The sequence below is a fragment of the Myxococcus qinghaiensis genome (genome assembly GCF_024198215.1).
Classification (GTDB): domain Bacteria; phylum Myxococcota; class Myxococcia; order Myxococcales; family Myxococcaceae; genus Myxococcus; species Myxococcus qinghaiensis.
Genome location: NZ_JAKCFA010000017.1, coordinates 113375 through 170367, shown reverse-complemented (window position 1 = coordinate 170367; position 56993 = coordinate 113375). Strand labels below are relative to the sequence as shown.

Below are 56993 nucleotides of genomic sequence, written 5' to 3'. Positions count from 1 at the left end.
CGTGGTGCTTGGAGACCGACGGGTCCGGGACGAGCAGCGTGCAGCCCTCGATTTTCCCCACCGTCAGCTCCTGGCCATCCATGACGGGACGCAGGAAGTGGACCTCCAGCGCATCGAAGCCGCGGAGCATGACGAAGAGGCGGTCCACCAGGCGGCTGCGATGGGCCATGCCCACGGTGCGCGCCTCACCCAGCCGCATCGCCACCTGCTGGAAGACGGGCTCGGGCGGCTGCTGGACGAGGACCACGGGCCCTGAAGCATCGAGGAAGGCTTCCAGGGTTGCCAGGGCGAACGGGCGAAGTTGCTTCACGGACGGCATGGTGGCCGCAACTTAACCCGGAGCCGCCGGTGGACGCTCGCGACGTCGGCGCGCCCCCGGCTGTCGTCCACCAGATGACGCTCCCTTTCGAGCACACGAGGGTGCCCGTGCCCAGGATGGACGGAAGGTTCCACGTCGAGCGTTCCAAGGCTCAATCCATGCGCAGTGATTGCAGTGGACTGTAATCCCAGACTTGAGACGGGCCTGAAAACATTTCAGATAGTGGCAATCAACGATGGAGGCGAAAAGACAATCATTGCATATGGACGGTGGGGCTCAGGTCGGTGAGTCCCATCACCCAGGAGAACCATATGAAGGCGCTGTCATTCATGGTGGTCGCGGGGCTCGCTGTCGGAATGCTCACGGGGTGTGGACCCGAGGCGGCTTCGCCCGAGGCTGTCTCTGGAGAGCTGGGCCCGCGCTACGAGGCGACGCGCAGCGACGGCACGCCCGTGACGGTGCGGGATGCGTCGGGCGAGAGCAACGTGAGCGCGCAGGCCATCGAGGGAGACCGGACCGTCACTCAAGCCGCGTGCTGGGTGACGCTCCAGTGGTGTAGCGAGCCGGGGACCGGCGACATCGTCTGCACCCAGAACGGCGGCTGCACCACCGCGCAGTTCATCGCGGCGTGCATCTCGCTGGCCGAGGATATCTGCGGAATCTGAAACATCCGTGGATAGACAGCGTCAGCCTGGAACCCGGGCTGACGCTGTTGCACTGCTTGCCTGATTCCTCTCACTCTCCGTGGAGCCGAGCCGGCTCTGGGGAGACGTGGGTGTGCGACATTGGACAGCCATGCGCGGGGCCTCGCACGCAGGGCGTGTCGTGGCTGTGCGTGGTGCGCCGCGTCGTGAGACAAGGCTTTGTCCGGGTGACGTCGCAGGTTACATCCTCGTGACACAAACATCTGTGTTCGCACGAGGAGTCCTCGGACCATGTGGGAGCGAATGAAGAAGCGCGGCGCGTGGGTGCTGGCGTTGTCGTTGCTGGCGATGACCGCGTGCTCGGATTCAGAGGATGACGCGTCGCCGGACGCGGGGCAGGAGCAGCCCGACGGCGGAGGCACGCCCGACTCGGGGACTCCGGATGCGGGGCCTGTACTGCCGGCGCTGGAGGTGCCGGAGGGGTGCAACCCGTTGGCGTCGGAGCATGACTGTCTGTTGCCGTATCCGTCGAACTACTTCCTGCAGGAGGACGCGGCGCTGCCCTCGGGCCACCGCGTGAAGCTGAGCACGGCGGCGAAGTTGAAGATGAAGGACGGGACGCCCTTCGACTTCACGGACCTGCATCCGGCGGATGGGTATTCGCATGGGACGCAGATGCTCGCGCTCTTCCCGGGCGGCGTGGACGCGACGAACCTGCCGACGGTGACCCAGCCCACGGCGGCGACGTCGGGGACCACGGTGGTGCTGGACGCGGAGGCTCGCACGGGAGTGCTGCACTTCGCGGAGTTGGACCCTCGCGCGCCGGATGATGCGCACCGGGCGTTGCTGCTGCGGCCGGTGGTGCGGCTGCGCGGTGGGGCTCGCTACATCGTCGCGCTGCGGGGGCTGAAGGCGAAGGACGGGACGGACGTGACGGTGCCGGAGGGCTTCCGCCGCATCCGGGATGGGCAGACGGCGGGAGACCCGCTGCTCGCGCCCCTGGCCGCGCGGTACGAGGCGGACATCTTCCCGGCACTGGAGGCCGCGGGCGTGGCTCGCTCCGAGTTGCAGCTCGCGTGGGACTTCACCACGGAGACGGAGGAGAACGTCACCCGGGACATGCTGGACGTGCGCAGGCTCGCGATGGAGGCGATGGAGGCCACGCCGCCCGTCGTCACGGTGACGGAGGTGAAGGACGAGGTGGACGCGAACATCTTCCGCCGCATCAAGGGGACGCTGCGGGTGCCGCTCTTCATGGAGACGGCGCAGGCGGGGGCGCTGCTGGCGCGTGACGAGCAGGGCCGGGTGAAGCGCAATGGCGAGGCGGAGGTGCCCTTCACGCTCCAGATTCCCCGGAGCGTCTGGGGGCAGGCCGTGGCGCCGGTGCGCTTCCTCCAATACGGGCATGGCTTCTTCGGCAGTCAGGGAGAGTCGGACGGCTCGTTCGTGCGGCCCTTCGTGCAGGCGACGAAGATGGTGGTGATGACGGTGGACTGGTGGGGGATGTCGCAGGCGGATGCGCCGGGGGTGATTGGCGCGATGTCGCAGCAGCCCGCGCAGACGCTGCGCTTCACCGACCGGGTGCACCAGGGCATGGTGAACCAGATGGCCGTCACCTATGCGGCACGGACGACGCTGAGGGATTTGGCGGAGCTGAAGGACAACGGGGTGCTCGTGTATGACCCGGACCAGACGTACTTCTACGGCATCAGCCAGGGGCACATCCTGGGTGGGACGTACGTGGCGCTGTCGCCGCACATCTCCCGGGCGGTGTTCAGCGTGGGTGGAGCGGACTTCTCGTTGATGATGTTCCGCGCGAAGCCGTTCGCGATGTTCCTCCAGGCGATTGCGGCGGCGGTGCCGGATGCGTTGGATCAGCAGAAGTTCGCGGCGCTGACGCAGACGAGCTTCGACCGCATCGACCCGATTACCTACGCGCCGCACGTGCTGACGGCGCCGTACACGGGTGGACCGGCGTCGCGTCGCGTGCTGGTGCAGTACGGGCTGGGTGATGCGCAGGTGCCCAACGTGGCCACGGAGCTTCACGCGCGGGCGATGGGCCTGACGCAGCAGCTCCCGGCGACGTGGCGGGTGCCGGAGCTGCCGGTGTTCGAGGGCGCGATCGACGGCGCGGCGCTGGTGCAGTTCGACTTCGGGCTGCCCTCACCGCTGCCGGGCACGGTGGCGGACCTGCCCGCGCAGGACAACCCGGTGCACGAGGGCGTGCGGCGCAACGTGAAGGGCCGCGAGCAGGTGGACCTCTTCCTGCAACCGGATGGCAAGGTGGAGACCACCTGCGGCGGCGTCTGCCTCGGCGCCAACTGACGTCAGGAGTCGCCTGACCAGGGCGTGTTGCTTGCAGGAATCGCGGTCCGCGCCCACTTGACGGGCGCGGACCATCCAACCAGTGAGACTGCATGCGCCCCTCCATCGAAGTGACTTCCTCGGCCCGTCCTCCTCCGATTCCACGAACTCCGGTAGGCAGTAGACGCCGCGACCTGGAGGGTGAGAAACAGGGCTCGGACCTCGTGCCTGTTCAGGCCCCCGTTCGTCAGGGGGGCGCAAGGCCTCGTCAGGGAGGATGCATGACACGGTACTGGCTCTCGTTCGACCTGGGGCTCCGGGGGAACTACGACGACCTCTACAGGTGGCTGGCGAAGCTGGAGGCACGCGAGTGTGGTGATGGCATGGCGACCTTCACGACGGCGCTGACGCCCACGCAAATCAAGCGCGCCCTCAAGCCCATCATCGGGAAGAAGGGGCGGGCCTATCTGATTGGGCCCGACAAGGATGGAAAGTGGAGCGGGAAGTGGCTGTTCGGCAGCAGGCGTCCAGCCTCCTGGGTCGGCTACACCGAGGTGGCTGGAGAGGAGCAGGACGACGCATGAAGGTCTGCGTCGATGCCTGTTTCCTCATCGCGCTGTACGACTCGCGGGACGGTCTGCACGGTGTCGCGGAGGCCCTCTTCGAGAAGCTCTTCGACTCAGCCACGCATGAGCTCGTCATCCCCTGGCCCATCCTCTATGAAACGGTGTCGACCCGGATGGCCCGACGCAGTGACTCATTGGGGCTGATGGAGCGGGACTTGAAACGCCTGCGGCAGCGCAACCGGCTGTCGATGTTGTTCGACCGGAAGATGCGGGAGCAGGCGCTCGGCGAGTGCTTCGAGGAGCTGAAGAAGCAGGGAGGCAGCTACCGCGCCTTGAGTCTGGTGGACCGGGTGGTGCGGCTGATGCTGCTCAACCCGAAGAACCGGCTGCACGCTCTCATCACCTTCAACCGGGGTGACTTCGAGGATGTGTGCCGGAGCCGGAAGATTCAGCTCATCGACCAGCACGGCTGAGCCCCGGACCCTGCGAAGAGGGGGACTCATCGAGGCGGCAGCTTGTAAGCCGTACTTTCAGGTTCGCGGAGCACCGCCGCGCCGGACCCACCGCCTCACCGCGAGGACGATGGGCCCGGAGGTCCGGTGGACTCACCCAGCGGCGCTGGGCGCGCTCTTGAGCAGGTGGTCGCCGTAGTCCTCGCGCAGCTTCGTCTTGAGGAACTTGCCCGTGGACGTGCGCGGAATCTGGGCGATGAAGAGGTAGTCGTCCGGCAGCCAGAACTTGGCGAACTGCTTCGCCAGGTGCTCGGCCAGCTCCTCCTTCGTCGCCGTCTGCCCCGGCTTCAACACCACCGCCGCCAGCGGGCGCTCATCCCAGCGCGCGTGCCGCCCGGCGAACACCGCCGCCTCCAGCACCGCCGGATGGCTCATCAGCGCGTTCTCCAGCGCCACCGACGAAATCCACTCGCCACCCGACTTGATGACGTCCTTGCTCCGGTCGCAGATGCGGACATACCCATCCGCGTCCAGCGTCACGACGTCACCCGTCTTGAACCAGCCGTCCGCCGTGAAGCGGTCCTGCCCCTCGCCGCCGTAGTACGAGCCCGCCACCCACGGCCCGCGCACCTCCAGCTCGCCCATCGTCGAGCCATCCCACGGCAACGCCTTGCCCTCCTCGCTCATCACCCGCGTCTCCACGAACGGAAGCGCGAAGCCCTGCGAGCCCTGCGCCGCGAGCTGCGTCTTCGCGTCCGCGTGGCGAAGCTCCTGCTTCACCTTCGCCATGGTGCCCACCGGGTTCATCTCCGTCATGCCCCAGGCGTGCGTCACCTCCAGCCCGTGCCGCTGCCGGAAGCCGTCAATCATCGCCGGAGGCGCCGCCGAGCCACCAATCAACATGGTGCGCATCGCGCTCAGGTCCCACTTCTTCGGGTCCTGGTCCAACAGCGCCAGGATTCCCAGCCAGATGGTCGGCACCCCGCCCGCAATCGTCACCTTCTCCGCCGCCATCAGGTCCAACAGCGACGGCGGGTCCAGGTGCGGCCCCGGCATCACCATGCGCGCGCCCGTGAGCAGCGCGTCGAACGGCAGGCCCCACGCCGCCGCGTGGAACATGGGCACCACCGGCAGCACCGAGTCCGCCTCGCCAATGCCCGTCAGGTCCTTCATGCAACACACCAGCGTGTGCAACACGATGGACCGGTGGCTGAACAGCACGCCCTTCGGATTGCCCGTCGTCCCCGACGTGTAGCAGAGCATCGCCGCGCTGTTCTCATCCAGCGTCGGGAAGTCGAAGTCCACCGACTCCTTCGCGAGCAACTGCTCGTAGTCCAGCATCCCCTCCGGCGCCGGCCCCGCGTCCGGAATGACGACGACGTGGCGGATGCTCGGCACCTGCGCCGCGAACTTCTCGAACAGCGGCAACAGCGAGCGGTCCACCAGCACCACCGTGTCCTCCGCGTGCCGCGCGATGTACGCCAAATCATTCGGGTGCAGGCGCAGGTTCAGCGTGTGCACCACCGCGCCCATCGCCGGAATGCCGAAGTACGCCTCCAGGTGCCGGTAGTGGTTCCAGCTCAGCGTCGCCACCCGGTCGCCCGCCTTCACTCCCAGCCGCGTCAGCGCATTCATCAACTGACACGTGCGCCGGTGGAAGTCCGCGTACGTATAGCGGTGCGTCGTCTTGTCCGGATTGCGGCTGACGATTTCCGAGCGCGGGAAGTACGTCCGCGCGCGCTCCAGGAAGTGCGTCAGGGTGAGCGGGAAGTCCATCATGCGTCCAGGAAGCATCGGCACCGTCCCTTCACTGCGAGGGGTAGGCCACCGATGCTACCGGATGCGCACACGAGCCAGCGCCCCGCGTCATGCGGCTCGTTTGTTGTTGCACTGCGTCAGCCGAAGAAGACCTGGGCGACCTCGAAGAACTCCTTGGGCACCTTCTTGAGCTCCTTCGTCGCCGCGGACAGGTCCACGCTGATGATTTCGTTGCCCTTGAGCGCGGCCATCATCCCGAACTCGCCGCGGGCCACCATGTCGCAGGCGTGGACGCCGTAGCGGGTGGCGAGCACGCGGTCATGCGCGGTGGGCGCGCCGCCGCGCTGGATGTGGCCCAGCACGGACACGCGCGTCTCGAAGCCAGTGCGCCGCTCGATTTCGTGCGCGACGATGTTGCCCACGCCGCCCAGGCGCGGCCGGCCTGCTTCGTCCAGCGAGCCGCTGGTGACGAGCTGCTCGTTCTGGTCCGCCGCCAGCTTGATTCGCGTGCCCTCGGCGACGACGACGATGGAGAAGGTGCGCCCGCCCGCATGGCGGCGCTGGATGTGCTCGGCCACGCGCTCCAGGTCGGCCGGAATCTCCGGGACGAGGATGACGTCCGCGCCGCCGGCGATGCCCGCGTAGGTGGCAATCCAGCCGACGTGTCGGCCCATGACCTCGCAGACGATGACGCGCTTGTGGGACTCGGCGGTGGAGTGCAGCCGGTCCACGGCCTCCGTCGCAATCGACACGGCGGTGTCGAAGCCGAAGGTGAAGTCCGTGCCGTTGAGGTCGTTGTCGATGGTCTTCGGCACGCCGACGATGCGCAGCCCCTCTTGCGACATGCGCGTGGCGGCGGACAGCGTGCCCTCGCCGCCGATGGCGATGACGGCGTGGATGCCATTGCGTTCAATGGCGCGCTTGACCTTCTCCAGGCCGTTCTCGACCTTGAAGGGGTTGACGCGGGAGGTGCCGAGGATGGTGCCGCCCCGGTGGAGGATGCCGGAGGTGGTCTCCCGGGTGAGGCGGAAGTGGTTGTCCTCGAGCAGGCCCTTCCACCCGTCTCGAAGGCCCATCATCTCGAAACCGTGGGCGTTGGCGCGGCGGACGATGGCGCGGATGACGGCGTTCAGGCCGGGGCAGTCACCCCCGCCGGTGAGCACGGCGACTTTCATGGGGACGGTTGTATCGCGCCCGGCGCCACACGTGCTCGCGAAGTTTGCCCGAGCGCTCTCCGACGGACGTGGCGACCCCTAGCCGAACACCGCGGGGCGCCGGTGCGTCCAGGGGTGCGCCGACTCCAGCTGCGAGGCCAGTCGGAAGAGGGTGGCCTCGTCGCCATAGCGGGCGATGAACTGGACCCCCACGGGCAGTCCCTCCGGGCTCCAGTGGAGGGGGACGCTCATGGCCGGGTTGCCCGCCATGTTGGCCATGGGGCAGTAGGGCGTGAAGGCCGCCGCGCGGAACAGCGGCCCGAGCGGCTCGTCGGGTGGGGCGGCGAACGAGCCGAGCAGGGGCGCGGGCTCGGTGACGGTGGGCAGGAGCCACACGTCCACGTCGGCGAAGCACCGGGCGAAGGCGCGGCCGAAGCGCAGACCCTCGGCCTGGGCGTGCAGGTAGGCCGACAGGCCCTGGCTCAAGCCGAACTGGTAGAGCGCCCAGGTGAAGGGCTCGAAGTCCTCCGGTGACGGGGTGCGGCGCATGCGCCGGCCCAGGCCCTCGATGCTGTTCACCACGCTGGCGGCCCAGGCCGTCATGAAGTGCTGCCCTAGCTCCTCGTCGCCCGGTATCCGCAGGCTGCCTTCGAGGACGGAGTGGCCCAGGCCCTCCAGCAGGCGCGCGGTGGCGGCGACGGCGGCCAGGCACTCGGGGTGGACGGGGGCGCCCACGGCGTTGCGCAGTGTCAGGCCGACGCGCAGGCGGCCGGGCGGCGCGCCGACCTCCATGAGGTAGGGCCGCGTCTTCGGCGGGGCGACGTAGGGCGCGCCCACGTCAGGGCCCTCGGTGGCGTCCAGCAGGGCGGCGCTGTCCCTCACCGTGCGGGTGAGGGCATGCTCGCCCACCAGCCAGTGGACGCCGTCCGCCAGCTCCGGGCCCGTGGGGTTGCGGCCTCGGCTGGGCTTGAGGCCGAACAGGCCGCAGGCCGACGCGGGGATGCGGATGGAGCCACCGCCGTCCGACGCGTGCGCGAAGGGCACCATGCCGCTGGCCACCGCCGCCGCCGCGCCGCCACTGGAGCCCCCTGGAGAGCGCGTCACGTCCCACGGGTTGCGACAGGGGCCGTGCAGCGCGCCCTCCGTCGTCGGCAACAGGCCCAGCTCCGGCGTATTCGTCGTGCCCAGCATGACGAGCCCCGCGCGCAGGTGGCGCTTGACGAGCTCGCTGTCGTGCTCCGGGGTGAAGTCCTTCGTGAAGCGCGAGCCGAAGCGCAGCGGGGAGCCCTCCTGCGCGGCGAGCAGGTCCTTGAGCAGGAAGGGCACGCCGGTGAAGGGGCCCTGGGGCAGGGGCGTCTTCGCCCGCGCGCGCGCCGTGTCGAACTGCGTGTGCACGACGGCGTTGAGCTTCGGGTTGTGGCGCTCGATGCGAGCGATGGCCGCGTCCACCAGCTCGAGTGGCGTGACCTCCCCGCTGCGGACGAGCTCCGCCTGGGCGGTGGCGTCGAGGCTGACGAAGGGGTCCATCTGTCGACTCTACCGCCGTTCAGCGCCGAGGCTCTCGCGCGCGGAGCCCGCGGCATGACGCGTCGCGTTTGTGCACTATCGGAAAGTGACTGTTGCCGCAGCTGTCACGGGCGTGCCGCGCGGTGAACGCGTTCCTGACTCCGGGCTCGTGTTGGAGGTGTGGCTTCTATGCTCGTGTGCGCGCCTTCTTCGCGAACCGGGAGCCTCCTTGAACCTTCGAGTCTTCGAGTCCGAGCAGGAAGCGGCCGTCGCCTGCGCCGCGCGCATCCGCGAGGCGGTGACGTCTCATCCGTCGCTGGTGTTGGGGCTGCCCACGGGGCGCTCGCCGCTCAACGTGTACCGGGAGCTGGTGGCGCTGCATGAGCGCGGGGCGCTGGACTGGTCGCGCGTGCGGACGTTCAACCTGGACGAGCTGCGCGGGGTGTCGGGCGACGACGGGGGCAGCTTTCGCGCGTACATGGAGCGGCACTTCTTCCGGAAGGTGAACCTGTCGGAGGAGCGCATCCACTTCCTCGACGGCGCGGCGCCGGACGCGGAAGCCGAGTGCGCGCGCTACGAGGCGGAGCTCGTCGCCGAGGGCGGGCTGGGGCTGGTGTTGCTGGGCATCGGCGCCAACGGACACCTGGCCTTCAACGAGCCGGCGGACCACCTGCTGGCGCGCTGTCACCGGACGCGGCTGAGCCGGGGGACGCGCGAGGCCAACGCGATGCTCTTCGGCGATGACCCCAGCCGCGTGCCGCTGGAGGCGCTGACCCTGGGCATGGGGGCGCTCATCCAGTCGCGGCGCGCGATGCTGCTGGCGTTTGGCGAGGGCAAGGCGGAGGCGGTGAAGGCCATGGTGGAAGGCCCCGTGACTCCGCGCTGCCCCGCGTCCTTCCTGCAACTGCACCGCGACGTGGAGGTGTGGTTGGACCGGGGCGCGGCGAGCGCGCTGTCGTCGCGGACTCAGTAGGTGTTCGAGTTGGCGACGCGGGGCGACATCAGCTCGCGCAGCTTGCCGAGCAGGGTGAGGAACTCCTCGCGGTCCGGCTGGCCGTCCACCGCGTCCTCCGCCAGCGAGTGGATGCGCGAGAAGCCCCGGTCGTCGGTGGGTGCGGTGCCGCGCAGGAGGTCCGCGGTGCCGGCGACGGCGAGGGCGAAGCGCAGGTCGGAGGACGCCTTCGTCAGGGACTCGCGCACGTTGTCGCGAGGCAGGGAGAAGCGCTGCTCGGAGACCTCGGAGCCGCCGGGCTTCTTGGCGCGCACGCGGACGGTGGCGACGGTGGAGCCCTCGCCCGTGAGGTCCAGTTCGTACAGCGCGGTGACGGTGTGGCCCGCGCCGATTTCGCCCGCATCGACGGCGTCCTCGCGGAAATCCTTGTCGGCGATGGCGCGGTTCTCGTAGCCGAGCAGCCGGTAGCCGCGCACTGCGGCGGGGTCGAACTCCACCTGGATTTTGACGTCCTGGGCGATGACCTCCATGGTGCCGCCGAGCTGCTCCTGGAAGACGCGGCGGGCCTCGCGCTCGGAGTCGATGTAGAAGCAGTTGCCGTTGCCCTTGTTGGCCAGGCGCTCCATCAGGTCATCGCGGTAGTTGCCCATGCCGAAGCCGATGGTGGAGAGGGTGACGCCTTCCTTTACGTAGCGACTGATGCTCTCCAGCATGGAGTCGGCCGTCTGGTTGCGGCCGAGGTTGGTGTCGCCGTCGGTGAGGACGACGACGCGCGAGACGCGGTTGGCGCCGGCCATGCGCACGGCGTGCTGATAGGCCAGCTCCAGGCCGCTGCCCATGGCGGTGCCGCCGCCCGAGGAGAGGTCGTCGATGACGGCCTCGATGTGCTTGCGTTGGCTCGCGGGGGTGGTGTCCAGCACGGTGCGCACGTCGCCCGCGTAGGTGGAGATGGTGACGGTGTCGGTGGGGTTGAGGCCGGCGACGGCGAGCTTCATCGACGTCTTGGCGAGCTCCAGCCGGTCCGCGCCGGACATGGAGCCGCTGGTGTCCACGAGGAACACGAGGTGCGTGGACTTGCGCTGGGCCTGGGCGACGTGGCGCCCCTGGAGGCTCACCTTGAGGATGTGCTGGCTCGGGGTGAAGGGAGAGGGCGCGGCCTCCAGGGCGACGTGGAAGGCGCCTTCGCCGGGGGCGGGCTCGGGGACGCGGTAGCGGAAGTAGTTGACCCATTCCTCGACGCGGACGGTGTCGGCGGAGGGCAGCCGGTTGCCTTGCACTGCGCGGCGGAAGAGGGCGTAGGAGGCGGTGTCCACGTCCACGGCGAAGGTGGAGAGCGCGTCATCCGCGGTGCGGGTGTAGGCGTTGGAGGCGAGGCGCTCCACCGGGTGGGCCGGGGTGGAGGAGGGTGTTTCGGCGTACGCGCCTTGGTTGAAGTGCTGCATCGACTTGCGGGGAAGGGAGGGCGAGGAGCCCGCGCCGTCATACTCGGAGTTCTCTCCGAAGCTGCGCAGGGTCTTCTTGTAAGCCACGTCCGGGACGCCGAGCGACGCGGAGCTCGCGCCAAAGAGCTTGCGGACGTTGTCGCCGAACAGCGTGACTCCGGCCACGAAGGCGAGCGCCGCGGACAGCAGGGTGAAGGTGACCTTCAAGGACTTGCTCATGGAGCCTCGGGGCGTGGAAGGAGTCGTCATGCGTGAGCTACTCGTCGCACGAGTGCTTCACGCCGCGCGTCCGTCATTCGCCCGAGGTCGGTCAACGGGAGGAGGTCGGTCATCCGCCCGATGCGGCCTCCCGCTCACGTCGGGATTCACCTTCGCTTCGGCTCCTCGGGTGGAAGGCGACGCAGGCGCCACACGTTCCATGCCTCCAGGGCCGTCGTGGCCGTGAAGAAGAGGGCCAGGGCCCCCGTGATTTTCGCGGCCCACGTCACGTTGAAGAACATCGCGCACAGCCACAGGGCCATCATGAACAGGACCAGTCGGATGCCGCTGCGGACGCGGACCGCGGACTGACGGATGCGGGTGGCTCGCTTCATGGTCGACCTGGGACTCGTTTCATCGGAAGGGTTCGAACTCAACATGCCGCGCGCGGAGCGTCGAGCGCTTCGTGGCCGCGCGGCATGTCACGACGAAGAAGGCCCCGAGCAGCGGTGACGCCTGCTCGGGGCGGTGGAGCGGGATGCTCAGGGGTCGTTCAGGGCAGCGGTCGCGGGCGCTCCGTAGATGCCCGCGACGACACCCTTGAAGCCCCACTCCACGCCGACCCGGAGGGCCGACGAGCCGTTCATCCAGCTGTTGAAGCTGGCGGTCAGCGGCATGTAGTTGAAACCGGCGTTGACGTTGCCCCAGCGCTGGGGAATCAGCCAGTGGTGCAGGCTCTGTCCCTTGTTCATGAGACCGCCGGCCTCACGGCTCCAGACCCTGCGGACCGAACCCCACGTGCGAGGGTCATGGAACAGCCGCTTGAAGCCGTTGTAGGCGGCGTTGCGTCCCAGGTGGGCGCCACCGAAGGCCAGGCTCAGGCCGAGCCCGGCCCACTCGCCCGCGTTGTACATGCCGCTGCACTTGTTGACGAAGGCGCTCGCGCCCGTGGCGTTGTTGATGAGGTCCGTGAGGCCGAAGCTCAAGGTGGAGCCGAAGGCCGCCGCGAAGTCGCCGGCAGCCGCCAGGTCCCAGTCCTGCCAGTCGCTCCAGTCCAGGCCGGACGGGTCGATGAGGTTGATCGGGTCATTGGCCGCGTACGCATAGAGGTTGGTGTCGCCACCCTCGAAGCGGATGGGGTCCTTGTTCGTCCAGCGCCCCGTCTCCGCGTCGTAGTCACGCGCGCCGAAGCGGGTGAGGCCCGTCAGTCCGTCACGCAGTCCGCCCGCGAAGCCGAAGGGCTGGAAGCCGGGCGCCGTATCGGTGGTGACCCGGCCCCAGGCGTCGTAGTCCATCCGCTGCGCGACGACGCCCGTGGCCGTGTTGACGACGAGCCGTGTGCTGCCGAGGTGGTCGCTGATGATGCGGTAGGTGACGCCCCCCTTCACCATGAAGTCGGGGACATGGCCCCGCGTCGCATAGACGAAGCGGCTGACCAGCGCCCCGCTCCCATTCAACTCCGCCGCGACGCGCAGGCCGCCGTCATAGAGGAAGCCTTGCGTGAGGGTGCCGTTCACCTTCCGACCCACGCGCCGTCCGAGCGCATCCACGACGTAGTCCACCTGCGTGCCGTCGTTCAGCGTCGCCGCCCGGAGGGCACCGAGTGCGTCGTAGGTGTACTCCGTGGGATTGCTGTCCCCCGTGCGCAGGGATTCCTGGAGGTCTCCATTGGGGCCGAAGACATAGGACGTGCCTCCGGACGTGAGCAGCCGGTCCTGCGCATCGTAGGTGGCGTTGCGCGTGACACCCGCTTCCGTCGCCAGGGTGCGGTTGCCGTTGCTGTCGTAGCCGTACGTCGCGGACAGCACGCCATTGATGGAGACGGTCTCCAGGCGCCCGGCGACGTCGTAGGTGTAGTGGAAGGACTTCGTCACACCCTGGACGGTCTCCGTCTTGTCGGTGATGCGTCCCAGGCCGTCGCGCCCGGTGATGGTGTGGCTGTAGAGCGCGGTGCCGCCCGCCGTCGCGGACAGGGACTGCGACTCGCCCAGGGTGTTGTAGCCCTGGGTCGTGGTGAGCGTCCCCAGCGTCGTGCCGGTGAGCAGCCCGTTCGTGCTGTTCCGGGTCAGGTCCAGCGCGCCGGCGCCGCTGAGCAGCCCGTCACCGTCGTAGCGATAGTCCACGGTGCCGCCGCTCGTATTGATGGCCATGGCGGTCACCTGGAAGTCCGCGTTGTATGTGTAGCTGACGCGGCCCGCGACGACGCCGTCCCACGTGACGTCCTTGAGGAGGGCTCCGTCGTGGACGAAGGAGAGGTTGGAGCCTCCCCCGCTCGTCATCCGGTCCACCTGCCCGCTGCCGCTCAAGTAGCTCAGGGTGCGGGTGATGCCGGGCGCGGTGGTCGTCGTGAGCCGTCCTCCGCTGTCATAGCCGTACGTGACCGAGGTTCCGTCCGGCAGGCTGACACTGGTGGTCGCCTCGTCCGCGTCATGGCCGTACACCGTGGGCAGGCCACCTCCCGTGACGCTCGGCGGGGCGTAGCTGCCCATCGCGTCCGCCAGCGTGTAGGTGAAGACGTGGGCCGTGCGGCCCGGCGGGGTGATGGACGTGAGGTTGCCGTGCGCATCCGAGCCGAAGCCCACCAGCCGGCTGCCCGGAAACTCACTGCTCACCAGGTGCCCCGTCGTGCCGTAGGTGAAGAGGGCGGTGCCTCCGGCCGCGTCGGTGGTGCTGCTCACCTGGCCCACCAAATTGTACGTCGACGTGCCGATGCGGCTGCCCTGCTGGGTGGACGTCAGGCGCCCCAGCGTGTCGTAGCCGTAGATGACGGGGTCCAGGCCGGCGACTTCGCGCCGGACCACCCGGCCCTGCGCATCCATCCGCACGCGGACCGTCTTGCCGAGCGGCGAGGTCATCAGCCACTCGCGGGTGCTGGCGTCGTAGTGGGACGTGAAGGCGCGCCCGTTCACGGTATGGGTGTCCGTGAGGCTCGCCAGGTCCAGGGTGGTGCCGCCCGGCGCGAACGTCACGGAGCGGGTGTGTGACGTCGTGGACGTCAGGCCTCCCGGCGTGGCGACCGTGCGCTGGCTGACCAGGGGGACCTGCATTCCGAAGCGCGGGTCGGGCCCCCGGCTCACGGTGACCACCGTCCCGTTGGCCAGGGTGTGGACCTCCGCGCCGCTGGTCTTCACGACGGTGGTGGAGGCGCTCCCGGAGGGCGTCGTCGTGGTGCGCGTCTGCTGCGTGCCCGTCGCGGGCTTCAAGACCTGGTAGCGCGTCTGGCGACCCAGCGGCGTCGACAGCGTCACCTCGAAGCCGGTGCTCGTCACCGAGCGGGTCAGCGTCTTCCAGCTCCCGGAGGCCCGGTCATCGCGGGTCAGCCGTCCCGCCGTGTCGTAGGTGAACGCGTGCTCGCCCAGCCGCGCGTCCGTCATCGTCGTGAGCAGGCCGTCGGCCGTGTACCCGAGCGCCACCAACTCGCCCGCCGGGTCCTGCACCGAGGACAGGTATCCATTCGCATCCACGTCCAGCAGCGTGGTGTGGCCGTGGGGGGCGACGATGGACGTGGGGGCGCCCGCCGTGTCGCGGTCGATGGTGGTGAGCTGGCCGCTGCGGTCCAGCAACCCGGTCAGCCGCCCGTCGGTGTCATACGTGAAGGTGCGCAGCGTGGTCTGCGTCAGCGTGTCCACGGTGCGCAGGTGGCGACCGTGGGAGTCGAAGACGTAGAACTCCGCGCCGTCCTCGGAAGCCACCAGGATTTCCGACGAGCGCTCCGGGAAGACGGGAATCAGTCGCCGCACGCGATGGGACGCATAGTCCACCACCAGCGTGGTGCCGTCGGGTGAGCGGGCGACGCCGGACAGGCAGAACTGGGCCTGGCTCGCCGGGGTGTAGAGCGGGGTGGCGCAACCGCCTCCCTCCGCGATGATGCTCAGCGTCCCGTCGCGATAGAGGCGGAACAGCTTCGCGTTCTGCGAGGCCATGATGAGCAGGGAGCCATCCGGCAGCGCCTCGATGGTGGTCTCCTGGAAGTTGCAGCACCCCATCACCTCGTTGACGGAGGTCAGCTCTCCGTGGGGAGACAGCCGGTGGAGTCCATTCATGTCCACGATGTAGATGCTGCCATCCGGTGCCAGCGCGATGCTCTCCGGATAGAAGTAGGTGCCCGGCACGGAGGTGATGATGCCGTCGGGTGACACGCGGCGGACGCGGTGGTTGTTCTTGTCGACGATGTACAGCGTCCCGTCGGGGGCCACGTCGACATCCACCGGGTAGGCGAGTCGCGCGTCCACGGCGCGTCCGCCATCTCCCGTGTTCCCGTAGGAGCCCGTGCCCGCGTAGACCACCGCGAATCCATAGGGGTCGATGCTCCAGACCCGGTGCGAGTCATAGTCCGCGACGTACACATTTCCGTTGGGAGCCACCTTGAGGTTGACGGGGGTGAAGCTCGAGCCACGGGAGTGGTGCTCTCGCAGCACTCCGTCCGGGTCGAGCCGGACGATGCGGTGGTTTCCGTAGTCGGCGATATAGATGCGACCGTCCGGGCCCGCCGAGAGGTCGGTGGGATAGTTGAGCTCCGCCTGGAGCGCGAGGGTTCCATCCGCGCCCTCTCCCGCCACGCCCGTACCCGCCAGGGCGACGAGGACCCCGTCGACGTTGCCCGCGGAGCGGCGCGTGCCGTCGCCCATGTAGAGCGTGCGCGAGTCCGGGTCGTACTGGTGATGCAGGTCGAACGACCAACCCGCGACGGGCTGCAGCAAGGCCCGGGACGGGGTGATGGGCGTCGACCAGGACTGCCACAGCGTCATCTCGCGAGTCTCGCGGGCGGCGCTGTAGGGCACGCCGGAGATGGCCGCGAAGGAGCGGGTGAAGTTCGCGGGCTCCTGGTAGATGAGCGGGTACACGAAGCCCGTGCGACCCACGACGACCTGACTGCCGGAGACCGTGCGGCCAAAGGCATCCTTCCCGTCCCACGCCCACTCATGGACCAGGTTGGGGAGGGGGGCGTAGGACGCGCGGAACTTGCGGCCGGCCACCTCCAGCTCCACCACGACGCGGATGACGTCGGGCGGCAGCGTCGGGCCCGTCAGGGGGATTCGCATCGTGTGGCTGGCGCGTCGCCCCGGCATCCGGTCGCTGCGGTAGACGAGCTGATAGGAGGTGCCCGTCACGGGCAGTGACTCTCCCAGCGTCTGGTTCTGGCACTCGATGATGGAGCCGCTCTGGCACTCGGGACGCTCCTCTGACTCGTCGGGCTCGGGCCGCTGGCGGTCCGGGGCCCTGGCGCCCAGGGGCGGGCCATAGGGCCAGTTGCAGTCCCATGGGGTGAAGTGCGTCAGCGCCACGCGCCAGAGCGTCTTGCCCGGGGCGTAGAGCGTGGCGAGTTGCTCGCGCTCATCCAACGTGATTCCCAACGCCAGCAGGGCGGGGTCCGCCTCCGCCGTACCGTCTCCGGTGATGTCCACCTGGGCCACGCCGCCCGTCACGCCGACGATGGCGATGACGCGGCCGTTCTGTTCCGCCTCCCACTTGCCCGTCGTGCGGTCGTAGAAGCCGATGGGCACCGCGTCGCCCGCGGGGAAGTCCAGGAAGTTGTCGACGTAGAATGCGACGGGGCGGTCGAACTGGATGCGCGAGGCACCCACGGCGATGGCCTCGTCCGCGCCGAGCTCTACGGCATACGTGTAGCCTGTCGCGGCGGGCAGGGTGCCCGGCATGGCGGCGGGGCCGGAGGCTCCGACGGTGTACTCGGTGGCGCGCACGGACAGCGAGTCGAGCGTCCGCGTCCCCACGTCCGGAATGACGACGGAGACCTGCGTCCCGGGAGGGAAGAGCACCGTCGCCTGCCGCGTCCCGTCGGAGTCCGTGACGGGGTTGCCCTGGGCCACCTGGGTGTCGGTGCTCGTGCCATCCAGGACGACGGTCGTCACGCGCGAGTCGAGCGCGACGAGAATCACCTCGGGCGCCTCACGGTACTGCCCCCACGGTGTCTCCACCTCGCGCTGCGAGGGCAGGAAGCCTTCCTTCTCGTAGGAGAGCACGAGCGAGCCGCCACCGTTGACCGCGAGGTCGAAGCGGCCATCCTCCCGCGTGAGCGTGAAGCCGACCTCCGGCTGCTGGAGGACGGAGACGCGGACGCCCTGCAGCGCGGCGCCCGTCCGAGAGGTGACCTTTCCCCGGAGTACGGCCAGCCGCCGCTCGACGTGGGCGCCGGACTGGACACCGAACTGGACGGGGTCCGGGCCGGAGTACAGGAAGGACGTGGCCTCCTTGAAGGAGACGACGCCCGTGGTGCTCAGCGGGGGCGCGACATTGGCGGGGTCGGGCGGCAGCGTGGCCGCCACGGCCGAGGGGCCGTCGGTGGATTCGTTGGGGACGGCGTCCTCGGCTTCCACCCGATAGGTGGCGACCTGTCCGCGCGTCAGCCCGGAGCGGGTATAGGTGCGGACCAGGGCTCCCGTCCGCGCGAGGAACACGTCGTTCTCGTAGAGGACGTAGCCGGTGACGGCCTGGTCATCCGTCGCGGCGGGCCATGACAGCACCAGGCTCGTCGCGGCCACGTCGGAGACGCTCAGGCGGCGGCCTTCGGGCCACGTCGGTGGTGTCGTGTCCGGGGGCGGACCGGCATCCGTTGGCTCGGTGCCCGCATCCGGCTCGGTGCCCGCGTCCGGCTCGGTGCCCGCGTCCGGCAGACTGCCTCCGTCCGGAAGCGTCGTCTCGGGCGGATAGAGATACTCCGTGGGGATGGGGAGCCAGTTGTCGTCCGGGTCAATCCACAAGAGACCCATGAAGGCGTCCCCGTCGTTCTCGTAATAATCCAGGCGGATGCTGACGAGCTGACCCTCGACGAGGTTCACGTTGCCCGAGTCCTCCTGGAGCGCGTGGTCCGTCCAGTTGTCGATGACGAGCGTGCCGTTGACCCAGAGGCGGACGCCGTCGTCCGACATCGTGATGAAGGAATACGTGCCGGTGGTGGGTGCCTCCACCCAGCCAGTCCAGCGCACGGAGTACGTATCCGAGTCCGTCAGCGCCGTCCCGCTGGGGATGGAGGAGCCCCAGTCGAAGAAGATGGTGGGGTCCACCTGGGTGGTGACCAGGGACCCGAAAGACATATCGTCATAGTAGCGGCCCTCAAGGCCGGTCCCCGTCCCGGAGAGCCTGGCACGAGAGTGGCGCGGCGTTGCTTCGCGCGCGCTCTCAGCCTCCTGCTGCCGACAACCCGTGGCACCCGTGATGAAGAGCCAAAGCACACCAATTCCAACCAAGACGCGATTCACGCATCCCTCACATGGAACGGTCGGCCCCCAACCCGTGGGTGCACTGCTATCGGCAATCCCTTGTCAGGTCAACAGCACAAGTCCTGGCAACCTGGTTTTCGTCGCGGCGAATTGTTCGAGCCCGAAATCGTCCGGTCATCGAGCCAGGTTTGAACCCTCGCTCCGTATCACTGGCGGCGCGCGGCGCCACTCATCCCGGGCGCGTGTTCACCGTGACAGCGGGCTTCGCCTGCGTCGCGCGCGCGGGCGCTTTCGCGGGAGCAGTCTCGGCCTTCGGCTTCGCCTTGGGCGCCACGGGCTTGGCGACCACCGTGGTGCGTGCTGGCGCCGCCACCGGCTTTGCGACGACCTTGGGCCGCACAGGCGCCACGGGCTTCGCCGCCACCGTCTTCTTGCCCACCTGCGCCACAGCGGGCCGCACAGGCGCCACGGGCTTCGCCACCACGGCCGTCACAGGCCTCGCACGCGCCGCCACCACGGGCACAGGGCGCGGCGGCTCCGGCGGCCTCGTACGCACCCACGCCGTGAGCACCTTGGGCACGTAGTACTCCGTCTCGCCGTTCCTCGGCACGCGCCCATTCACGGAGCCGGGCCCCGCGTTGTACGCGGCCACCGCGAGCCTCACGTCCCGAAACCTTCGCAGCTGCGCGGCCAGATACCTCGCGCTCCCATCCAGCGCCGGCTCCGGGTCGAACGGGTCCGCCACCCCCAGCATCACCGCCGTGGTGGGCATCAACTGCCCGGGCCCCATCGCTCCCGCCGGAGAGATGCGGTGCACCCGCCCCTCCGACTCCACCAGCACCAACGCCTGCAACAACCCCGGAGGCAGCCCGTGCCGCCGCTCCGCCCGCGCGATGAGCGGCTCCAGCGGCTCGTGCCCGTCCAGCAGACACGACGGCCGGTGCGCCACATACGTGCCCAGCGCGTTCACCTTCATCTCCAGGAACGACAGCGACAACGGCGACACATGCGTGTCACCCAGCCACGAGATGGCCCCGTTGATGAGGACCACCGGCACGACGGCCGCCAGCCCCACCCACGCCCACCACGGAATGCTGAAGCCACCCAGGGCCCGCTTGCGCGCCACTCCCCACCCTTAAGTGCGCTTGGCCCCCCCGTCCAACTTCCGGCGCCCCTCCCGTGTCCCAGGCGGCACTCGCAGTCCATCCAACACCAGCGTCGTCAGCGCATCCGGCAACTCCAGCGGATTGCCGATGTCCTCCTCACTCAACACCGCGAGCAACAACCGCTCCACTGCCCCCACCACCGCGAGCCCGCTCACCGCCGGCCGTATCGGCCTCAACAGCCCATGCGTGTGCGCCTTCTGGGTGATGTCCACCGCATGTCGCGACACCTCCCGCGCCAGCTCCGCCACCTTCTGCCGCGCCCCCACCGCCGGCCCCCGGCTCTCCTGGAGGTACAGCCGCACCACCCCCGGGTACTGCAACAACGCGCTCGCGATGACGGCCGCCATCGCCCGGTACGCCTCGAACATCGCCTCCACGCCGCGCGCCTTCCCGAGCGCCTGGCCGCACGCCTCCAACCCCGAGAGCAACTCGCCCCGCACCGGCTCCAACAGCGCCTCCACCAGCCCCGCCTTGTCGACGAAGTACCGGTAGAACGTCCCCTTGGCCACGCCGGCCGCCTGGGTGATGTCGTCGATGGTCACCGCGTCCAGCCCCCGCTCCACGAAGAGCCGCAGCGCCGCGTCCTCCAGCTCCTTCGTCCGCTCCCGCCGCGCCGTCTCCCTCCGGCCACCCGGCCTCCCCGGCCGCTTGTCCGCCTCCACGCCCCTGTCTCTCGTGCCGTCGCGGCTCACCATCGTGCGCTCCGACTCATTGCGTGATAGATAAAGAGTGACCAAATAGTCATGATATTGAGGGTGGGGCGTCGGCCGGGCGCCCCCCTGGAGAGCGAAGATGATCGGCATCCCTCTGGGCTGGGCGTACTCCAATTTCGGTGAATGGGCGCTGCACAAGTACGTGCTGCATGGCCTGGGACGACACCGGGGAAGCTTCTGGGGCTTCCACTGGCACGAGCACCACCAGGCGTCCCGCAAGCACGACATGCTGGATGACCAGTACCTGCGCTCGCTGTGGACCTGGTCCGCGCAGACGAAGGAGCTGCTCGGGCTGGCCGCCGTGGCCCTGGCGCACGCGCCGCTGTTCCCGGTGGCTCCCTTCTTCGTGGGCACCGTGTGGGCCTGCGCGGTGAACTACTACCGCGTCCACCGCCGCGCGCACCTGGACCCCCAGTGGGCTCGCGAGCACCTGCCCTGGCACTACGACCACCACCTGGGCACGGACCAGAACGCGAACTGGTGCGTGACACACCCGTTCTTCGACAACCTGCTGGGCACGCGGCGCGAGTACCTGGGCGTGCAGCCCTCGGCCTCGACGACACCGGTGGTGCCCATGGGCACGGGGGAGCGCCTGACGTCCGCGTCCCCCGCGCACCCGTGAGCCGGGCCTAGAAGACCAGGTCGAAGTAGTTCGCCTTGGCGCGCACGCCCGCGCACGCCTCCAGCCGCGCGTTCCAGTCTCGCGTGGGCAGCGAGCCCCGGGCATCGAAGACCAGCTCCAGCGAGTCCTCGCGGGCCATGTCCAGCAGGTTCACCGCGCCGCTGCCGGTGAGCCGGATGGACTGCGTGGGCGACGTGTTGGTGCGGCGGTACTCGCCAATGAGGATGCTCTCGCTGGTGCCCGGGCGGACCACGGAGACGCTCGCGCGCTCGATTCCGCTCAGGTCCGTGCTGGACGTCACCTCGAAGGCCTTGAGCCGCAGCTCCGTCTCCACGTCGGTGTCCTGCGGGAGCACCTCGTCGAAGTCACCCAGGGGGAACTCGAGCGAGTACTGGAGGCTGAGGGTGCCGGGGAGGGCGGCGGGGAAGTCGACGTCGGGCTCGGCCTTGCAGATCTCCTCGGCCTCCGCCTCGATGAAGAAGAGTGAGTCGCAGCCGGTAGCGGCCAGCGCACAGGTGGAGAGCACCAGGGCGCGGAAGGTATTCGTTCGCATGGTGTGTCTCCGGACTCAGAAGAAATAGAAGAGGAAGCCCACCTTCACGGAGGGGATGGTGGCGCGCAGGGTGAGGTTTCGCGCGGTGATGTCTGACTCGTCCGTGGCCTCTTCGATGAGCGCGCTCGCGTCGTCCACGCCCATGCGCACGTAGCTCAGGCCCAGGTGCAGGAAGAAGTTGAAGCGGTTGGCGGCGCCGATTTCGAGCCCCACGCTGCCAGCGACGTAGTTGTAGCTGATGTCGCGGATGGCCGACGTCGCCGACGTGGGCGTGGCGCCGAGCCAGTCCGCCACGTCGTTGTAGTCGGAGCCGAGGTAGTGCCCGCCCTCCACGTTGAAGGAGGGGGAGATGAAGGTCTGCATCGGGAGGATGCTGAGGCCGCCGCGCAGGCCCAGGCTCAGCGTGTTGGTGGTGGGACCCGCCTGCAGCCGCAGCCAGGGCACGGGCTTGAAGACCGCGGACAGGCCGATGCCGTGGGGCGCGCCCGCATCCACCAGCAGTCCCAGGCGGTAGGGCTCCGCGCCCCCCGTCTCCTGCGCGTGCGCGGCGCCGCCGATGGCGACCGCCACGAGGCCAGCCAGGGCCGTGCCATGTCGTCGCAGGGATGCCGCACGTCGTCTCGTCGAAGGTGTTGCCGTCGTCATGTGCTGTTCCACGAAGGATGTCCGGCCCGTCGACCATCATTCGGCGGCAGGCGCTGAAACGGAAGTCGCGTGCACGAAAATGATGTGCCCTCGGGTCCGAGGCAGGGAAAGCCCCGGCTTTCCAGCGCGGGGTTTTCCGGTGGAGCGGAGCGCTGCCGTGACATGCGGGGCAGGCGGGCGCGAACCCCCCATGTGTCCCGACTTCCCGCGCGGCGACTCGCACGCGCGGTGAAGAAGTGGTTAGAGTTCAGCTTCCAACAGAGGTCGAGGGGGCGAGGATGTCTCACAACAAGGTCACCGCGCGGAAGCTCACGTCGGGCCTCGGGTTGCCGACGGGTGAGGCCCACACCCTGGTCCTCAAGCGTCGCGCGGCCGTGGTGGTGGAGCTGGACGACCTCAACTTCCACTCCGGAAGCGCCGTGCTCCTGCCCGCGCCCCATGCGCGTGAGAACTGGCGCGAGGGCCACACGGGAGGACTGACGTGTGTCATCCGCGCGCTCGAGTACGCGCTGGAGAAGAAGCAGACGCTGCTCGTCGCCGGGCACACCGACAGTGTCGGAGGGGATGGCTCCAACCGCGCCCTGTCGAAGGCCCGCGCCGAGAACGTCCACCACTTCCTCACGGGCGACAAGGCGGGCTGGGCGGCCTCCTGCGCCGAGCACACCGTGCAGGACTATCAGACGGTCCTCACCTGGGTGGCGGACGAGTACGGCTGGAGCTGCGACCCGGGTGGCATCGATGGCCAGCACGGCTCGCGCACCACGGCGGCGCTCACCGCGTTCCGCAAGGGCGTGGAGGCCGCGCACGGCTCGAAGCCGCCGGACTCGCGCGCGCCGGGCGTGGAGGACTGGAAGGCCGTTTTCCAGCTCTATGAGACGTATGTCGCGGGCCGCGTGGACCTGAAGGCCGCGAGGGGCGCGCTGAGTTTCGCCACGCCCGCGGTGCTCGGGTGCGGCGAGGACTGGCCCATCGAAGGGCAGGGCCAGGACAACCTGCGCTCCCAGGTCAACCGCCGCGTGGAGCTGGTCTTCTTCGAGGAGCCGCCGCCGGACTTCTCCCGCCAGAGTCCTCCGGGCGCGCAGCTCTACGGCGCCCAGGCCGGCTACCAGCGCAGCTATCTGCCCATCACCCCGCGCCACACCTTCTTCTTCTCCGTCTGAGGCGCTCGTCGCGTCCTCGGTTCGCGTGGAGCCACCATGCCCGTTCCGGAAGTCCTGAGACTCTACGGACGTACCGACGTGTTGACCGCGGTAGGAGACCCGCAGCCGCCCGCCAGCACCCCGGCGTGGAACGCGGCGACGCGCCACCGCAACGTCACGCGGACCATCACCCTGCACTACACCCACGGCTGGGTGGCGGGGAACTGGCAGGCGCCCTCCACGGACTGGTACGGCGCGACCTTCAACATCGACCTGGATGGGACGCTGTTCCAGTGCGAGGAGATGATTGTCCGCACCAACCACGTGGGCGGCGCGCCTGACTTCTCCGGGCAGTACAGCTTCGTCAACCTCACCTCCATCGGCGTGGAGCTGGCGCGCTTCGGCAAGATTCAGCAGGGCCCCGCGCTCTACAGCGTCAATGGCTATCCCGGCATCGACTTCCAGACGGTGGCGACGTTCCCGGACGAGTGCGACTACAGCATGCACCCGGGCTCGAAGACGGGCGGCACGCGCCGCTTCAAGCTGGGCAAAATCAATGGCGGGACGGTGCTCCAGAACACCAGCGCCAACCGCGCCTACTACTACATCAAGGTCGCGACGTTCGACGACGAGCGCAATGACAACCGCGCCACGTACCCGCTGGACGTGCTCTTCACCGAGGAGCAGTACCAGACGCTGGTGAAGTGGGCGAAGTGCATGTGCGAGATGAATCGCATCCCCAAGGCCTTCCTGCTGCATCCGGCCACCGGCGTCGAGCAGCCCTGGATTGACGTCCAGGACCTCATCGAGCTCAACACGCCCGCGGTGCTCCAGAACAAGGAGCGGGTGCGCTCCTTCCAGGGAATCATCGGGCACAACAACATCCAGGCGGACCGCTCGGACCCGGGCGCGTCCATGGACTTCTACCGCCTCAAGCGCGGCGTCAGCGACGAGTGGTGGTACCCCGTCAACCTGGACGACACGACGCGAGCGCTGAACTACCTGGAGACGGCGCGCTCCGCCGACTACATCGCGATGACGGCGTACAACGCCGCCAGCCGTCGCGAGGACTACTTCACCGCCTGCGAGGGCACGGGCGGCGGCTACTTCCCAGTGGGGCTCAATCGCCTGTGGCACGGCGGCGTCCACCTGCCTTCTGGAGAGGACGCGCGGCCTGTCTACGCCATGGCCAACGGCCGCATCGTCGCCGCGCGCGTCGCCAACGGGCTGGTGCAGGGTGTCGAGCCTCGCTACAGCCGCTGCTTCGTGCTCGTGCGCCACGAGGTGCACGTGCGCGAGGACGCGAACCGCGCGGGGGAAATCGACTACGGGGCGGACTCCACCGAGACAGTCTATTCGCTCTACATGCACCTGCGGCCGAACGTGATTGCGCGGAGCGCCGCGGGGGCGCCGGTGGTGGACTACGCGGCGCATCCGGACTGGCTCAATCACTACCTCATCGACCATCCGACGGACCGGGCGCCCGACAACGGCGACCTCTTCTATCCCGACCAGCCCGTGCTGCTCAGTGACCTGGTGGGCCACTCGGGCACGTACATCACCGGGCTGGATGCCACCGGGCCCGTGTATGGGCCCACGGTGCACGTGGAGGTCTTCACCACCGCGGACGTGTCCCGGTTCGCCGACAGTCCGTGGGTGGATGCGGCCAACCGGATGGAGGACACCACGGAGGACCTGGTCTGTGATTTGCCCGCGCTGGATGACTGGCTCCAGGGACGGGGCTATCCGCCCATCACCCAGGTCGATGTCCGCACGGCGGTGAGCGACTTGCGCCAGGTGGCGGTGCGCTTCCGCAGCGAGTGGAGCCTGGAGACGCGGGAGCAGCTCACGCAGACCATCGTCGTGGGGCAGCCGGCCGTCGAGGTGGCGCTGACGCAGGCGCTCACCCACGAGCAGTGGGAGGCGAACATCCGGCCCCTGTGCTTCCACACGGACATGCAGGGGAGCGCCACCGAGGCCGTCGTCGGGCCCTTCCTGGGCGACTCGCACGTCTGGCACCTGCACCCGCTCGTGTTCATGAAGTGGATGAACGAGCGCGTCGCGGGACACGAGCAGATTCTGCGCTCCCAGGACAAGACGCGCGGACAGGTGGCGAGCACCATCGCCGTGGAGAACGGGTACGTGGTGCGCTTCGTGAACCCCGTGCCCTCCGTGACGCCGACGCAGGGGTACGCGGAGGTCCGGTGGAATGACAACCTCTACGAAGTCACCGTGGACCGGCTCTGTGATTTGACGGCGCTGGCCGCGGCGCCGCAGCAGACGACTCGCTTCCGGATGCGCCTCCTGGATGCGCTGGAGATGATCAACGACCGTCAGCACGGCGTCACGGTGCTGTTGAGCCACGTGGCGGTGGAGGTCAACGCGCTGAGTGCCCGGGCGGGACGGCACCTCGCGGGGAACGCCGTGGATGTGCGCCCCGGCAATGGCACCACGGTGGCGAACTGGTTCGAGTTCTTCCAGACGGTGCAGCGCGTGGTGACGTACCTGAACAACCGCGAGGGCCCAGGCTCCGTGGAGTTGGAGATGTTGCAGGACGCCGACGGTGCGGCCCGGCCCCAGGTGGACGCGACGGTGAACAGCCGGGAGTGGCTGACGCGGCTGCGCGCGGCGACGGCCGCCACGGATGCGCTCCTGACGGCCGTCACCCCCGAGTCCGCCACGCTCCAGGCCGAGCTGGGACAGATGCGTCTCCATCTGCACGCGCCTTGAGGTCGGTGCCAAGATGGGCTCCATGCGCGCGAGCGAGGTACGTCAACGGTCCGAGCGGTGTCCGCCAGGGAGGCTCGTCATGGCGAGAGGCTTCGTGACGGAGGACCGACGCAATCCCGCGTTGCTCGGGAGTCGAGGGAGGTCGTCCATGAGGCGTCGGGTGAGCGCGGTTGCTTCGCGAGGGGCCGGAGTCCGGGGGGCTCGTCTGGTGCTCGGGTGGATGGTGTTGGTGCTTCCGCTGCTGACGGGGGCCTGCCGTCGGGCCGCCGCCGCCGAAGTGCCCGTGCCTGTGCTTCAGCAACGGTCCTCGGTGGCGATGCCTGGCACCGCGCTGTCCTCGACGGCACCTGGTGCTCAGCCGTCAGCGGCGCGAACGTCGCCTCCCGATGCCACCCCCGTGGCGGGCGCTGTTCCCCAACAGCCCGTGTCCACGTCGCCCACCGCGACCGCGCAGCCCCTCGCGGGCGCGGTGCCTTTGCAATCCATGGGGTCGTCATCCGCCACCGCGTCTGCTCACGTCCCGCTGTTGCTCGGCGTGGACCCCACCCAGGCCATCCAGGACACGGAGTCGGCGTTGCAGCCCGTGCGCGCGGCTGTCGGACGCAAGGACTTCACCTCGGCGGCAAAGGACCTCGAAGCGCTCCTCCAGGCCGACCTCCCGCGCTTCGTCTCCCTCTGGACGACAGACGCCGGGCTCGCCCCGCTGCGTGACAGCGAGCCCGGACGGGCGCTGGCGGCGCGATTGCCTCGACTCGAGGCCTCCTGGCGTACGGCGCTGACCCAGGGCCTTCCCCTGGTCTGGTGGAAGCCCGCCGCGCCACGGAGCGAGGAGGGCGACGACTCGGAGGCGTTCACGACGCCGCCTCCCGCGTTGCTCCGCGCGGGTGTCTATCTGCCCAAGCAGCGCCGCTTCGTGCCGACGGGACCTCAGGAACCCGGAGTCATCCTCGCGCGCCTGTCGGTCGACCGCGCGAGTGTGCTGCTCGTCCGGGGCACCCTGGGGCTGGGCCTGACGTCGATGCTCACGGACCTGGAGGTGAGCCTCCGTGACGCCGTGACAGGCAACCCGACGACTCCTGTGCGGAGCCCCGCCCCGGACTATCGCGGCCCGGAGGCGCTCCAGTGGAGCGAGGCTCGAGGCAAGTGGGCCTTCCGCGTCCAGAACGGTGACCAGACGAACCCCACGCTTCCCCAGTTCAGTGGGTGGCGCGACGTGGCCACCGACGGCAACTGGCGCAATCGCTCCGGGCCGGTCCATGGAGAGCTCATCTCCGAGGGCTCGGTGCTGCTCGGGCTCCCCGATGGCTGGGTGAGGGAGGGGAAGATGCTCGTCGAGGAGTCGACGCGTCGGAGCATCCCGCACAACACCGAGCCGGCGAAGCACCGCTTCCTCCAGGCCGTGACGGTGGGCGACACGCTCTGGCTGTCGGCCGTGGAGTCCTGGTGCGACGCCTCGACTCCGGAGCCGACGAGCATCCTCCGCCATGTCGTGGAGCGCATCACCCGCGACAACAAGCGCGTGCGCGTCCATGAAGGGCCCGGCGGCGCTTCGCTCATGTCGCTGGGGGAAGGAGGCCTCATCGTGCAGGTCGACAAGGAGGCCCGGCGGTTTCCCGCGAGCGTGACGACGTGGAAGGAAGCGACGGCCCTGCCGGAGGGCGTGCTGCTGACCACGCCACTCCAGCCCAAGGTCTGTCACTCGCTCTGACGCTGCTCAGCTCGGGAGCGCCTCGGTGCGGCCCTGACGCGCGTTGACGGCCTCGATCACCTGCGCGGGCGGGATGACGCCCTTCTTGCCGAGGATGACGGCGGTGGACTCGCCCTCCGCCACCACCTTGCCGTTCGAGACGAACTGGTGCGTGGCGTAGAAGTACTTGTCGTCCCAGCGCGAAATCGTCATCGACACCGTGTACTTCCGGAACGGCGGCAGCGACTTCTTATAGTCCATGGTGTGCCGCACGATGATGGGCGCCCACTTGTTCTTCATCATCAGCGCCAACAGGCCCGTGCGGATGAACAGGTCCACCCGGTTCAAGTCACACACCGTCAGGAACCGCCCATTGTTCATGTGCAGGTTCACGTCCAGGTCATTGAGCAGCACGCGCTGGTCCAACGTGCTCGTCAACGACTCCACGCGCATCTCCGGCTTCCACAGCGAAGACACCATGACCCACAACAACCTGAGATAGAGATTCATGTGCTTCGCGCTGCTCCTGCAGGAAGAACGAGATGAGGCGGGACGGCGGATAGTAGCAAAGGCCAGAAGGCTGTCGGTACATGAAACCCAGGTGCCCACCGTGCGGCGTGAGCTCCATGCGGACATTCCCGCGCAGCTCCTTCGCGGAGGGGAGGGTGTCGCGCGCCACCAGGGGGTCATCCTCGGCGTTGAGGATGAGGAAGGGCGTCTCGATTCCCGCGAGGAATTGCCGGCTGCTGCAGCGGCGGTAGTAGTCCTCCGCGTCGCCGAAGCCGTGCAGGGGCGCGGTGAAGACCTCGTCGAAGTCGCGGATGCCGCGCATCCCCTTCAGCGCGTCCATGCGCGAAACGTACTCCGGCAGGTCGGCCTTGAGCCGCGCCACGCGCTGATAGGAGCGCAGCACGCGCAACTGGTAGAGCTGATTGATTCCCTCGCATGCGCGCCGGGCCGTGCTGGAGAGGTCGAACGTCAGCGAGACGGCCGCCGCGGCCTTCAGGTGGCTGTGGTGCCCCGTCTCGGCGAGGTAGCGAATCACCATGCTGCCGCCCAGCGAGAAGCCCACCGCGTACAGCGGCGTGTGGGGCTCGCGCTCTCGCAGGGTGGTGATGAGCCACGCGAGATGCTCGGTGAAGCCCGCGTGGTAGAACGGCGCCCGCCGGTTGGCTGTCGCGCCGCCCCGGTGGCACAGCACCGCCGCTCGCAGCCCCCGCTGGGACAGCTCCCACAGCAGGGCGCGGATGTAGATGGATCTCGGTGTCCCCTGCATGCCCGGCAGCAGGATGAACAGGGGCCCCGTCCCCTCGCGATTCAGCCAGTGCACGTCCGCGAAGTCGCCGTCCGGCAGCTCGTGCCGGACGTGCTCGGACGCCACGTCGTAGCGGCGCGGGTCCAGGTGCGGCACCACCGTCTGCACGTGCGAGGAGCGAAGCCACCAGGGCGCCTGGAAGTCGCTCAGGTGCTCAGCCACGGAGGGCCTCGGCCGGTGGCACCGCCGCGTCCTCGGGCAGGGGCATGCCGATGTTCGCCATGACCTCCAGGTCCTTGGGCGTCAGCACGCGCGTTCGTCCCCGCACGTAGTCCGCGCCCAGCACCAGGTTGAAGTTCGACACGCCGCCATAGCGGTGGTGCAGGAAGTGGTTGCGGTAGATGGCCCGGCCATACCGCGTGCCCAGGAACCACGCGAGCCACCGGGGCGCCGTGCGTTGGCCCTCCTCGAAGGGCCGGTGCAGGTACGGATGCACGAAGTGGCTCATGAAGGGCGGCAGCAGCAGCGTCACGCACCCGGCCAGGAAGCCGATGGGCTTGAGCGTGAAGTAGAACAGCGGGAAGAAGATGACGAGCGGCGAGACGAAGACGAACGCCCCCTCGCCGTGGAGCCGCGTGGCGAAGGCGCCCCGGATGATGGTGAGCCCGTGCTTGCCGCGTTGGACGAGCTCCTCGGTGAGCTTCTTCTTCTCCTCCTCGCTGCGGAACTGGGTGATGTGGTCGTTCCGGAACGTCCTCACGTGGTGGATGGTGTGGTGGGAGAAGTGCGTGTTGATGAGCGGCCGGAACAGCCACGGCGCGCGGGACCAGGCACGCACCGCCTTCGGATGCGCGTCGGACACGTACTCGTGCATGAAGGACTCGACGTAGGACGAGATGACGTAGCCCAGCGCGAGGCCGAGGAGGACATGGATGAAGTCAGGCATTTTCAGTGCTCCTCGCTGGAGAGGGTGAGCAGGCGGTCCATCCGGCCCGGAGGCGGTGCGGACGAGCCCGTCAGGAGCGCGTGGGCGCCCCGGGGTGGGGTGGGGGGAAAGCCAGTCATGCGACCCAGCGACTCGTCGTAGACCTTGAGCTGGAACGCCTTGAACGACTCCAGGGTGCCCAGGCGGATGCCGTGGCCACTCAAGTCGTGGCGCTCCATGTAGTCGCGCAGCAGGTAGCTGGGGACCCGCGGCTTCAGGTGATGCACGTGGTGCAGGTTGATGGCGCCGAAGGTCCACTCCAGCGCGCGCGGCAGCATGAGGTAGCTGCTGCCCTTCAGCGCGGAGTCCTTCAACGTCCACCGCGCATGCGGCACCCAGTACGGCTCCTCCACCTGGTGCTGCACGAAGAAGAGCCAGATGCCCAGGCCCGCGGCCACCTGCGTGACGACCAGGTGCACGACGATGAACCTCGGCCAGTCACCGAAGGCGAGGAGCGCCAGGTGCATGACGAGCAGCACCCCGTTCGTCACCGCGATGGAGCGACGCTCCGGCCTGCGCTCCTTCGCGACGATGCCCGGCATGCGGAAGCGCAGCAGGAACTGGAACAGCGGTCCCACGCCCAACAGCACGGCGGGGTGACGGTAGAGGCGGTAGCGCAGGCGCTCGGCGGGCTTCAGCGCGCGGTACTCCTCGGCCGTCATCGTCACGATGTCACCGGTGCCACGTCGCTCCAGGTCTCCGCTCGTGCTGTGGTGGACCAGGTGCATGGCCCGCCAGTACGCGTGCGGCGCCAACGTCAGCAGCCCCAGCGCCATCCCCACCCTGTCATTCACGGAGGGCCGGGCGAACAGCGAGCGGTGCGCGCAGTCGTGTTGGAGGATGAAGACCCGGACCAGGGTGATGCCCGCGAGCACCGCGAGCCCGAGCCCCGCCGCCACCGAGTGCGCGAGGGCCACGTAGCTGGCGGCCGTGAGCAGCAGATACGTGCCCACCGTTCCGAGGACCTGGGCCACGCTCCAGGCAGTCCTGGGTTGCCAGCTTCGCGGCTCGGCAGGAAGGGTACTGTCGGATGAAGAATGAGATGTCATGGCTGTCTCGACGCTGTGTGTCGGCCCCCAGAACCATTGATTCCCGCTATTTCCGACATAGCGTCATCTGACGCGTTGCGACAAGGACCTCCAAGGTTGGCAATTCCGGTGGTATTTTCCGGTGAAGCGGGAATCTTATGGAGTTTCTGGACGGCAACCATTCCACTGCGGGCCAGCCGAGGGCCCGAGGGGTCGGCTCATACCCGTCACGGCGCACGTGACAGGTAGGGACTCGAAACGTCGCCTTTGAGGGTGAGGTCGCGCTCAGTGAGGAGCGCGGTCCGGAGGGCTCGCCCGGCGTGAGCAGGCGTCGCTGGGTGCGGTCCGCCACGTAGCTGGCGCGCGCCAGCATCTACGACAGGTAGATGAACTCACCCTGGGGCGTGCGCTCGAAGAGGACCACGTTGAAGTCGAAGTCCTTCTTGTTGGTGATGAAGTCGAGCTGGCCGGAGAACAGGCCGCTGAGCTCCACGGGCGCATCGAGCGGCTCGCTGACGAAGGTGAAGCCGTTGCGCGCGTCCACCGTGGTGGTCGCGAAGATAACGCTCGGGCGGGGACTTCTTGTGGCTTCGTGTGCGGGAAGTGCTTCACGGACATGCGCTCCCACTGGAGTCGCGCGCGGTGGAGGTGAGCGGGGGGCACACCCGTTCGGTTGACGAGTTCGCGTTGGCTCTGTGCTCCGTCCGACGAAGCACGTGTCGCGCACGTCGGCGTGTTGAGGCCGCGACGGCGGTTCCATCCTTCGGACCAATTACCGCGCCCCGCAGCCGGTGCCACCTTGCCAGCCCGGACGTCACTGGCGATGCAGGCACGTGAGCACCGGCCCAGGACCTCGGGGGACCGGATGATCGACGAAGTCGATCTGCGTTTGAAGTCGTGGGCAGGACGAATCGCTGGCGAGGCACCCGTGCATCTGGGTGCACCGGACCGTGATGCCGTCGAGCGAGGCGTGTGTCTCTACCTGCTGGAGCTGGGGCCCGCGCCTCCCGCGCGAGGCGGGCGCCGCGTGCCGCTGCAGATCTCCGTCTGCTACCTGGTCACCGCGGGCGCGGAGTCACCCGAGCTCGCCCACCGCCTGTTGGGGGAGCTGGTCTTCTCGGCCATGGAGGAGTCGGAGTTCGAGGTGGACCTCACGCCCGTGCCCGCCACCGTCTGGGCGGGGCTGCGCATTCCTCCGCGTCCCGGCTTCCGGGTGCGCCTGCCCGTGCGACGCGAGCGCCCGCAGCCCATCGTCCACCGCGTGCGCTTCCCCGTCATCACCCAGGCGGTGCCCGCGGAGGCGCTGCTCGGCTGCGTCGTCGGGCCCGGTGACGTGCCCATCCCCGGCGCGCTGGTGGAGCTGCCCGGGCTGAGCCTGGTCACTCGCACCGACGACAATGGCTGCTTTCGTTTTCCCCGCGTGCCGCCAGTGGCCACGCTGGGACGGCTGGAGGTGCGAGCGAAGGGGGAGTTGCTCGCGCTGGGGCCGGAGGCGCTCGCCTCCGAGCCTCAACCGCTGCTCATTCGCCTGCCGCTGAAGGAGGACTGACGTGCCGATGAACTACCTGACGCCCGGCGTCTATGTGGAGGAGGTTCCCAGCGGGACACGCTCCATCCAGGGCGTGGGAACCACCACCGCGGCCTTCGTGGGCCGAGCGCCCGCCCGGGATGCCCGGCTGAATCAGGCGGTGCCCGTCAACGGCTGGGCGCAGTTCGTGAAGGAGTTCGCTCCCCCCGGCACGCCGGGCACGGCCCTGGCCCGCGCGGTGTACGGCTTCTTCGAGAACGGCGGCCGGCGCTGCTTCATCGTCAACATCGGCGACAGCGAGAGCCTCGTCGGCGACGCGCGCAAGCGTCAGGGCGTGGCGGTGCTGGAAGAGGTCAGCGAGGTGGCCATGGTGGCCGCCCCCGGCTTCACCAGCCCCGCGGCGTGGGACGCGCTCCTGTCCCACTGCGAGAAGATGAGAGACCGCATCGCCATCCTCGATGCGCCCGAGGACGTCGAAGAGGTGGAGCGCCTCACGAAGGTCTACTCAGGCGACGAGGGCGCGGGCATCCGCTGCCGCTCCTCCGACCAGGGCTACGGCGCCTTCTACTACCCGTGGTTCTCCACGCCGGACCCGCTCGGCGACGGGAAGACCATGGTCAACGTGCCGCCGTCCGGGCACATCGCGGGCATCTACGCGCGCACGGACGTCACCCGGGGCGTGCACAAGGCGCCCGCCAACGAGGTGGTGCGCGGGGCGATGCGGCTGGTGCGCGACGTGACGCCGGAGGAGCAGGGCGAGCTGAACCAGATGGGCGTCAACTGCATCCGCTACTTCCCGCGCGGCGGCATCCGCGTGTGGGGCGCGCGCACGGTGGCGGACGCCGCCAGCGAGTGGCGCTACGTCAACGTGCGCAGGCTCTTCAACTTCGTGGAGGAGTCCATCGCGCTGGGCACCAACTGGACGGTGTTCGAGCCGAACGACCCCACGCTGTGGAAGTCCATCCACCGCGACGTGAGCGCGTTCCTGCTGCGGCTGTGGCGCGACGGCGCGCTGATGGGTCGCACCAAGGAAGAGGCGTTCTTCGTGCAGTGCGACGAGCAGACGAACACGCAGGAGACCATCGACGCGGGCCAGGTCATCGCCGTCATCGGCCTGGCGCCGGTGAAGCCCGCGGAGTTCATCATCTTCCGCATCGGCCAGCACGCGGGCGGGGCGGAAGTGGAGGAGGTGTCCAATGGCTGAAGCCAAGGCTCCCGAGGCGGCCCCGCCGGAGCAGGAGGCGGGCGCGCAACCCGGCGCGCTCGCGGACCCGTTCCGCGCGTACAACTTCAAGCTGCTCATCGACGGGGTGAACGAGGGGCACTTCACCCAGTGCACCGGCCTGGAGGTCGAGGTCACCGCGCTGCACTACCGCGAGGGCGGCGCGGGACCGGTGACGCGCAGGCTGGCGGGGCCCGTCACGCACGGCGACATGACGCTGCGCTACGGCGTCACCGTGTCGCCGGAGCTGTGGAACTGGTTCCTTGCGTCGATGAACGGCGTGCCGCAGCGCAAGAACGTGTCGGTGCTGCTCCTGGACATGGATGGGGTGACGGAGAAGCTGCGCTGGAACCTCAACGAGGCCTGGCCGAAGAAGTGGCGGGCGGCGCCGCTGGATGCGCTCGGCCAGCAGATCGCCATCGACTCACTCACCCTCGTCTTCGAGTCCATCACCCGTGGCTGAGCCCGCGCGCAGACCCGTGCCCGGCGCGTGGCTGCGCGCCGTTGCCCGGAAGATGAAGGCGTGGGCGGAGTCCGTCCTCTCCGAGGAGGAGAGCGACTTCGCCGCCGCGCTCGCCCAGGCGCGCGTGCCGACCCAGCGCTCGAGCCCCCCTTCCACCGACGGTGCCCGCGCCACCTCCACGCCCGTCACGGTGACGGCGCCTCCCGTGGGGCTGGGGCCGCCGGAGCACTGGCTCCGCGACGTCCAGGGCCGGCGCCCCCAGGGGCCTCCCGCGGACTGGGTGGCCCGCGTGCGCAAGGTCGCCCCTCATCTCGTGGAAGGGCTGGCGGAGCAGGACGCGCAGCTCCCGGTGAGCGAGGCCCACCTCTCGTTCCGCACGCGGATGCTGCTCGCGAGCGCGACCGACCAGGACAAGTCCACCGCCCACCGGCCCGCGCCGGTTCGCGACGCCTCGCGGCCCGCCGTGCTCCCCGAGCCCTCCTTCCACCGCGCCTCGCCGCGCGCGCCCTTGGAGCCCGGAGCCCCGGTGTCGATGCGACGCGAGGTCAGCGGCCCTGCTCCCGTGAGCGCTCCCCGGGAGGAGCCATCGCGGGCCTCGAAGGTGAAGCCCCCGGCACCGGCGCATCCCTTCGCGTCGCCTCCCGCGACGCCTGTCCCCCTGGCTCCGGGACGGCTCTCCGGCGAGGGGCCCGTCACGCCCGTCCCCTCGATGATGGGAGGGCAGCCCTTCGCCAACCCGGTGATGGTGGCGCCCACGCCCGCGTCGCCCTCGGAGGTGTGCGTGCCTCCGCTGGGTGAAGGGGACCGCGAGCGGAGCCTGTGCGCCTCCGGCTTTCCCCAGGGCATCTCCGCGTCCCAGGCGCTGGAGCTGCAACGCGAGGGCTCAAGCGCGGTGCCCTCGCCTCCGCCGCGTGCCTCGCCCTCGTCCAAGGGCGAGTCGTGGCGTGTGCGCCGGGGACAGGACGAAGCCCAGGTGCGGGAGGCCGAGGCGGTGCGCCGGGAGGTGTCCCGCGAGCCCACGCCTCCGTATGCGCCTCGCACCTGGACGGAGGCGGAGGAGGAGCCGTCCACCTCGCGCTTCGCCACCCCGGTGGGAGAGGAGCCGCGGGGCGCCTCCGAGGATGTGGCCCCGTCCGAGCACGCCTCCTGGCCGGAGCTCCCCTCCGCCCTGACGCCGGAGTCTCCGGACGTCGCCGAGGAGCTTCGGCTGTGGACGCGGCTGCGCCGGCTCGAGCGCGAGCAGCGGGGTGACTGATGGAGCGCGTGGCCTTCCTCATCGAGCCGAGCGGTGAGCGCATCGGGTGTCTGCTCAACCCGGAGACGCTCGTCCTGCGCCGGGAGGCGGGCCTGCGTCCGAGGCGCGCGCTGGGCGGCTCGCTGCCGTGGGGCGGGCCGGGGGACGACCCGCTGCTCTTCACCGGAGGCGGCACCACCGAGATGACGTTGGACCTGCTCTTCGACGTCTCGCTGTCCGGCTCCACGCTGGAGACGGAGGACGTGCGCGAGCTGACCGAGCCCTTGTGGCGCCTGGCGGAGAACGGCCTGCGCGAGGACGGCGGCATGCGGCCCTCGCTGGCGCGGATGGTGTGGGGCAAGCGGCTCAACTTCCTCGGCGTGGTGGCCGCCGTCGCGGAGCGACTGGAGCACTTCACCGCGACGGGGGCACCGCGACGCTCCTGGCTGCGGCTGCGGCTGGTGCGCGTGGAGGACGAGACGGGCACGCGAGAGCCGGTGACGGGCGGCGAGCCGCCGGACGCGGACGCGGTGGCCGCGGCCCTGACGCCGGAGGACTACGAGGCGCACACGGTGCTCGGGGCCCAGGCGGGTGAGGACGGGACGCCCGCCTCCGGACAGCGCCTGGATGAAATCGCGCACCAGCGCTACGGCGACCCGTCGATGTGGCGCCTCATCGCCGCGCTCAACGGCATCGACGACCCCTCGCACATTCCCCCCGGCCAGGTGCTGCGCCTGCCCACGCCCGAGGCCCTCCGGAGGGTGATGTGAGCCAGGTGCGGGGACTGCCCGAGCTGCGCATCGAGGTGGGCGGCGCTCCGCTGCCGACGGCCGACTTGCGCTCCCTCGCGTCCATCCAGGTGTCGCAGCGACTGGCGATGCCCACGCAGTGCGAGCTGACCTTCACCGACCCGCGCGGCGTGCTCGCCACGTCGGGCCTCCCGCCGGGAACCTCGCTGCGCGTGGCGGCCTCGTCCTCGCTGGAGGACCTCTTCCTGGGAGAGGTGACGGCCGTCGAGTTCTCCCACGCGCGGGGCGGGGCGCGCGAGGTGCGGGTGCGCGGCTACGACGTCCTGCACCGCCTGCGCAAGCGGCAGCCGGTGCGCGCGCACGTGCAGGTGACGCTGGAGGACCTGGCGCGAGAGCTCGTCTCCGGCCTGGGCCTCTCCGTGAAGGCGGCGTCCCCCGGGCCGCTGTGGCGCTACCTCATCCAGCATGGCCAGTCGGATTTGGAGTTGCTGGTGGAGTACGCGGACCGCTGCGGCCTGTTCCCGGTGCTCCATGGCGACACGCTGCGGCTGATGACGCTGGAGGGCGAGGGCTCGCCCGTGTCGCTGCGCCTGGGCGAGTCGCTGCTGGAGGCGTCCATCGAGATGAATGGCGACGCGGCCTGTCGCGAGGTGTCCGCGGAGGGCTGGGACGTGCTGCGCGCGGAGGCGCATGCGGGGCGCGCCGATGTGCCCCGCGTGGGGCGGGACGTGGAGGCGGGAGTCTCGCCGGAGCGCGTGGGTGGAGAGGCGCGTCGCTCGCTGGTGGACGAGGCGGCGGAGGGCATCCCCCACGTCGAGGCCGCGGCGCAGGCGGAGCTGGACCACCGGGGCGCACGCGAGGTGGTGCTGACCGCCGTGGCCGAGGGCGATGCGCGGCTGCGGCCGGGCGCACGGGTGGACGTGGCGGGCGTGGCCGCGCTGGTGGCGGGCCGCTACGTGCTCACCCGCGTCATGCATCGCATCGATGCGCGGCAGGGCTTCGTCTCGGAGCTTTCCTCCGCGCCGCCTCCACGAAGGCCCCGCGCTCGCGCGTCCGCGGTGACGCTGGGCGTGGTGAGCCGCGTGGATGACCCGGATGGACGGGGCCGCGTGCGCGCGACGCTGCCCGCGTACGGGGGCGTGGAGACGGACTGGATGCAGGTGCTGGCGGCGGGCGGCGGCTCCGGCAAGGGGCTGATGCTGCTGCCGGACGTGGGGGACACGGTGCTGCTCGCCTTGGGGGGCGAGGACCCGGCGCGCGGCGTGGTGGTGGGCGGGCTGTATGGCGGAGGCGGGCCGCCGGACGCGGGCGTCGAGGGCGGCTCGGTGCGGCGCTACACGCTGCTGACGACGGGCGGGCACCGGCTGAAGCTGGACGATGAGAGCCGCACACTGCGTCTGGAGGATGGCACCGGCAGCTACCTGGAGCTGTCACCGAAGGGGGTGCGGCTGCACTCGAAGGTGGCGATGGAGTTGGAGGCACCGGGGCAGGACGTGGTCATCCGTGGACGGTCCATTGACTTCCGGAGGGGCTGAATGCGGCTGCTGACCGTGGACGCGCTGGTGGTGTGTGCCCATGAGCTGGGGCGCGTGGGGCTGGTGAACTCGCAGCCCTGGGTGACGGTGGAGCGCCGGCCGCTGCTCGTGCGCGCGGACCCGGAGGGACGCCCTATCGGTGGGTGTCCCAACATCGGCCCCACCATCAAGCCCTGCACCACCACTTTGAAGGTGCAGCAGGGTTACTCCACGCTCGTCACCATCGACGGCAAGCCCGTCTGCCTGGACACGCTGATGGGGCTGACGGACGGCACACCGCCCGGCATCGTGAAGTACAAGGTCAACGCGCCCGGCCAGACGCTGGTGACGGAGGAGCGATGAGCGCGCCCCGCTTCCGCACCTGGCGCTTCGCGCACCCGGACTTCGAGATGGCGGAGAAGTCCGGCCTGCGCGTGGCCCCCACCGGCCGCGTGGAGATGGTGGAGGAGCACGCCGCCATCCGTCAGGCCGTGCTGCTCCTGCTCACCACGGTGCCAGGGGAGCGCGTCATGCGCCCGGACTATGGCTGTGAGCTGCACAAGCTGCTCTTCGCCAACAACGACGACACCACGGCGGGGCTCGCCATCCACTACGTGCGCCGCGCCCTGGACCGGTGGGAGCCGCGCATCCAGGTGCTGCACCTGGACGCCACCCGGAGCCCGGAGGACGGCTTTCGCCTGGACGTGTCCGTCGAGTACCGCGTGCGCTCCACCGGCCGCACGGAGCGGCTGGCCTATCCCTATTCGCTCTCGGGAGGCCCGACATGACGTCGCTGCCGACACCCCGGCTCGACGACCGGAGCTTCGCGCAGCTCGTGGAGCAGGCGCGCTCGCGAATCCTCGCCCTGTGTCCCGAGTGGACGGACCTCACGCCGCATGACCCGGGCATGGTGTTGGTGGAGGTCTTCTCCCACCTCACCGAGACGATGCTGTACCGGCTCAACCGGCTGCCGGAGAAGGCGTACGTGGAGTTTCTCCGGCTGCTCGGCGTGCGCCTCCAGCCGCCCGCCGCCGCGTCGGTGCGCCTGCGCTTCTCGCTGGCCCGCGCCTCCGAGCGTCCCACGGAGATTCCGCGCAACACGCCCGTCACCCTGTCGCGCGCCGGCGCGGGCGTGGAGCCCGTCGTCTTCCACACGGCGGACGCGGTGACGATTCCGCCCGGCGCCACCCAGGTGGAGGTGCTCGCCTACCACTGCGACCCGGTGGACGGAGAGCGGGTGGGCGTGGGCACGGGCCTGCCGGGCCTCACCGTGCAGGTGAAGCGTCCCCCCATCGTCGCGCCCACGGGCGACTCGCTGGACCTCGTCGTGGGCGTGGAGGCGGGGCCCGGCGAGCTGGATGCGCGCGCGCCGGCCCGTCGCCAGGACGGCCGCACCTATCGCATCTGGCGCGAGGTGGAGAACTTCGCGGCGCTGGGCCCGGACGAGCCGGCCTATGTCGCGGACCGGATGACGGGCACCCTCACCTTCGCGTCCTCGGTGCGGCTGGCGAACGAGGCGGGCGAGCTGAACGAGCCGCGCACGCTGGCGGCGGTGCCCGGCGTGGGGCGGGAGATTCGCGTCTGGTACCGACGCGGGGGCGGCGCCTCGGGCAACGTGGCGGCGGGCACGCTGGAGGTGCTCAAGGCGCCCATTCCGGGCCTGAAGGTCACCAACCCTCGCCCCGCCACGGGCGGCCGGGTGGCGGAGACGCTGGAGAACGCGCTGTTGCGCGGGCCCCAGGAGCTGCACTCGCTGCGGCGCGCCGTCACCGCCGGGGACTTCGAGTTGCTGGCGCTGCGCAGCTCCGGCGCGGTGGCGCGCGCCAGGGCCGTCACACTGGCGCAGCTCTGGTCCCACGCCCCCGCGGGCACGGTGGAGGTGTTGCTCGTCCCGCATCTGCCGCCGGAGGTGCGCGGCGCCTCGGGCGAGGGAATCACCGAGGCGGCGCTGCGCGAGCACGAGACAGAGGAGGCCCGCGCGCGCATCCACACGGAGCTCGACTTGCGCCGTCCACTGGGCACCACCTGTCATGTGGAGTGGGCGCGCTACAAGACGGTGCGCGTGCAGGCGCGCGTGGTGGCGCACCGCGAGGAGGACACGGCGGCGCTGCGCTCGCGCCTCACCGAGCGGCTCCACCAGGTGCTCACGCCGCTGCCCTCGGCGCTGCAGCCGGAGGGCTGGCGCTTCGGCCAGGCGCTGCGGGCCTCGCACGTGTACGACGCGCTGCTGGCCGAGCCGGGCGTCAGCTACCTCGACAAGGTGCGCCTCTTGGTGGACGAGGTGCCCCGCGAGGTGCGCACCCTGGCCGCCGACAGCTTCCAGCCGGGCACCTTCTACGCGGGCGGCGGCGAGACGCTGTTCCGCACGGTGAACGACGCGGACGGCTGGGAGCGGGCGGGCCTGTTCCCCGGCGAGGACGTGGACGCGGTGGAGGCGCATCCCCAGCGCGCGGGCCTCGTCGCCGTGTGCGCGCGGCTGACGGCGGACGCGAAGCGCTCCCGCATCCACCTGTCCTTCGACTGCGGCGAGACGTGGGACGACACCACGCACACGCTGGACGCGGTGGAGGACCTGACGTGGGCGGAGCGCGACGGCGTGCCGGTGCTGCTGCTGGCCACGCGCGTGGGCCTGTTCGAGCTGGTGTCGCGTCCGGGCGCCACGCCCATCCAGGTGCTGGTGGACCCCGCCAATCAAGACCTGGGCTTCTACGCGGTGGCCGCGACGACGGACGTGCGCGGCGCGGTGAACGTCGCGGTGGCGGCCATGGGCACGCGGGGCGTCTTCCTGTCGAGCGGCGGTGGACGCGGAGGCACCTTCCGTCCCATCGGCCCCAAGGGCCAGGACGTGCGCGTGCTGGAGGTCCAGAAGGACGGGCCTCGCTCCTTCCTCTGGGCGGGCCTGGCCGCGGCCAGCGGCGCGGACCCGGGCAGGGGCGCGCTCTGCTGGGAGCTGATGGGCAGCGCGGACCCGCCGGACGGCTGGCGCCCCTTCGACAGGAACTGGGACGGCGGAAGCTGTCTGGCGCTCGCGTTCAGCGGCTCCACCGTGTACGCGGGCAGCCACCGCGTGGGCGTGCTGTGGGTGGACTCCAGTCGCCCGGGCGCTTCCTGGCGACGTCCCGACGTGGGCTGTGGCCTGCCGCTGCGCGAGGCGGAACGCCTGTTCCAGCCCGTGTTCGCGCTGGCGTCCTCGCCCACGGGCGCCCCGCTGCTCGCGGGAGGACCGGACGGCGTCTTCCGGCGCCCCAAGGGCAGTGAGCGCTATGAGCCCGTCTCCACGCGCGAGTTCACCGAGAAGGTGACGCTGCCGCCCACGTGGCTCCTCAGCTCCGGCGCGCACGCGCTGGAAGTGGTGACGGACGATGCGGAGCCCTGACATCCAGCGGCTCCTGCCGGGCGTCTTCCAGCGCACCGTGCTTCCGGGCTCGCCGCTCACCGCGCTGCTGGTGGTGATGGAGGCGCTGCACGCGCCCAGCGAGGACGTGCTCGCGCGGCTGGAGTCCCACTTCGACCCGCGCCGGGCTCCGGACCGCTTCGTGCCGTTCCTCGCGCGTTGGGTGGGCATGGACCTGCCCGTGTCCACGGGCCTGGGACGGCTGCGCGAGCTGGTGGCGCAGGCGGTGGAGATATCGCGCTGGCGCGGCACCGCGCGCGGCCTGCGGTTGTTCCTCACCACCGCCACCGGCCGCACCGACTTCCAGGTGGACGACGCGGTGCCCGGCGACGACGGCAGGCCCCGGCCCTTCCATGTGCTGGTGCTCGCGCCCTCGGCCGTGTCCGCCCATCGGCTGCTGCTGGAACGAATCATCGAGCGGGAGAAACCCGCGTACGTCACCTATGAGCTGCGTTTCGCGCAGCCGCCTCAAGGAGCCAGTTGATGCCCCGCGCCTTCGACATCACCGCCGTGACGGACACCGTCCGTCTGAATGCGACGGGACAAGGGGAGGTGGCCTTCACGGTGTCCAACGCGCTGCGCGCCCCCATCCGGGCGCGCGCCTCCGTCGTCCCAGGCCCCGGCGCGAAGGCGGAGTGGGCCACCATCGCGAACGGTGACGAGCGGGACTTCGCGCCGGACGGCACCCAGCAGCTCAACGTGCAGCTGCGCGTCCCTCCCGGGACACCGCCGGGCCGCTTCACCTTCCACCTGCTGGTGGTGGACGTGACGAACCCGGACGAGCGCTATGCGGAAGGGCCCGCCACCGCCTTCGAGGTCGTCGCCGCGCCTCCGCCCAAGAAGCCCTTCCCGTGGATGTGGGTCGCGCTGGCTGCGGGAGTCATCCTGATTATCGGGACGGTGATTGGCCTCCTCTCGGGGGGCGGCGCGAAGCTGAACGAGCCCTGTCCGGATGGGGACTGCGACAAGGGTCTCACGTGCACGAGCCCGGATGGTGGCTCGTGCCTGGTGTCCGCGGGCGAGGCGTGTGACGGCGGCGCGATGTGCTCCACCGGCTTCTGCGACAGGAGGGGCGAGTGCCAGCTCGCGCTGGGCCAGACGTGCTCCAGTCAGCGTGACTGCCCGGGGCCGCTGAAGTGCACGGAGGTGCCCGGCTCCCGGCTGTGTCTGCTCGAATCCCTGCAGGACTGCGAGCGCGACAGCGACTGCTCCAGCTTCTACTGCCGCGCCGACGGCAAGTGCAGCCGGGACGACGGCCGCTGTGAGAGCAACGCGGACTGCCGCCAGCCGGCCATCTGCGGCACCACGAAGCTCTGCCAGCTCTCGGATGGACAGCCCTGCCGGTCCAACGAGGTCTGCCTCTCCGGCTTCTGCGCGGGGACGTGTCAGGTCGCCCCGCTGGGCTTCCAATGCCCTGGCCCGTGCCCCGACTTCACCGTCTGCAGCAATGGCCAGTGCGTCAACGTCCGGGCGACGGTGCTCAACCAGGAGATGCTCCAGGTCTCCCCCCGCAAGTCGGAAATCATGGAGCAGATGCAGCAACAACAGCGTCTGCAACAGGAGCTGCGCCAGCGGCAGGTCCCCTAGGCGCGCGCCATGCCCGAGCTGAAGCCCATCCACGTCGTGCTCATCCTGGTCATCGTCGCCATCGTCGCGCTCTATGTGCTGGGCGTGGGCCTGGGCGCGAAGGACGAGTCCGCGAGCCGCGAGAGTCCCACGAAGAGCGCGCAGGAGCTCCGGGCGCGGTTCATCAAGCCCAAGCCGGTGGAGGCCACGGAGCTGGCCGCGACGTGTCCCTTCCAGGAGGGCGTGTTGACGCTGCCGAGCGGAGGCGGCTGTCGGGTGGACGTGAAGGCGTCCGACACGCGGCTGCGCACCCTGGAGCTGTCGCCCCGGCCTCCCGGCGTGGTCCGGGTGGAGCTGGTGTCCCGGGGCAAGCCGTCCGTGCCCGCGAAGTTCGACCCGCTGAAGGAGTCGAAGAAGCTGGATGTCATGCAGGAGGGCGCGGACCTCCAGGTGACGTGCCTGGGGGCTCCTCCACAGCGCCCCATCTGCGAGCTGGGGCTGCGGTGAGCCTCGGGTGCCTCAGGCCGGCGCCGCGCGCTTGAGGCGCAGCACCTTGACGATGGACACCAGCGCGCCCACCAGCAGCAGCACGGCCCAGATGAGGCCGAGGATGGCGACGATGATGGCGCCCACCGCGTCGGTGATGCTGACGAGGATGATGGGCACCAGCCCGTGGAGGAAGGACACCACGGCGTTGGCCAGGAGCGACGTGAGGTAGAGCAGCACCAGGCCCTTGTTCTGGAGGAAGCGCTGGTGCGCGAGCACCAGGCACACGCCCGCGGCGAGCTTGAGCGTCATCAAGAGCCCCAGCGTGCCGGCCGCGCCTCCCCGGTTGAAGAAGCCCCACACGGCCAGATACGCCAGCGTGCCGAAGGGCACTGAAGCCACGAGGGTAATCATCGTGAGCGTCAGGGCGATGGCGGCCAGCAGCAGGCCGAAGCCGGTGAGCAGCGCGACGATGGCGCCGATGAGCGTGGCCAGGCCCTGCACGCGCCCCTGCACCCGCTCGGGGATGATGAGGCTTGCGCCCATCAGGGCGAGCGTGAGCAGCAGGAGCGCGTCCACCAGGGCCAGGTACGGAATGCCCAGGCCCGGCGTGGGCGGGTTCTCCTTCTGGGTGCGCACCACGTCGGAGGGGTCCACGTCCTCGCCGTCGCAGATGGCGGCGTGCAGGGGGCGGCAGTCCTCCGGGAGCCCGGGAACGGGCGCGCAGGGCTTCGTGCCGCTCAGCGCCGAGCAGTCCGGTGACTTCTGGGGCAGCAGGATGGGCGAGCCCACCTCCACGAGCACGCAGAGCGCCAGCAGCACCAGCGCGGCGATGAGGAAGGGTCTTCGCATGCGGTCCATGCCGCGCCCCCCGGCAAGGCGCGCCCCGAGCGGCGCGTGAGCGCGAGCCTAGGCACGGTGGGTGGGGATTCCCTCGTGCCGCCGTCGGGACTGTCTTGAGGCGCACGGGCCCTGCTCCCGGAGGGAGGGCTCGAAGGGCTATGCTGCGAGCGCAATGTCCGAACGCAACCGAACCGAAGGCGTGGCGACCGGGTCGCGACCGTCGGAGGGGGATTTGCGCCGCCGCCTGGAAGGGCGCGTGGAGTTGATTGAGTCCGCTCTCCGCCGCTATCGCAGGCTCGACGAAACCCTCGACTCGCGCGGCTGGAGACGGACGTTGCGGGAAGAGCCCTCGCTGATTCAGGACGTCCTGGAGGTGGAGCCCAGGCTGCTGGAGGCGCTGGAGCGCACCGAGCGGCGCGGCGAGCAGGAGGGCTGGCCGGAAGGCTCGACGATTCCGAGGACGGTGGGGCGGGTGCGCGAGGTCCGCGAGCAACTGGAGATGCGCGTGCGGGACGTGCTGCTGCTTCGGGGCCAGGTGACGGAGTCCCTGTCGCTGGAGGAGAAGCTGCGCGAGCTGCGGGAGGCCTGCGCCCACGAGGTCTCCCTCCAGCGGATGCCGGGTGAGTCCTTCGCGCTGCACATGGGCTCGGTGGCCAGGACGCCGCAGTACCTGGTGTCCTTCGGCTTCGTCCTGGCCGCGCTGGGCCTCGTCGTGGGGATTCTCTGGCTGCTGCTCATCAATGAGTTCGGGCTGGCGTTGGTCGGCGGCGGGCTGGCGATGGTCGGGTTGTTGGTGGTGACGGTGGCGATGCTCAGAAGCCAGGCCCCGGGCGCCATCTGGCTCACGCCGAAGCGCCTGGTGTGGTTGGCGCCGGGAGACGAACCCGCGGTGGAGGTGCGGCTGGACGCGCTGGGGGAGGAGGGGCCTCGGTGGGAGCAGACGGAGGGGATGCTCAGCCTTCGCGCGGACCAGGTCATCCGGCTGCCGCGGTTCGATGGCGAGCGCGCCGAGCGACTGCGCGCCATGGCGGACCTGTTTCGCGATTCCCGCTTCCGTGCGCAGGCGGCCCTGGTGGACCGTCCGGTGGAGCTGGTGACCTATCCGGCGCTGCTGCGTCGCAAGAAGACGTGGAGTCCTGGCACGGCCGTGTTGCTGAGCCGGGGCGTCTTCTTCCTGCCGGACCCCGACGCGGGCCCGGCCCTGCTGCACGCGGCGACGGGCCGGACGTTGCTGTCCCAGGTCAAGCTGGAGTGGGTGCTGGAGGGACTCCGCTGGCAACCCGAGTCAGAGCTGGACGCGTACCTCCTGCGGGCCACGGTGGCGACAGGGGGCGCGGCCTGGTCCTCGCGGGATGCCCAGGTGGCCCAGGACATTCCCTTGGAGCAGGAGCTTCACATCCGCCGGGGCGAGGAGGTGCTCGTCGGCCGCGTGGAGCTGTCTCAGCGGGAGAGCGCCCATCGACTGGCGCAGGTCTGGCGGGAGGTCGCCCAGGTCTCGGCTTCGAGCGATGACGCTCCGCTCAAGGCAGGCAGCGGCTCATGAGCGAAGGCATCCGCACCCTGAGGGAGTCGTCGGAAGGGCCCACACCCGAGGACGTGCGCGTCCAACTGGAGAGCCGCGCGGGGAAGGGTCTTCGCATGCGGTCCATGCCGTGCCCCCCGGCAAGGCGCGCCCCGGGCGGCGCGTGAGGGCGAGCCCAGGCACGGTGGGTGGGGATTCCCTCGTGCCGCCGTCGGGACTGTCCTGGGGCGCACGGGCCCTGCTCCCGGAGGGAGGGCTCGGCGGGTTATGCTGCGAGGGCAATGTCCGAACGCAACCGAGCCGGCGCCGTGGCGACCGAGTCGCGACCTTCGGAGGGGGATTTGCGCCGCCGCCTGGAAGGGCGCGTGGAGCTGATTGAGTCCGCCCTCCGCCGCTATCGCAGGCTCCACAGGACGCTGGCCTCGCGCGGTTGGTGGCGGGCGCTGCGGAAAGACCCCTCGCTGATTCAGGGCGTCCTGGAGGTGGAGCCGACGCTGCTGGAAGCGCTGGAGCGCACCGAGCGGCGAGGCGAACAGGAGGACTGGCTGGAGGGCACGTCGATTCCGAGGACCGTGAGTCGGTTGCGCGAGGTCCGCGAGCGACTGACGCTGCGCGTGCGGGGCGTGCTGCTGCGCCGGAGCCTCGAGACGGAGTCCCTGTCGCTGGAGGACGGGCTGCGAAAGCTGGAGGAGGTCTGCTCCCAGAAGGTCTCCCTCAAGCGGACGCCGGGAGAGCCCTTCTCGCTGCGCTTCGACCCGCAGGACGGGACGCCGCAGCAACTGGTGTCCCTCGCCTTCTTCCTGGGCTTGTCGGTCCTCATGATTGGGGTGTTCCTGCTGCTGGTGCTCGGCGAGTGGGGTCTGGGGCTGGTGGGTGGCGGACTGGCGCTGGTCGGGTTGGTGATAGGGAAGGCGGTGTTGCTGCGAAGGAGTTCCCTGGGCGTCGTCTGGCTCACGCCGGAGCGCCTGGTGTGGATGGCGCCTGGAAATGAGCCCCCGGCGGCCGTGCGGTTGGACTCGCTGGCGTACGATGGAGTCCTGCTGGATGGACCCGATGGAACGGTCTGCGTGCGCGGAGACCAGTTCATCCGATTGAAGGGGTTCACTGTCGCGGGAGCCAGTCGGCTGCGCGTCCTGCTGGAGCTGTTTCGCGATGCCCGCATCCGGGCGCAAGCGGCCCGGGTGGACCGGCAGGTGGAGTTGGTGAGCTTCGAGGCGCGGCTGCGTCGCGACGGGACGTGGATCTCCGGCAAGGCCGTGTTGCTAGGTCGCGGCGTCTTCTTCCTCCGGGACTTCGACCAAGGCGCGGTCTTGTTTCACGCGGCGACGGGCCGGAATCTGCTGTTTCATTTCGACCTGGAGTTGGTGCTGGAGGGACTGAGCTGGCAGCCCGAGGCGGAGCTGGATGCGTACCTCGTGAGGGCCTCGGCGGCGACGGGGGGCGCGGCCTGGTCCTCGCGGGATGCACGGGTGGCCCAGGGCACCCCCCTGGAGCAGCAGATCCAAATCACCCGGCGCGAGGAGGTGCTCGTCGGCCAGGTGAACGAGACGCAGCTGGACATCGCCTATCCCCTGGTTCACCAGTGGCGGGAGGCCGCCAAGGCTTCGCGTGATGACGCTCCGCTCAAGGTGGGCAGCGGGTCATGACCGAGAGCGTCCAGACTCCAAGGAGGTCGTCGGAAGGGCCCACACCCGAGGACGTTCGTGTCCAACTGGAGGGCCGCGTGGAGGTGCTGGAGGCGGCGCTGCGGCGCGACGCCATGCTGGAGTCGGTGCTGAGCGGCCCGGGGTGGAAGCGCCGGTGGCGCGAGCAGCCCATGCTCGTCCAGGAGTGGCTGGAGCAGGAGGCCACCGTCGAGGAGGCGCTGGAGCGGGCGAGCCGGCGAGCGCGGGTGGAAGGCTGGGCCGACACGCTGCCGGTGATGGCGACGCTGCGGAAGCTGGAGGCACGCCGGGAGGGACTGAAGACGCTGGTGCGCAAGCGACTGTCCCTGCTGGTGTCGGTGACTGGTGCTCCCGTGCTGAAGGTGGAGCTGGCGCGGCTGGACAGGTTGGTGCGCAAGCGGACGAGGCTGTCGCTCGAACCCGGGGAGGTGCTGCTGTTCCAGGCGGCCCGCTCCTTGCCGGTCTCCTTGGGGCATCGGGTCCCGCGCTTCCTGCTCCTGCTGTATTCGCAGGCGTATGTGCTCCTCCATCTGCTGCTGGGGATGAGCTGGGCGCTGGTGGCGCTGGTCGCACTCATGCTCCCTCCGGTGTTCTGGCTGTGGGCCCGGTCGGGTCGCGTCTGGATGACGAGCAAGCGGCTGTTGTGGATGCCGGCGCTCGGAGAGGCGGTGTCCGTCCCCCTGTCCACGATTGTTCCTGGAGGTGTTCACCTGGGGGTGGGCCCCGCGTTCGACTTGAAGGTGGACGGTGAGCCACGGTTCCAGATGTCGGAGCTCGTGGGCGCGGAGGCGCTCGCGACGCTCCTGGAGCTGCACAGCCAGCCACCCCTGCGAGGGCTGGTGCGCTCCGGGGTGCGGCTCGGGGACGTGGTGGTCTTCTTCGGTTCGCTGGAGGAGGAGGGGAAGGCGACTCGCTACGGGTGTGCCGTGTTGCGTCCTGGCGGGGTGAGCTTCCTTCCGGATGAAGCGGGTCGTCAGGTGCTCTCGGTGGTGACGGGGCAGAAGTCCGCACTGGCGCCGGACGTGGGCCAGGTGGTGGAGCAGCTGCGCTGGTTGTCCGGCGAGGAGTTCGACACCTGGCTGACGAAGCTGGTGACGGCCACGGGAGGCGTGAGCTGGTCGGCCCAGGACTCCTTGTTGAAGCGGGACAACACACCCCTGACGCAGGTGTTTCGCGTCAGCCGCGGCTCGCAGGTCCTGAAAGGAGAGGTGGAGTGGTCCGCGCAGTCCAACGCCGAGTGGACTCTCCGCACCTGGCCGGACGCCGCCACGCCAGAGCAGAAGCGCGCCCGGAAGTGAGTGCCTCCACGTCCGGGGCGCCCAGGAGCGCGAGGGCTCAGTGCGTGACGGCGTACTGGAGCAGCACGACGCCGGTCCGGTAGACCTTGGTCGACAGCAGCTCCAGGTTCAGGTGCGAGCCCAGCCGCGAGACGAGCGGAATGCCCGCGCCGAGCAGCACCGGGTTCAGCTTGATGAGGACCTCATTGACGAGGCCCGCGGTGAGCAACTGGGTGGCCAGGGCACCACCTCCGGCGAGGTAGATGTCCTTGCCCTCCTGGGCCTTCAACGCGCGCACCGCGCCGACGACGTCGTCGGAGATGAGGTGCACGCGGGGATTCGGACTCGCCTTCAGCGTGCGCGAGACGACGTACGTCTCCAGGTACGGGTAGGGGTCCGTGACGTTGAACTTCAGGCCGATGTCATACGTCCGGCGGCCCATCACCACCGCGCCGTAGGTGCGCAGCGTGGCGAGGTAGTCGGTGACGTGGTCGCCTTCGTTCGCGAAGCAGTCGAAGGAGTCGTCCTCGCGGGCGATGAAGCCGTCGAGGGTGGTGGCGACGTGGTACGTGAGCTTGCGCTGCTGGGGTTGCATACGAGGACCTCGGATTCGAGAAGTCCCACCGCGCAAGGGTGGCGCTCCGCGCCGGAAAGGTGCGGTGGGGACGTGAATGCGGTGCTGTGGGAATCGCTCAGGAAGAACGTCTCACCCGCCACCTCGGACGAACGGCGTCGAGGGCGAGGAGGAGCGCTTCGAGGAGCGAAAGCTGTCAGCGAGAAGAGGTCATGGACAGCGCGGTTTCCCGCGCCGGAGATGAGAATGGCCTCTCCCCCCTGCCAGTGCAAGTCACGTCGTGACGCAGTCCCGCCCCGACTCCAGGCAAGGGTCCACCGGTCGTCAGAGGGCGGGAATGCGAGTCACAACTCCAGGATGAGCTCCACGTGGAGGTCGTCCTCCATGGACTTCGTCACCTCCGGGTCGTGGTCGTCCACGTCGTAGCCGTAGATGGACATGCCTGGAGGCAGCGCCGCGCCCAGGCACGGAATCTGTCGAGGCTCCGCGCCCACGCCGTCTCCATCCAGGTCCGGATAGAGGACAAGCCAGCGCGTGCGCTCCGGGTCCGCGTCGTCGCAGTCGTTGCCCGTGGCCTTCGTGAAGTAGGGCGACGGCAAGGTGCTGCCCGAGCAGATGCCGCCCCGCTCCGGAGTCGTGGCGCCGTCCAGGTCCCGGTCCACGTGGGTGTAGTTGCGCCCAATCCAGCGCGTCGCATCGTCGTCCGCGCAGTCGGTCCCCACCGTCGACCAGGACGCGGGCACCTGTCCGTCCGTGCACAGCGTCTCGGACGCTCCCGCGCCCACGCCATCTCCATCCAAGTCCCGCCAGGACAGGAGGGACGTGTGTCGAGTGGAGCTCGTGTCATCGCAGTCGCGGCGCTGCTCGGTCCACGCGTAGCCGGGAGGCAGGGACGTACCCCCGCAGACTTCGCCCGACTCCGGCACCGTGTAGCCATCCCCATCCGCGTCGCGATGGCGGTACTCCCGGAGCTGCCACCCGCTGGCGTCCGAAGGCGCGCAGTCGTTGCCGAACGTCGAGTAACCCGCCGGCACCGTGCCACCCGCGCACATCGTCACCGCCGGGCCCGCGCCCACCTGGTCTCCATCCTCGTCGGGATGGACGCTCCAGCTCACCCGGACGGTGGCATCCTGGTCGTCGCAGTCGAGTCCTCGAGGGAGGACGGCGTAGCCCTGGGGCAGCAGCTCGCCACTGCACCGCACGCCCTGTTCGGGGACGGTGTCTCCATCCCCATCCGCGTCGCGGTACGCGTAGCTGCGCCACTGCCAGAGGAAGGCGTCCGCGGGGGCGCAGTCCTCGCCCTGGAGCGCGTATCCCCGGGGGGCCAGCTCGCCCACGCACCGGGCTTGGGGCTCACCCGTGCCATAGCCATCGTGGTCCGAGTCCACGTAGACGTCTCGCGTCCACCACACCGTCGCGTCCAGGTCGTCGCAGTCCGTGCCGCCAGACTGGAGGGTGTAGCCGCGAGGCAGGGGCTGAGAGGGCGCGAGGCAGAGCGTGCCCGGCGCGTCCACGGTGAGTCCATCCCCATCCTCATCCCGGTAGAGATAGGCGTGGGCCACCGCGCGAGTGGCGTCCAGCGGCGCGCAGTCGCCCGACACGATGGCGAACCCCGGCGGTGGCGGCTTGCCGGCACAGACGTCCACGCGGGCACCCTCGCCGACCCCATCCCCATCCAGGTCCGGCCAGCCGTCACGTGTGTCCTGGTAGCGGGCATCCGCGTCATCGCAGTCCTTGGGGCCGGCCTGCCCGCGATAGCCCCAGTGCGTCGCTCCCACGCAGGCCTCCATCGGGCTCTGCCCCGTGGCGCCGTCGCTGTCCAGGTCCTGATACACGTTGGAGAGCGTGAGCCACCGGGTGTTGTCCCTCGGAGCGCAGTCGCCCGCCATGAAGGCCCAGCCCGGCGGGAGGGCTTCGCTGGAGCCGCAGACCTCGCTCGAGTCCCCTTCACCCCAGCCGTCACCGTCCACGTCCGTGAAGGCGGAGACCTTCCGCGAGTACGCCCTGTTGAAGGGAGCGCAGTCCACGGTGTCCACCACGCCGTCGCCGTCCGAGTCTTCACTTCCTGGCGTGAGGCCATCGCCGCAGCCGGACTGAAGTCCGGACATGGCCAGCGCGAGCGCCAGCCAGACTCCTCGCATCGTGCGCATGGAGCAGACCGTCTTCCGTCAGGGAGCCGGCGGCGCGGCGCGGCGGGTGAGTTTGCAGAGGGGCATCGCGCCCTGGTACTGGAACGACACCTCGAAGAGCCAGGCCCCCGGCTTGTTCATGAGCAGCAGGGCCATCCGGTCACAGCGAGACACATGCTGGCTGGCGTCGTAGTAGGTGGGCGAGTAGGGGAACTCGAACTCCAGGGTCCGGGGCGTGTTCTCCCCCTGGAGGATGCCGGTGACCTCGATGCCGTTCGCGTGGACGACGGAGTAGCTGTCCACCGTCACGAAGACGTAGGGCACGTTGGGCTGGGGCGTCTCCGCCGCCAGCGCGGTGGGCGCCAGCGTCACGGAGGCGAGCAGCAGGGCGGCGGCGCGGAGGACTCGGCTGGGGTGCATCTTCGGCAATCCTGAAGCTGGGGTGGGGACGCCCCGGCAGGCCGGCGGGCGTCGCCTGCGTATACGCAGCGAGCCCATTTTCCTGTCCGTTTCCGGGGGATTTCCGGGCGACCTCCCAGGCGCCGGGGCCCTCGCCGCACCTTGTCACGGGGTGGGACCTGCAATACGCCTGGGGCATGTCCAGCGCCCCGCTCCCCGCCGACTTCCTCCGCGCTCTCTCCGAGGGCTTTCCCGCCGACTTCCTCACCCAGGACGCGGAGGAGCTGAAGGAGTACGGCCGCGACTGGACGCGCGTGTACGCCCCGGCCCCCAGCGCGGTGGCGCTGCCCCGCACCACGGATGAGGTCGCCCGGCTGCTCACCTTGTGCCACCAGCACGCCGTGGCGGTGGTGCCCTCCGGAGGCCGCACGGGCCTGGCGGGCGGCGCGGTGGCGGCGAAGGGCGAGGTGGTGCTGTCGCTCCAGCGCATGGCGCGCCTGGGCCCGGTGGACCTGCTCGGCAACACGGTGCGCGTGCAGGCGGGCGCGGTGACGGAGGCGGTGCACCGCCACTGCGCCGAGCACGGCCTGACGTGGCCGGTGGACTTCGCCTCCAAGGGCTCCAGCACCGTGGGCGGCAACATCGCCACCAACGCGGGCGGGGTGAAGGTCATCCGCTACGGCCTCACCCGCAACTGGGTGCTGGGCCTCCAGGTGGTGACGGCGGAGGGCCGCGTGCTGGAGCTCAACGGCGCGCTGGAGAAGAACAACACCGGCCTGGACTTGCGCCAGCTCTTCATCGGCAGCGAGGGCACGCTGGGCGTCATCACCGAGGCCACCCTCAAGCTGACGCAGCTGCCCGGCAAGCAGGACGTCTTCCTCTTCGCCGTGCCGGACGTGGCCGCCGTGCTGCGGCTGTTCCGGGACGCGCGCCAGCAGACGGCCTTCCTCATCTCCGCCTACGAGTTCTTCACGGACCGCTGCCTCGCGCGCGTGCAGCGCCACCGCAAGCTGCGCTCCCCCTTCGAGGCCCCCAGCGGCTGCTACGTGCTGCTGGAGGCGGAGTCCCGCGACGCGGCGGCGGTGGAGGCGTGGCTGGGCTCGCTCTTCGAGCGGGGGCTGGTGACGGACGGCACACAGGCGCAGGGCGCTTCACAGGCCGCGGAGCTGTGGGCGCTGCGCGAGGGCATCAGCGAGAGCCTGTCCGCCACGGGCCTGCCCCACAAGAACGACATCTCCCTGCCCGTCGCGGGCCTGGAGGCCTTCTGCGCGGAGCTGGAGGCCGTCTTCCAGTCGCGCTACCCGGGGTGGGAAATCTGCCTCTTCGGCCACATCGGCGACGGCAACCTGCACGTCAACGTGATGAAGCCGGATGCCCTGGAGAAGGCGGAGTTCCTGGCCCACACGAAGCAGGCGGACCCCACCATGTTCGAGCTGGTGCGCAAGCACGCGGGCAGCATCTCCGCGGAGCACGGCATCGGCCTGTTGAAGAAGGACTACCTGGGCTACTCGCGCTCCGAGGAGGAGCTGGCCCTCTTGCGTTCGCTCAAGCGGACCCTGGACCCCCGGGGCGTGCTCAACCCCGGGAAGATTCTGGACGCCTGAGCGCGCAGCGGGCGCGCGCGCCCTGGGTCAGGAGACGATGCGCGTCTTGATGTCCGTCGTCAGGCCGGCGATGGCGTCACAGACGGGGCGCGACACGTCCTGGTCCAGGTCCATCACCAGGTAGCCGATGTTGGCGTCCGTGCTGAGGACCTGCGCGTGGATGTTGGCGTTCAAGTCCGAGACGATGCGGTTGATGTCGCGCAGCACGCCGGGGATGTTGCGGTGCACGTTGAGGATGCGGTGGGTGCCGGGGATGAGCGGCGCCTCCACCATGGGGAAGTTCACCGAGCCCGTCGTCGCGCCCGTGCGGAAGAACTTGGAGAGGCTGACGGACACCTCCCTGCCGATGGACGCCTGCGCCTCCTCCGTGGAACCGCCGATGTGCGGCGTGAGGATGACGTTGGGCAGGTTCTGCAACTCGGTGACGAAGCCATCCGAGTTGCCCTCGGGCTCCTCCGGGTAGACGTCCACCGCGGCGCCGCCCAGGTGCTTGGAGCGCAGCGCCGCCGCGAGCGCGGGGATGTCCACCACCGTGCCCCGGCTGGCGTTGATGAGGCAGGCGCCCTTCTTCATCTTCGCGAACTGCTCGGAGCCCATCATCATGTGCGTGGACGTCAGCGCGGGGACGTGGAGCGTGACGAAGTCGGATTCGGCCAGCAGCTCGTCCAGCGTGCCCACCGCGCGCGAGTTGCCCAGGGGCAGCTTCGTCATCACGTCGAAGTAGAGCACCCGCAGGCCCAGCGACTCCGCCAGCACGCCGAGCTGGGAGCCGATGTGGCCGTAGCCGATGATGCCCAGCGTCTTGCCGCGCACCTCGTGGCTGCCGGTGGCGACCTTGCGCCACTGGCCCGTGTGCACCTCGCGGCTGCGGTCGAACAGCTGCCGCGTCAGGGCGATGATTTCGGCGATGACCATCTCCGCCACGCTGCGCGTGTTGCTGAACGGCGCGTTGAAGACGGGGATGCCGTGCGTGTTGGCGGACGTCAGGTCCACCTGGTTGGTGCCGATGCAGAAGGCGCCGATGGCGAGCAGCTCGTCCGCATGCACCAGCGACTCCGCCGGCACCGTCGTCTTGCTGCGGATGCCCAACAGGTGCACGCCCTTGAGGCGCTCGGCCAGCTCCGCCGGCTTGAGCGCGGAGGACGTGCGCTCCACCACGAAGCCCTCGGCGGCCAGCAGCGCCTCGGCCGAGGGGTGGATGTTCTCCAGCAGCAGGGCGCGGAACGGACCCTCGTTGAGAATCGGGCGCGTCGGGGACGGCGGGAACCGGGCAGTGCTCATGTCGCCGTGCGTTAGACCCCGGCCCCCAGGCTGTCAAGCGCGGGGTGAGGGGGCTTGCGGGCCCTGTGTCGAAGGCCGGGAAGGAGAGCGGCCCGCCGTGCGAGACGTGGGGGGTGGGGTGTCCGGAAAAAGAAAGCGGGCGGCCCGGCTTCCCGGACCGCCCGCGAGGGACTGGGAGTCAGGACCTTCGGACTACTGGACGGTCCACGCCACGGTGCCGGTGCAGGAGGTGCTGCCGTAGCAGCCCGCGCGGACCTGGTAGGTGCCGCCCGCGCCCGCGGGCACGGTGTAGTTGGCGTAGGACAGCGCGCCGCAGGAGTCGTCGTTGCTGGTCACCTGCTGGCCCGCGCTGTTGTACAGGCGCAGGTAGGTGTCGCCGGTGCCGGCGGAGCCCGCCACGGTGCAGGTGCCGAAGGAGATGCTCTGGCCTGCGGCCACGGTGATGTCCCGATTGGTGGTGCCCGTCTGCGCGCTGTTGGTGGCGCTGCCGCTGTACGTGAAGGAGCCGTTCGACGGCGTCGGGCCGGTGCCGCCGCCCTCCAGCGTCCAGGCCACCGTGCCGGAGCAGGTGCCGGAGGAGTAGCAGCCCGCGCGGACCTCGTAGTTGCCCGCCGTCGTCGCGGTGAAGCTCAGGTTGGAGCCCCGGCCGCCGCACCCGTCGTCGTTGCTGGCGACTTCGGTGCCGCTGGGGCCGAACAGGCGCAGGAAGGAGTCACCCGTCACGGAGGCGCCGGCGACGCCGCAGGTGCCCAGGGTGATTTTCTGGCCGGCCGTCAGGGCCACCGTCTTGTTGGTGGTGTTGGTGGTGGCGCTGGCGGTGTTGCTCGCGGAGAAGGTGAAGCTGCTGCCGCCCGTGGGCGGCGGGCCGGAGCCGCACAGCCGCGCGCTGGTGGACGCCTGGCACAGCGCGGTGATGGCGTTGTTCACATAGGTGATTTCCTCGCCGCCGCAGCCCGTCTCCGTGCAGGTGTTCACGACGTAGCAGCTGCCGCTGCGCACATAGTCCGTGTCGCCGCGCACGAGGATGCCCGCCAGGGTGTGGCCCGCCGTCTCGTACACGCCCGAGCCGGAGTTGCCGGCGAAGGTGTCCGTCGTCGCGACGAAGTAGTCCAGCGTGCTGGCGTTGGGCGTGCGCACCGAGCCGCCGGAGTCAATCTTGAAGGGGATTCCGCTGCCGGAGCCGATGACGGCCACGTTGGCGCCAGAGGCCAGCGCCGTGTTGCCGGCGCGCACGGGCGCGGGCGTGAAGCGCGGCGCCGCGGAGCGGTCCAGCTTGAGGATGGCGAAGTCCAAATCGCGGCCGCCCGTCGTCTCCAGCTTCTGCACGACGATGGACTGGCAGGAGAAGATGTCCGCGGTCGTCACCGTCTTCAGCGCGGTGGCGGACGTGCGGTAGTAGTTGAAGACGAAGCGCGTGTTGCGGCAGTCCGCCGCCGTCTCCACGCAGTGACCGGCCGTCAGCACCAGGTCGTCGTCGATGAGCGTGCCCGAGCACCAGGCCGCCGTCGGGTCCGCCCGGAAGCGCTGGTTGGTGCAGAGGGCCTCGTACGTGCCCAGGTTCGGGCCGTTGAAGGTGACGTTGTCGGGGTTGGTGGCGTTGAAGTCCGTGGGGGACATCAGCGCCACGGTGGCCTGCTCCGCCCGAGCCCTCAGCGTGGCGTCGGTGTGCTCGAACACGTCCTTGCGGTCATCGTTGCCGTAGACCACGGGCTGCTCGCCGGTCCCCGCCTCCGGAGTCTGGGATGCCTCCTCGCCAGGCGCGGCCTCGGGGCCCGGCTGACAGGCGGTGAAGGCAACAGTACACAGCAGCGCGCCAAGGAACTTCCGGGCGGCGCCATTCCGGGTGTTGGACATGTCGAGACGACTCCTGATGGGGGACAGATGCCCGCCGCGGGGACGGGCAGGTCGCCACTATAAAGGAGCCGGCCCGCGGAAGGGCAGCCGCCCTCCGAGGTGAGGGCGCTCAGTCCGCGTCGGGATTGCGCAGCCACTCCAGGGCTTCCTGCCGCGTCTCGAAGGTGCGCGTGGGGATGGTCAGCATGGCCCGCTTCGTCATGCGCCAGGCCTGCAGGCCGGAGGGGGCGTCAGTGACGACCCGCGCCGAGCGCTGCATCCCATGCAACTGCGCGTACGCATTGAGCCCCGCCATGGAGGCCACGACGTCCGTGGGCATCACCCTCAACTGGGACTGGTCCACCAGCGCGGACCACTCCCCAGCGAACGCGACAATCGCCTTCTTCACCTCCGTGAGGTACTCGGCCAGGTCGGCCGAGGTGACCTGGGGGGGGTAGACGACCTCGAGGATTCGGTCCTGCGCGTGAACGTTGATCTGGAATGGCATGGCTGGTGACGGCTCCGAAGGCCCGGCATCCTAGCCTCAGCCGGTGACACTCCGATACCCGACGCTTCCAATGTCCTGGAGGGAGGTAGGTCCTCCCGTCCTGTCCGGAAGCGCCCGGAATGTCAGACCCCCCGGCTAGTGACGTCCCTGCCGCCGACCCGGTACTGGCTGTGTCGAGGGGCGTGGCCCCGCGCGCTGGGGCCGGTG

The 56993-nt window shown here is 69.9% G+C and carries 48 protein-coding genes (1 of these 48 cut by a window edge); 25 read left to right on the top strand and 23 right to left on the bottom strand.

Annotation, left to right across the window (positions count from 1 at the left end):
• Positions 1-319: the 5' portion of an FHA domain-containing protein gene (locus LZ199_RS29145; protein ID WP_253997045.1), read on the bottom strand. 218 nt of this gene lie to the left of the window's left edge; only the first 319 of its 537 coding nucleotides appear in the window; the start codon lies at positions 317-319; its stop codon lies off the left edge, out of view.
• A gap of 311 nt (positions 320-630) precedes the next feature.
• Here LZ199_RS29145 and LZ199_RS29140 point away from each other — a divergent pair, with 311 nt between their 5' ends.
• From LZ199_RS29140 to LZ199_RS29125, 4 genes are all read left to right on the top strand, one after another.
• Entirely contained in the window at positions 631-984 is a 354-nt protein-coding gene (locus LZ199_RS29140) for a hypothetical protein (protein WP_253997044.1), read from the top strand.
• Between the two features lie 270 nt (positions 985-1254).
• Complete coding sequence (locus tag LZ199_RS29135) at positions 1255-3288, top strand: hypothetical protein (protein ID WP_253997043.1); 2034 nt, start codon at positions 1255-1257, stop codon at positions 3286-3288.
• Positions 3289-3548: 260 nt separating this feature from the next.
• A complete protein-coding gene (locus tag LZ199_RS29130; RefSeq protein WP_253997042.1) occupies positions 3549-3851 on the top strand; it encodes a hypothetical protein in 303 nt (100 codons plus the stop codon).
• Positions 3848-4306, top strand: a complete 459-nt coding sequence (locus LZ199_RS29125; protein ID WP_253997041.1) for a hypothetical protein — start codon at positions 3848-3850, stop codon at positions 4304-4306. Before LZ199_RS29130 ends, LZ199_RS29125 begins: the two co-directional genes overlap by 4 nt.
• 132 nt (positions 4307-4438) lie before the next feature.
• Here the strand turns inward: LZ199_RS29125 and LZ199_RS29120 are convergent, their stop codons facing one another.
• From LZ199_RS29120 to LZ199_RS29110, 3 genes are all read right to left on the bottom strand, one after another.
• The gene (locus tag LZ199_RS29120) at positions 4439-6079 is read right to left on the bottom strand and encodes a long-chain fatty acid--CoA ligase (protein ID WP_253997040.1); all 1641 of its coding nucleotides are present in this window, start codon (positions 6077-6079) and stop codon (positions 4439-4441) included.
• A gap of 101 nt (positions 6080-6180) precedes the next feature.
• A complete protein-coding gene (locus tag LZ199_RS29115; RefSeq protein ID WP_163869018.1) occupies positions 6181-7218 on the bottom strand; it encodes a 6-phosphofructokinase in 1038 nt (345 codons plus the stop codon).
• 78 nt (positions 7219-7296) lie between these two features.
• Positions 7297-8724 (bottom strand): amidase, encoded by a 1428-nt coding sequence (locus LZ199_RS29110; protein ID WP_253997039.1) that lies wholly within the window; start codon positions 8722-8724, stop codon positions 7297-7299.
• A gap of 208 nt (positions 8725-8932) precedes the next feature.
• On the opposite strand from LZ199_RS29110, the gene LZ199_RS29105 reads away from it, so the two are divergent.
• The gene (locus LZ199_RS29105) at positions 8933-9676 is read left to right on the top strand and encodes a glucosamine-6-phosphate deaminase (protein ID WP_253997038.1); all 744 of its coding nucleotides are present in this window, start codon (positions 8933-8935) and stop codon (positions 9674-9676) included.
• Here LZ199_RS29105 and LZ199_RS29100 read toward each other — a convergent pair.
• From LZ199_RS29100 to LZ199_RS46505, 5 genes are all read right to left on the bottom strand, one after another.
• A complete protein-coding gene (locus tag LZ199_RS29100) occupies positions 9670-11346 on the bottom strand; it encodes a vWA domain-containing protein (protein ID WP_253997037.1) in 1677 nt (558 codons plus the stop codon). The genes LZ199_RS29105 and LZ199_RS29100 overlap by 7 nt on opposite strands.
• Before the next feature lie 116 nt (positions 11347-11462).
• Positions 11463-11690 (bottom strand): hypothetical protein, encoded by a 228-nt coding sequence (locus tag LZ199_RS29095; RefSeq protein WP_253997036.1) that lies wholly within the window; start codon positions 11688-11690, stop codon positions 11463-11465.
• 147 nt (positions 11691-11837) lie between these two features.
• A complete protein-coding gene (locus tag LZ199_RS29090) occupies positions 11838-18485 on the bottom strand; it encodes a PA14 domain-containing protein (protein WP_323389920.1) in 6648 nt (2215 codons plus the stop codon).
• 217 nt (positions 18486-18702) lie between these two features.
• Entirely contained in the window at positions 18703-19599 is an 897-nt protein-coding gene (locus LZ199_RS29085; RefSeq protein ID WP_253997034.1) for a lytic transglycosylase domain-containing protein, read from the bottom strand.
• Between the two features lie 9 nt (positions 19600-19608).
• Positions 19609-20334 carry a TetR/AcrR family transcriptional regulator gene (locus LZ199_RS46505; RefSeq protein WP_267145165.1) on the bottom strand — a complete coding sequence of 242 codons (726 nt, stop codon included), beginning with the start codon at positions 20332-20334 and terminating at the stop codon, positions 19609-19611.
• A 97-nt stretch (positions 20335-20431) separates the two neighbouring features.
• On the opposite strand from LZ199_RS46505, the gene LZ199_RS29075 reads away from it, so the two are divergent.
• Positions 20432-20974 carry a hypothetical protein gene (locus LZ199_RS29075; protein ID WP_253997033.1) on the top strand — a complete coding sequence of 181 codons (543 nt, stop codon included), beginning with the start codon at positions 20432-20434 and terminating at the stop codon, positions 20972-20974.
• A gap of 7 nt (positions 20975-20981) precedes the next feature.
• On the opposite strand, the gene LZ199_RS29070 is transcribed toward LZ199_RS29075, so the two are convergent.
• Together LZ199_RS29070 and LZ199_RS29065 are read right to left on the bottom strand one after the other, a co-directional pair.
• The gene (locus LZ199_RS29070) at positions 20982-21527 is read right to left on the bottom strand and encodes a hypothetical protein (RefSeq protein WP_253997032.1); all 546 of its coding nucleotides are present in this window, start codon (positions 21525-21527) and stop codon (positions 20982-20984) included.
• Between the two features lie 15 nt (positions 21528-21542).
• The gene (locus tag LZ199_RS29065; protein WP_253997031.1) at positions 21543-22097 is read right to left on the bottom strand and encodes a hypothetical protein; all 555 of its coding nucleotides are present in this window, start codon (positions 22095-22097) and stop codon (positions 21543-21545) included.
• A gap of 353 nt (positions 22098-22450) precedes the next feature.
• Between LZ199_RS29065 and LZ199_RS29060 the strand changes: the two genes are divergently transcribed.
• The 3 genes from LZ199_RS29060 to LZ199_RS29050 all read left to right on the top strand — a co-directional run bounded on the left by LZ199_RS29060 (position 22451) and on the right by LZ199_RS29050 (position 27749).
• The gene (locus LZ199_RS29060; protein ID WP_253997030.1) at positions 22451-23332 is read left to right on the top strand and encodes an OmpA family protein; all 882 of its coding nucleotides are present in this window, start codon (positions 22451-22453) and stop codon (positions 23330-23332) included.
• Between the two features lie 36 nt (positions 23333-23368).
• Positions 23369-26041 carry an N-acetylmuramoyl-L-alanine amidase gene (locus LZ199_RS29055; protein ID WP_253997029.1) on the top strand — a complete coding sequence of 891 codons (2673 nt, stop codon included), beginning with the start codon at positions 23369-23371 and terminating at the stop codon, positions 26039-26041.
• Between the two features lie 148 nt (positions 26042-26189).
• Positions 26190-27749 (top strand): hypothetical protein, encoded by a 1560-nt coding sequence (locus LZ199_RS29050; RefSeq protein WP_253997028.1) that lies wholly within the window; start codon positions 26190-26192, stop codon positions 27747-27749.
• 6 nt (positions 27750-27755) lie between these two features.
• Here the strand turns inward: LZ199_RS29050 and LZ199_RS29045 are convergent, their stop codons facing one another.
• The 5 genes from LZ199_RS29045 to LZ199_RS29025 all read right to left on the bottom strand — a co-directional run bounded on the left by LZ199_RS29045 (position 27756) and on the right by LZ199_RS29025 (position 31540).
• Complete coding sequence (locus LZ199_RS29045) at positions 27756-28181, bottom strand: acyl-CoA thioesterase (RefSeq protein ID WP_253997123.1); 426 nt, start codon at positions 28179-28181, stop codon at positions 27756-27758.
• A complete protein-coding gene (locus LZ199_RS29040) occupies positions 28129-29205 on the bottom strand; it encodes a YheT family hydrolase (RefSeq protein WP_253997027.1) in 1077 nt (358 codons plus the stop codon). Before LZ199_RS29040 ends, LZ199_RS29045 begins: the two co-directional genes overlap by 53 nt.
• On the bottom strand, positions 29198-29929 hold the full coding sequence (locus tag LZ199_RS29035; protein WP_253997026.1) for a hypothetical protein: 732 nt from the start codon (positions 29927-29929) through the stop codon (positions 29198-29200). Before LZ199_RS29035 ends, LZ199_RS29040 begins: the two co-directional genes overlap by 8 nt.
• A gap of 2 nt (positions 29930-29931) precedes the next feature.
• A complete protein-coding gene (locus tag LZ199_RS29030) occupies positions 29932-30942 on the bottom strand; it encodes a fatty acid desaturase (RefSeq protein WP_253997025.1) in 1011 nt (336 codons plus the stop codon).
• Between the two features lie 427 nt (positions 30943-31369).
• Positions 31370-31540, bottom strand: coding sequence for a hypothetical protein (locus tag LZ199_RS29025; protein WP_253997024.1), 171 nt, complete (start codon positions 31538-31540; stop codon positions 31370-31372).
• Between the two features lie 384 nt (positions 31541-31924).
• On the opposite strand from LZ199_RS29025, the gene LZ199_RS29020 reads away from it, so the two are divergent.
• From LZ199_RS29020 to LZ199_RS28965, 12 genes are read left to right on the top strand one after another with little or no spacing between them, the layout of a single operon-like run.
• Entirely contained in the window at positions 31925-32545 is a 621-nt protein-coding gene (locus LZ199_RS29020) for a carboxypeptidase-like regulatory domain-containing protein (RefSeq protein WP_253997023.1), read from the top strand.
• Between the two features lie 7 nt (positions 32546-32552).
• Positions 32553-33728, top strand: a complete 1176-nt coding sequence (locus tag LZ199_RS29015; RefSeq protein WP_253997122.1) for a phage tail sheath family protein — start codon at positions 32553-32555, stop codon at positions 33726-33728.
• Complete coding sequence (locus LZ199_RS29010) at positions 33721-34209, top strand: phage tail protein (RefSeq protein WP_141645052.1); 489 nt, start codon at positions 33721-33723, stop codon at positions 34207-34209. The genes LZ199_RS29015 and LZ199_RS29010 overlap by 8 nt, the downstream gene beginning before the upstream one ends.
• Positions 34202-35464 carry a hypothetical protein gene (locus LZ199_RS29005; RefSeq protein WP_253997022.1) on the top strand — a complete coding sequence of 421 codons (1263 nt, stop codon included), beginning with the start codon at positions 34202-34204 and terminating at the stop codon, positions 35462-35464. Before LZ199_RS29010 ends, LZ199_RS29005 begins: the two co-directional genes overlap by 8 nt.
• Positions 35464-36213, top strand: a complete 750-nt coding sequence (locus tag LZ199_RS29000; protein WP_253997021.1) for a CIS tube protein — start codon at positions 35464-35466, stop codon at positions 36211-36213. Before LZ199_RS29005 ends, LZ199_RS29000 begins: the two co-directional genes overlap by 1 nt.
• Positions 36210-37727, top strand: coding sequence for a phage baseplate assembly protein V (locus LZ199_RS46780; protein ID WP_253997020.1), 1518 nt, complete (start codon positions 36210-36212; stop codon positions 37725-37727). The genes LZ199_RS29000 and LZ199_RS46780 overlap by 4 nt, the downstream gene beginning before the upstream one ends.
• The gene (locus LZ199_RS28990; RefSeq protein ID WP_163869037.1) at positions 37728-38069 is read left to right on the top strand and encodes a hypothetical protein; all 342 of its coding nucleotides are present in this window, start codon (positions 37728-37730) and stop codon (positions 38067-38069) included.
• On the top strand, positions 38066-38494 hold the full coding sequence (locus LZ199_RS28985) for a GPW/gp25 family protein (RefSeq protein WP_253997019.1): 429 nt from the start codon (positions 38066-38068) through the stop codon (positions 38492-38494). Before LZ199_RS28990 ends, LZ199_RS28985 begins: the two co-directional genes overlap by 4 nt.
• Positions 38491-41082, top strand: a complete 2592-nt coding sequence (locus tag LZ199_RS28980; RefSeq protein ID WP_253997018.1) for a putative baseplate assembly protein — start codon at positions 38491-38493, stop codon at positions 41080-41082. Before LZ199_RS28985 ends, LZ199_RS28980 begins: the two co-directional genes overlap by 4 nt.
• Complete coding sequence (locus tag LZ199_RS28975; RefSeq protein WP_253997017.1) at positions 41069-41584, top strand: phage tail protein; 516 nt, start codon at positions 41069-41071, stop codon at positions 41582-41584. Before LZ199_RS28980 ends, LZ199_RS28975 begins: the two co-directional genes overlap by 14 nt.
• Positions 41584-42687 (top strand): hypothetical protein, encoded by a 1104-nt coding sequence (locus LZ199_RS28970; protein WP_253997016.1) that lies wholly within the window; start codon positions 41584-41586, stop codon positions 42685-42687. The genes LZ199_RS28975 and LZ199_RS28970 overlap by 1 nt, the downstream gene beginning before the upstream one ends.
• 9 nt (positions 42688-42696) lie before the next feature.
• A complete protein-coding gene (locus LZ199_RS28965; protein WP_253997015.1) occupies positions 42697-43173 on the top strand; it encodes a hypothetical protein in 477 nt (158 codons plus the stop codon).
• 12 nt (positions 43174-43185) lie between these two features.
• Here LZ199_RS28965 and LZ199_RS28960 read toward each other — a convergent pair whose 3' ends face one another.
• Positions 43186-44004 (bottom strand): hypothetical protein, encoded by an 819-nt coding sequence (locus LZ199_RS28960; protein ID WP_253997014.1) that lies wholly within the window; start codon positions 44002-44004, stop codon positions 43186-43188.
• Between the two features lie 223 nt (positions 44005-44227).
• Here LZ199_RS28960 and LZ199_RS28955 point away from each other — a divergent pair, with 223 nt between their 5' ends.
• From LZ199_RS28955 to LZ199_RS28945, 3 genes are all read left to right on the top strand, one after another.
• Positions 44228-45538 carry a hypothetical protein gene (locus LZ199_RS28955; protein WP_253997013.1) on the top strand — a complete coding sequence of 437 codons (1311 nt, stop codon included), beginning with the start codon at positions 44228-44230 and terminating at the stop codon, positions 45536-45538.
• 287 nt (positions 45539-45825) lie between these two features.
• On the top strand, positions 45826-47163 hold the full coding sequence (locus LZ199_RS28950) for a hypothetical protein (RefSeq protein ID WP_253997012.1): 1338 nt from the start codon (positions 45826-45828) through the stop codon (positions 47161-47163).
• Positions 47160-48479, top strand: coding sequence for a hypothetical protein (locus LZ199_RS28945; protein ID WP_253997011.1), 1320 nt, complete (start codon positions 47160-47162; stop codon positions 48477-48479). Before LZ199_RS28950 ends, LZ199_RS28945 begins: the two co-directional genes overlap by 4 nt.
• A 37-nt stretch (positions 48480-48516) precedes the next feature.
• On the opposite strand, the gene LZ199_RS28940 is transcribed toward LZ199_RS28945, so the two are convergent.
• The 3 genes from LZ199_RS28940 to LZ199_RS28930 all read right to left on the bottom strand — a co-directional run bounded on the left by LZ199_RS28940 (position 48517) and on the right by LZ199_RS28930 (position 51581).
• Complete coding sequence (locus LZ199_RS28940) at positions 48517-49053, bottom strand: dihydrofolate reductase family protein (RefSeq protein WP_253997010.1); 537 nt, start codon at positions 49051-49053, stop codon at positions 48517-48519.
• A gap of 323 nt (positions 49054-49376) precedes the next feature.
• Positions 49377-51182, bottom strand: coding sequence for a hypothetical protein (locus tag LZ199_RS28935; RefSeq protein WP_253997009.1), 1806 nt, complete (start codon positions 51180-51182; stop codon positions 49377-49379).
• Between the two features lie 18 nt (positions 51183-51200).
• Positions 51201-51581 carry a hypothetical protein gene (locus tag LZ199_RS28930; protein ID WP_253997008.1) on the bottom strand — a complete coding sequence of 127 codons (381 nt, stop codon included), beginning with the start codon at positions 51579-51581 and terminating at the stop codon, positions 51201-51203.
• 176 nt (positions 51582-51757) lie between these two features.
• Between LZ199_RS28930 and LZ199_RS28925 the strand changes: the two genes are divergently transcribed.
• Positions 51758-53164, top strand: coding sequence for an FAD-binding oxidoreductase (locus LZ199_RS28925; RefSeq protein WP_253997007.1), 1407 nt, complete (start codon positions 51758-51760; stop codon positions 53162-53164).
• A 27-nt stretch (positions 53165-53191) separates the two neighbouring features.
• On the opposite strand, the gene serA is transcribed toward LZ199_RS28925, so the two are convergent.
• The 3 genes from serA to LZ199_RS28910 all read right to left on the bottom strand — a co-directional run bounded on the left by serA (position 53192) and on the right by LZ199_RS28910 (position 56786).
• The gene (gene serA / locus LZ199_RS28920; protein ID WP_253997006.1) at positions 53192-54445 is read right to left on the bottom strand and encodes a phosphoglycerate dehydrogenase; all 1254 of its coding nucleotides are present in this window, start codon (positions 54443-54445) and stop codon (positions 53192-53194) included.
• A gap of 192 nt (positions 54446-54637) precedes the next feature.
• Positions 54638-56299: a serine protease gene (locus LZ199_RS28915; RefSeq protein ID WP_253997005.1), complete on the bottom strand. Its 1662-nt coding sequence runs from the start codon at positions 56297-56299 to the stop codon at positions 54638-54640.
• Positions 56300-56408: 109 nt separating this feature from the next.
• Positions 56409-56786, bottom strand: coding sequence for a SpoIIAA family protein (locus tag LZ199_RS28910; protein WP_253997004.1), 378 nt, complete (start codon positions 56784-56786; stop codon positions 56409-56411).
• Positions 56787-56993 lie beyond the last annotated feature (207 nt).

What these genes read in the sequence shown, in the direction of transcription:
- LZ199_RS29140 (WP_253997044.1), top strand. Translation starts at nt 631, where the DNA reads ATGAAGGCGCTGTCATTCATGGTGGTCGCGGGGCTCGCTGTCGGAATG.
- LZ199_RS29135 (WP_253997043.1), top strand. Translation starts at nt 1,255, where the DNA reads ATGTGGGAGCGAATGAAGAAGCGCGGCGCGTGGGTGCTGGCGTTGTCG.
- LZ199_RS29130 (WP_253997042.1), top strand. Translation starts at nt 3,549, where the DNA reads ATGACACGGTACTGGCTCTCGTTCGACCTGGGGCTCCGGGGGAACTAC.
- LZ199_RS29125 (WP_253997041.1), top strand. Translation starts at nt 3,848, where the DNA reads ATGAAGGTCTGCGTCGATGCCTGTTTCCTCATCGCGCTGTACGACTCG.
- LZ199_RS29120 (WP_253997040.1), bottom strand. Translation starts at nt 6,079, where the DNA reads ATGCTTCCTGGACGCATGATGGACTTCCCGCTCACCCTGACGCACTTC.
- LZ199_RS29115 (WP_163869018.1), bottom strand. Translation starts at nt 7,218, where the DNA reads ATGAAAGTCGCCGTGCTCACCGGCGGGGGTGACTGCCCCGGCCTGAAC.
- LZ199_RS29110 (WP_253997039.1), bottom strand. Translation starts at nt 8,724, where the DNA reads ATGGACCCCTTCGTCAGCCTCGACGCCACCGCCCAGGCGGAGCTCGTC.
- LZ199_RS29100 (WP_253997037.1), bottom strand. Translation starts at nt 11,346, where the DNA reads ATGACGACTCCTTCCACGCCCCGAGGCTCCATGAGCAAGTCCTTGAAG.
- LZ199_RS29095 (WP_253997036.1), bottom strand. Translation starts at nt 11,690, where the DNA reads ATGAAGCGAGCCACCCGCATCCGTCAGTCCGCGGTCCGCGTCCGCAGC.
- LZ199_RS46505 (WP_267145165.1), bottom strand. Translation starts at nt 20,334, where the DNA reads ATGGTGAGCCGCGACGGCACGAGAGACAGGGGCGTGGAGGCGGACAAG.
- LZ199_RS29075 (WP_253997033.1), top strand. Translation starts at nt 20,432, where the DNA reads ATGATCGGCATCCCTCTGGGCTGGGCGTACTCCAATTTCGGTGAATGG.
- LZ199_RS29070 (WP_253997032.1), bottom strand. Translation starts at nt 21,527, where the DNA reads ATGCGAACGAATACCTTCCGCGCCCTGGTGCTCTCCACCTGTGCGCTG.
- LZ199_RS29060 (WP_253997030.1), top strand. Translation starts at nt 22,451, where the DNA reads ATGTCTCACAACAAGGTCACCGCGCGGAAGCTCACGTCGGGCCTCGGG.
- LZ199_RS29055 (WP_253997029.1), top strand. Translation starts at nt 23,369, where the DNA reads ATGCCCGTTCCGGAAGTCCTGAGACTCTACGGACGTACCGACGTGTTG.
- LZ199_RS29050 (WP_253997028.1), top strand. Translation starts at nt 26,190, where the DNA reads ATGAGGCGTCGGGTGAGCGCGGTTGCTTCGCGAGGGGCCGGAGTCCGG.
- LZ199_RS29045 (WP_253997123.1), bottom strand. Translation starts at nt 28,181, where the DNA reads ATGCGCGTGGAGTCGTTGACGAGCACGTTGGACCAGCGCGTGCTGCTC.
- LZ199_RS29035 (WP_253997026.1), bottom strand. Translation starts at nt 29,929, where the DNA reads ATGCCTGACTTCATCCATGTCCTCCTCGGCCTCGCGCTGGGCTACGTC.
- LZ199_RS29015 (WP_253997122.1), top strand. Translation starts at nt 32,553, where the DNA reads ATGAACTACCTGACGCCCGGCGTCTATGTGGAGGAGGTTCCCAGCGGG.
- LZ199_RS29010 (WP_141645052.1), top strand. Translation starts at nt 33,721, where the DNA reads ATGGCTGAAGCCAAGGCTCCCGAGGCGGCCCCGCCGGAGCAGGAGGCG.
- LZ199_RS29000 (WP_253997021.1), top strand. Translation starts at nt 35,464, where the DNA reads ATGGAGCGCGTGGCCTTCCTCATCGAGCCGAGCGGTGAGCGCATCGGG.
- LZ199_RS28990 (WP_163869037.1), top strand. Translation starts at nt 37,728, where the DNA reads ATGCGGCTGCTGACCGTGGACGCGCTGGTGGTGTGTGCCCATGAGCTG.
- LZ199_RS28985 (WP_253997019.1), top strand. Translation starts at nt 38,066, where the DNA reads ATGAGCGCGCCCCGCTTCCGCACCTGGCGCTTCGCGCACCCGGACTTC.
- LZ199_RS28980 (WP_253997018.1), top strand. Translation starts at nt 38,491, where the DNA reads ATGACGTCGCTGCCGACACCCCGGCTCGACGACCGGAGCTTCGCGCAG.
- LZ199_RS28975 (WP_253997017.1), top strand. Translation starts at nt 41,069, where the DNA reads ATGCGGAGCCCTGACATCCAGCGGCTCCTGCCGGGCGTCTTCCAGCGC.
- LZ199_RS28970 (WP_253997016.1), top strand. Translation starts at nt 41,584, where the DNA reads ATGCCCCGCGCCTTCGACATCACCGCCGTGACGGACACCGTCCGTCTG.
- LZ199_RS28965 (WP_253997015.1), top strand. Translation starts at nt 42,697, where the DNA reads ATGCCCGAGCTGAAGCCCATCCACGTCGTGCTCATCCTGGTCATCGTC.
- LZ199_RS28960 (WP_253997014.1), bottom strand. Translation starts at nt 44,004, where the DNA reads ATGCGAAGACCCTTCCTCATCGCCGCGCTGGTGCTGCTGGCGCTCTGC.
- LZ199_RS28945 (WP_253997011.1), top strand. Translation starts at nt 47,160, where the DNA reads ATGACCGAGAGCGTCCAGACTCCAAGGAGGTCGTCGGAAGGGCCCACA.
- LZ199_RS28940 (WP_253997010.1), bottom strand. Translation starts at nt 49,053, where the DNA reads ATGCAACCCCAGCAGCGCAAGCTCACGTACCACGTCGCCACCACCCTC.
- LZ199_RS28935 (WP_253997009.1), bottom strand. Translation starts at nt 51,182, where the DNA reads ATGCGCACGATGCGAGGAGTCTGGCTGGCGCTCGCGCTGGCCATGTCC.
- LZ199_RS28930 (WP_253997008.1), bottom strand. Translation starts at nt 51,581, where the DNA reads ATGCACCCCAGCCGAGTCCTCCGCGCCGCCGCCCTGCTGCTCGCCTCC.
- LZ199_RS28925 (WP_253997007.1), top strand. Translation starts at nt 51,758, where the DNA reads ATGTCCAGCGCCCCGCTCCCCGCCGACTTCCTCCGCGCTCTCTCCGAG.
- serA (WP_253997006.1), bottom strand. Translation starts at nt 54,445, where the DNA reads ATGAGCACTGCCCGGTTCCCGCCGTCCCCGACGCGCCCGATTCTCAAC.
- LZ199_RS28915 (WP_253997005.1), bottom strand. Translation starts at nt 56,299, where the DNA reads ATGTCCAACACCCGGAATGGCGCCGCCCGGAAGTTCCTTGGCGCGCTG.
- LZ199_RS28910 (WP_253997004.1), bottom strand. Translation starts at nt 56,786, where the DNA reads ATGCCATTCCAGATCAACGTTCACGCGCAGGACCGAATCCTCGAGGTC.